This is a genomic window from Citrobacter sp. Cpo103, from assembly GCF_030332605.1.
Taxonomy (GTDB): Bacteria; Pseudomonadota; Gammaproteobacteria; order Enterobacterales; family Enterobacteriaceae; genus Citrobacter; species Citrobacter portucalensis.
Window position 1 is genome coordinate 173,014 of the sequence record NZ_JAOWHO010000020.1, and the last position, 57,671, is coordinate 230,684.

Genomic DNA, 57,671 nt, shown 5'->3' on the forward strand with positions numbered 1-57,671 from the left:
GTGGTGGCAAAAAACAGCGCCTGGCGTTCACGTTGGTTGGCAAACCACGCCATTTTGCGCATGCGGGCTTTGTCGAACATGTGGCCAACTAACAGCCCCAGAACCACACCCCAGAAGCCGCCGCCCATCATTAAGGCCACGGCTACACCAATTATCTTTCCCCAATACTGCATAGACTCCCCAAATCTTTCCGCTCTCAGCCAGGCTATGTCCCACAATATAAGGTGCTTTTACCGATTTACGGCTGCGGTCAATTGTGGGACATCGCCTATAATTTGCATTATCATACCTGTCATTCAATGCCGTGCCTAACACCACAAACGCTATACCCGTTGGATTTCGAGTTGCAGCAAGGCGGCAACGTAGTGAGTCCCCTGGAGCTTACCCATGTAAGTGACTGGGGTGAACGAGGAAGACAACGAAGATGCAGCTTGAAAGGTGGCAGGTATAAAATGGGCAGGATTAATACTAGCGAAGTGAAGATGAGATAAGTTAGGCTGTGACCGTTTGTCACGCGCGACGCTACTGATGATGGAACAATAAATACAACGTATGAAAAAACGTATTCCCACTCTTCTGGCCACCATGATTGCCAGCGCCCTCTATAGCCATCAGGGCCTGGCAGCCGATCTCGCCTCACAGTGTATGCTGGGCGTGCCGAGCTATGACCGTCCTCTGGTACAGGGCGAGACTAATGAGTTACCCGTCACCATCAATGCCGACAACGCAAAAGGGAATTATCCCGATGACGCGGTGTTTACCGGCAACGTGGATATCGCACAGGGTAACAGCCGCCTGCAGGCCGACGAAGTGCAGCTTCATCAGAAGCAGGCTGAAGGCCAGCCGGAGCCAATTCGTACCGTCGATGCGCTGGGCAATGTCCATTATGACGACAATCAGGTTATTCTGAAGGGACCGAAGGGCTGGTCTAATCTGAATACCAAAGATACCAACATCTGGGAAGGTGATTACCAGATGGTCGGCCGTCAGGGGCGCGGGAAAGCTGACCTGATGAAACAGCGTGGGGAAAACCGTTATACCATTCTGGAAAACGGTAGCTTTACCTCCTGTCTGCCGGGTTCCGATACCTGGAGCGTCGTCGGTAGTGAAGTTATCCACGACCGTGAAGAACAGGTCGCAGAGATCTGGAACGCCCGTTTTAAACTGGGTCCGGTTCCGGTCTTTTATAGCCCTTATTTACAGTTACCCGTCGGCGATAAGCGCCGTTCCGGTTTCCTGATCCCGAACGCAAAATATTCCACCAATAACTATTTTGAGTTCTACCTCCCGTATTACTGGAACATTGCGCCCAATATGGACGCCACCATCACGCCGCACTATATGCACCGTCGCGGCGGGATCATGTGGGAGAACGAATTCCGCTACCTCACCCAGGCGGGTGCGGGCTTGATGGAGTTCGACTATCTGAATTCCGATAAAGTGTACGAGGACGAACATCCGAATGATGACAATTCACGTCGCTGGCTGTTCTACTGGCAGCACTCTGGGGTGATGGACCAGGTGTGGCGTTTCAACGTCGACTACACCAAGGTCAGCGACTCCAGCTACTTTAACGACTTTGACAACAAGTACGGTTCCAGTACCGATGGCTACGCCACGCAAAAATTCAGCGTCGGATACGCGGTGCAGAACTTTGACGCCACGGTATCGACCAAGCAGTTCCAGGTCTTTGCTGATCAGAACAACAGTAGCTACTCCGCTCAGCCACAGCTAGACGTTAATTTCTATCAGAATGACGTCGGTCCGTTCGATACCCGGATTTATGGGCAAGCGGTGCATTTCGTTAATACCAAGGATTACATGCCGGAAGCCACGCGTGTTCACCTTGAACCGACGATCAATCTGCCGTTGTCGAATAACTGGGGCAGTATCAATACCGAAGCGAAGCTGCTGGCAACGCACTACCAGCAGACCAACCTGGATTGGTATAACACCAATAATGCCACTAAGCTTGATGATTCCGCCAACCGCGTCATGCCGCAGTTTAAAGTCGACGGCAAGATGGTATTCGAGCGTGACATGCAAATGCTGGCGCCGGGTTATACCCAGACGCTGGAGCCGCGCGCGCAGTACCTGTACGTCCCGTATCGCAACCAAAGTCATATCAATAACTATGACTCCTCACTGCTGCAATCTGACTACAGCGGCCTGTTCCGTGACCGCACCTATAGTGGTCTGGACCGTATCGCTTCTGCCAACCAGGTAACGACCGGGGTCACATCTCGCGTTTATGATGACGCGGCCGTTGAACGTTTTAATATTTCTGTGGGTCAAATCTACTATTTCACCGAGTCACGCACTGGCGATGACCATACAGAATGGGAGAATGACGACAAAACAGGTTCACTGGTATGGGCGGGCGATACCTACTGGCGCATCTCCGATCGTTGGGGTTTACGCAGTGGGATCCAGTACGACACGCGTCTGGATAGCATCGCAACCAGCAATAGCAGTATCGAATACCGACGCGACGAAAACCGTATGCTGCAGTTGAACTACCGTTATGCCAGCCCAGAGTATATTAAGGCCGCTGTACCTTCACGTGATGTAACTAACGCCCAGTATGAAAACGGGATTTCGCAGGTGGGCGCAGTGGCAAGCTTCCCGATCGCCGATCGTTGGTCGATTGTTGGTGCTTACTACTTCGATACCAACGTGAACAAAGAAGCAGATTCAATGTTGGGCTTACAGTACAACTCCTGCTGTTACGCCATTCGCTTTGGCTACGAGCGTAAGCTGAACGGTTGGGATGACAAAATGCAGCACGCGATTTATGACAACACGATCGGCTTTAATATCGAACTCCGCGGCCTGAGCTCAAACTACGGTCTCGGCACGACTCAAATGTTACGTTCGAACATTTTGCCGTATCAAAGCGCTTTATGATCTGATTGATTTACAACGTAATCCGCATTGCGGTTAATTGAAATGGAAAAAGTATGAAGAACTGGAAAACGCTGCTTCTCGGTATCGCCATGATCGCGAATACCAGTTTCGCTGCCCCACAGGTAGTCGATAAAGTCGCAGCCGTCGTCAATAACGGCGTCGTTCTGGAAAGCGACGTCGATGGCTTAATGCAGTCAGTAAAACTGAATGCAGGTCAGGCAGGTCAGCAATTACCGGATGACGCCACGCTGCGTCATCAGATCCTGGAACGTTTGATCATGGATCAAATCCTCCTGCAAATGGGTCAGAAGATGGGGGTGAAAATCTCTGACGAGCAGTTGGATCAGGCTATTGCCAACATCGCCAAGCAGAACAACATGACGCTGGATCAGATGCGCAGCCGTCTGGCACAGGATGGCTTAAGCTATTCAACCTATCGTAGCCAGATCCGCAAAGAGATGACCATCTCTGAAGTGCGTAACAACGAAGTTCGCCGTCGCGTCACTATCCTGCCTCAGGAAGTGGATGCCCTGGCGCAGCAGGTAGGCAACCAAAACGATGCCAGCACCGAGCTGAACCTGAGCCACATTCTGATCCCATTACCAGAAAACCCAACGTCCGACCAGGTTAACGCAGCTGAAAGCCAGGCGCGCTCTGTTGTTGATGAAGCGCGTAACGGTAGTGATTTCGGAAAACTGGCTATTACTTATTCCGCTGACCAGCAGGCGCTGAAAGGCGGTCAGATGGGTTGGGGACGTATTCAGGAGCTGCCGGGTATCTTTGCCCAGGCGTTAAGCACTGCGAAAAAAGGCGATATCATTGGCCCAATTCGTTCCGGTGTCGGCTTCCACATCCTGAAAGTCAACGATATGCGTGGCCAAAGCCAGAGCATCTCCGTGACTGAAGTTCATGCTCGCCACATTCTGCTTAAGCCGTCGCCGATCATGACCGATCAGCAGGCGCGTCTGAAGCTGGAACAAATCGCGGCAGATATTAAGAGCGGTAAAACTACCTTCGCGGCAGCCGCTAAAGAGTTTTCTCAGGATCCAGGCTCTGCCAACCAGGGCGGCGATCTGGGCTGGGCTGCAGCGGATATTTTCGACCCTGCTTTCCGCGATGCGCTGACCAAACTTAACAAAGGCCAGATGAGCGCCCCGGTGCACTCCTCTTTCGGTTGGCATCTGATCGAACTGCTGGATACGCGTAACGTTGATAAAACTGACGCAGCGCAGAAAGACAGAGCTTACCGTATGCTGATGAACCGTAAATTCTCGGAAGAAGCAGCAACCTGGATGCAGGAACAGCGCGCCAGCGCTTACGTTAAAGTTCTGAGCAACTAATGACTCGTGCTCAACGCGTTGTTATCACTCCCGGCGAACCCGCCGGGATTGGCCCGGACCTGGTGGTTCAACTCGCCCAGCGCGAGTGGCCTGTAGAACTTGTTGTCTGTGCGGATGCAGCACTCCTCAATGACCGGGCAGCGATGCTCGGTTTACCGCTTTCACTCCTCCCATACTCTCCAGATACCCCAGCCAAACCGCAATCAGCAGGCACATTGACGCTGTTACCGATTGCGCTGCGGGCACCTGTTGTCGCGGGTCAGTTGGCGGTAGAAAACGGGCAATATGTGGTGGATACGCTGGCTCGCGCCTGCGATGGTTGTCTGCAAGGTGAGTTTGCGGCGCTGATCACCGGCCCGGTTCACAAGGGCGTTATCAATGACGCTGGCGTCCCGTTTACCGGACATACCGAGTTTTTTGAAGAGCGCTCACAGGCAAAGAAAGTTGTTATGATGCTGGCGACCGAAGAGCTGCGCGTTGCCCTGGCAACCACGCATTTGCCGCTCAGAGCCGTTGCCGACGCCATTACGCCCGCCCTGCTTCAGGAAGTGATCGGCATTTTGCATCATGATTTACGCACCAAGTTCGGCATTGCCGATCCGCATATTCTGGTGTGTGGTCTTAACCCGCATGCTGGTGAAGGCGGTCATATGGGAACGGAAGAGATAGATACCATCATTCCGGTACTCGATGAACTGCGTGCGCAGGGAATGAAATTAAACGGTCCGCTGCCCGCAGATACGCTGTTTCAGCCCAAATATCTCGACCACGCGGATGCCGTGCTGGCAATGTACCACGATCAGGGTCTCCCCGTGCTAAAATACCAGGGATTTGGTCGCGGTGTGAATATCACGCTGGGCCTGCCCTTTATTCGCACATCCGTCGATCACGGCACCGCACTTGAACTCGCGGGCCGTGGACAAGCAGATGTCGGCAGTTTTATTACGGCGCTTAATCTCGCCATCAAAATGATTGTTAATACCAATGAATAATCGAGTCCATCAGGGCCATTTAGCCCGTAAACGTTTCGGGCAGAACTTCCTCAACGATCAGTTTGTGATCGAAAGTATTGTCTCTGCTATCAACCCGCAGAAAGGTCAGGCTATGGTCGAAATCGGCCCGGGCCTGGCGGCATTGACCGAACCAGTAGGCGAACGTCTGGACAAGCTCACGGTCATTGAACTCGACCGCGATCTGGCAGCACGCCTACAGACACACCCGTTTTTAGGGCCTAAGCTGACGATTTATCAGCAAGATGCCATGACCATGAACTTCGGCGAACTGGCACAAACGATGGGACAGCCGCTGCGCGTATTCGGCAACCTGCCGTACAACATCTCCACGCCGCTCATGTTCCATCTTTTTTCCTATACTGATGCCATTGCCGACATGCATTTCATGTTGCAAAAAGAGGTGGTGAATCGTCTGGTTGCAGGGCCAAACAGTAAAGCGTATGGTCGATTAAGCGTCATGGCGCAGTATTACTGCAATGTGATCCCGGTACTTGAAGTACCGCCTTCCGCATTTACGCCAGCGCCTAAAGTTGATTCAGCCGTTGTGCGTCTGGTCCCTCATACGACGATGCCGTACCCGGTTAAAGATGTTCGTGTGCTGAGCCGTATTACCACCGAAGCGTTTAATCAGCGCCGTAAAACGGTACGTAACAGTCTCGGCAACCTATTTAGCGTTGAAGTACTGACAGAGCTGGGCATTGATCCGGCGATGCGAGCGGAAAATATCTCTGTCGCGCAATACTGCCGGATGGCTAACTATCTGTCAGAAAACGCGCCATCGAAGGAGAGTTAAACATGATCAATTCGCCCCGAGTGTGCATTCAGGTACAAAGCGTCTACATTGAGGCGCAATCCTCACCTGATGATGAACGTTACGTTTTTGCTTACACCGTAACTATCCGCAATTTGGGGCGAGCGCCTGTGCAGCTGTTGGGGCGTTATTGGTTGATCACTAATGGTCATGGCCGCGAAACCGAAGTTCAGGGTGAAGGCGTGGTTGGCGTCCAGCCCCACATCGAACCCGGCGAAGAGTACCAGTACACCAGCGGTGCGGTGATTGAAACACCGCTGGGCACCATGCAGGGTCATTACGAAATGATCGATGAACAAGGCATCGCCTTTACCATCGATATTCCCGTATTCCGACTCGCCGTTCCAACACTCATTCATTAAAACAATAACTATGGCGACATACCTTATTGGCGACGTTCACGGTTGTTACGATGAACTGGTAGCCTTGCTGCATCAGGTAGACTTTAATTCCGAAAAAGACACCCTATGGCTCACCGGCGATCTGGTCGCTCGTGGACCGGGCTCGCTGGACGTTTTGCGCTACGTGAAATCACTGGGCGACAGCGTGCGGTTAGTATTGGGTAATCACGATTTACACCTGCTGGCCGTATTCGCCGGTATCAGTCGTAATAAACCTAAAGACAGGGTCACATCGCTGCTCGAAGCACCGGATGCCGACGAATTACTTAACTGGCTCCGCCGTCAACCGCTGTTGCAGGTAGACGAAGAGAAGAAGCTGGTAATGGCGCATGCCGGTATCACCCCACAGTGGGACCTGCAGACGGCAAAAGACTGTGCTCGCGATGTTGAAGCCGTGCTGTCGAGCGATTCGTATCCCTTCTTCCTTGATGCGATGTACGGCGACATGCCCAATAACTGGACCCCGGAACTGACCGGGCTGGCGCGCCTGCGTTTTATTACCAACGCCTTTACCCGCATGCGTTACTGCTTCCCTAACGGTCAGTTGGATATGTACAGCAAAGAGTCACCAGAAGACGCACCTGCCCCGCTGAAGCCGTGGTTTGCCATTCCTGGACCTGTCAGTGAAGCGTACAGCATTGCATTCGGGCACTGGGCATCGCTGGAGGGTAAAGGCACGCCAGAAGGCATTTACGCGCTGGATACGGGGTGTTGCTGGGGAGGCGATCTCACCTGTCTGCGCTGGGAAGACAAACAGTACTTCGTGCAGCCGTCAAATCGCCATCTGAATCTGGATCCTGGCGAAGCGGTCAACGCCTGATAGGTTTATGCCTGATGGCGCTACGCTTATCAGGCCTACATCTGGCACAAAAGTAGGCCGGATAAGGCGTTTCGCCGCCATCCGGCACTTACAGTATTAACGACGTTCCAGAATCTCGAAGCAGTAGCTGTGAGAGTTTTGCGCGTCGGCATCGTGGAATTCACTGAACACCGACTCCCAGTCATCCGGTTCGTAGTCCGGGAAATGCGTATCCCCTTCCACTTCCGCATCAATGTGCGTCAGATACAGTTTCTGCGCTTTTGGCAGGAACTGCTCATACACACGCCCACCGCCAATTACCATAATTTCAGGTTCATCGCCGCAGGCCGCAATTGCTTCATCCACAGACTTCACCCACTGCACGCGATCGTCGGTGCCTGGCTTACTGCTGATGACGATATTTTTACGCCCAGGTAACGGTCGCCCGATGGATTCCCAGGTGTGGCGTCCCATGACAACCGGCTTGTTTAAGGTATTACGTTTAAACCAGGCGAGATCGGCAGGGAGGTTCCACGGCATGGCGTTCTCCATACCGATGACGCGATCTACCGCTAACGCCGCAATCAGACTGATCATTGAATATTTCCCGGATACAAAAAAATTGTCGCCACTATACGGAAAGCGCAATCTTTCGTCGACTGGCGGAAAGAGGATGAACAGGAAAATTTTCCGTTCTGCTGGCGAACCGACCTATTTAAGGTGGTACGCCAGCATTACAGTAGTTCAAAAACAGTCAATTAGCAGTAAAGTTTGCAGAACATCACATTTTTTACCCTATGCTGACGGTTTCACTTCCGGCTCATCGGCGACGTCGCCCGTATGCTTACCTTCATCCGTGCCTTGCCAGCCATGGCGTTGAATTAACGATAAGTGCTGACGATCTTCCGCAATAATTTCACTCAGCATTGCGCTGGTGCGTTTATAAACGGCCGCGCGGGAAGTCGCGTCATTTTCCCCTTTCACCATCTCCTCTACCATCATGGTATTGAATCGGCGGAATACGTCAGCCCGCTCACGTGCCTCATAGCGCCCAAGCCCGAGACCTTCCAGCGCCAGACGTCCGGTCTTCAATGCACCTTCAAAGGTTTCACGTTCCGGCATATCCACGCCCGCCTGGCGCAGGCGGATGTAATGATCCACGTCGCGCGCACGAGCAATAATTTGCAGATGCGGGAAATGCTCTTTAACCATTTCGGTTAATTGCAGACTGGTTTGCGGATCGTCAATGGCATTAATAATGACTTCAGCTTTCGCCGCCCCGGCAGACTCCAGCAGATCCATCCGGGTCGCGTCGCCATAGAAAACCTTCATCCCGAATTTACGCAGCGTTTCGATATGGTCCGGGTCATGATCAAGAACCACCATTTTGACCCCGCTCGACAACAGCAAACGACCGGTTATCTGGCCAAATCGCCCAAACCCGGCGATGATCACCCTAGGTTGTTCCTCATCGATTTCATCGGCTTCCCGCTCTTCCTCAGTCGCCGATTTTTCCAGACGCGTCAAAATCACCAGCAAAATCGGCGTAGCCGCCATCGACAACGCCACCGCCAGCGTCAGCGATTTCGCCCAGTCAGGATCGAGCACATTTGCCATTTGCGCCGCGCCAAACACCACAAAGGCAAACTCACTGCCCTGCCCTAATAATACGGCAAACCAGCGACGCTGCTTGTTCGGCACCTGCAACGGTTTCGCTATCAACCACAGCATGACGGTTTTGATAACCAGGAAACCGACCAGTAGAATGATAATGCGCAAGGGATTATCAATCAGCGTACCAAAGTCGATAGACATCCCTACACCAATGAAAAACAGCCCCAGCAGCAGTCCTTTAAATGGTTCAATGTCGCTTTCCAACGCGTGGCGATACTCAGAGCTTGCCAGCAGCACCCCAGCCAGGAATGCCCCCATCGCCATCGACAATCCAACCTCTTCCAACAGCAGACCGAAGCCAAACACGAGGAACAGCGCAACGGCACTGAACACTTCCCGCAGGCCCGAACGGGCGACAAAACGCAAGGCAGGACGTGTGACATAACGACCTAACAGCACCACCAGCACCAGTGCGCCCGCTACCTTAAGGGCAGACAATGCAAACGCCCCAAGCGTTGTTGATGCGCCACTCGCTGCCAGTAATGGGATCATCGCCACCAGTGGAATAGCAGCGATATCCTGGAACAGCAGCACGGCAAAGGCGCTGCGACCCATTTGCGAAACCATCAGGTTGCGTTCATTCATTGCCTGCATAGCGATAGCCGTAGAGGAAAGCGCCAGTGTCATGCCGATCAGCTCCGCTACCTGCCAGCGCAGACCGAGGAACATACAGAACACACCAATCAGGCCTCCGCAAACCACCATTTGCAATGCGCCGCCGCCGAACACCGAGGCTCGCAGTTTCCACAAACGTTGCGGATCCAGTTCAAGGCCGATAACAAACAGCATCAGCACCACACCGATCTCCGCAAAATGCAGGATGGATTCGGCGTCCGTTACCAGCCTCAGGCCCCATGGGCCGATAATGCACCCGGCGATAAGATACCCCAGTACAGACCCGAGTCCCAGCCGTACGGCGATGGGGACAATTAGTGCCGCCGATCCGAGATAAATCAGCGCCTGTATCAGCGTATGGCTATCCATGGTGTGCCTCCTGCCATTCCATCAGACGCTGTTTGTAGTGACGCGCCTGCGCTTGCAGGGTTTCATCATCACAGATAAACGTACAGTGCATCGCAAACGGCGGTAGCCATTTGAGGCCACAATAAAGTGCCGTCGCCTGTAAGGGTTGAGAAAGCACATCAAATCCGGGATGGGAGCCAATATCGAAGTGGTTTTCACCGCCGCCGGTCGTCACCGCCCACAGCAGATGTTTACCGTGCAGCGCAGTACCGCCATGGCCATACGCCCAGCCGTGCGAAAGGACTTTATCCATCCACAGCTTGAGTAATGGAGGTGTGCTGTACCACTGCATCGGATGCTGCCAGATGATCAAATCAGCGCGTGCCAGCGCATCCTGTTCAGCGGCAATATCGATATTGAAGTCGGGGTAGAGCTGGTAGAGCGAGCGGATCTCCACGCCCTCCAGCGTCCTTGCCTGTTCAAGCATCCGCTTATTCGCATGCGAGTGCTGCGGATAGGGATGCGCATAAATGATGAGGATCATGATTAGCCTGTTTCACTGCATTATTGTAATAACAGTGAGTTTAGTCAGTTAATCCACAGGCTAACAGCCAATATTATTGAGGCCTATACACAAAATCATTCATGTTGCATCAAGGCGGCAAGGGAATGAATCCCCAGAAGCTTACTAAAGTAAGTGACTGGGGTGAATGAGCGCAGCCAACACTGAGGCAACTTGAAGGATGAAGTGTATATTAGTTGTCCAGCTCACTCATATCCTTAACCTGATCGCGGTTAATCTGTTCCGTCTTACCCGTTTGCGCATTTTTATACGACACCAGGCCAGTATCATCATCGACTTGCGGTTTGCCGTCAGTGACGATTGTTTTGCCATCGGTGGTTTTAACCGCCTGGTTTGAGGAACAACCGGCTACGGTAAATAGTGCTGCTGCGGTAAAAATTGAGGTGATCAGGATATGTTTTTGCATGGTGTTCTCCCTGCTTTTCAGTTGTTTTCAGTGATATACCCAGTTAACTGTAGGCTAACTGACTGAGTTGCAGGGAAAATACAGAACACTCCTAATAACTCGCCCTGGTCACGGGCTTACTGCGAATCGTCATTTGACTGGTTTGCGCCAGCGTCAGACCTCGCGTTTCCGGGGCGAAAGCGATGGACACCAGCAGGCCAATCAGCGAAATTCCTGCGCCCATCAGCATGACATTGCTGATCCCGTATTTGGTAATGAACACCGGCAGCGCCCAGGTTGAAACAATGGTGCCAATGCGGCTTAAGGACATAATCACCCCGACGGCAGATGCGCGAATGTCGGTAGGGAACAGTTCATTTGGGTACAGCCACTGAAGATTTCCCGGTCCCCCCGAGAAAAAGGCGTACACGGCAAACGCCAGCACCACCAGCCACGCTCCCATATCAGGAATTAACCCCAGCACGGCTAGCGCCAACGTCATCATAATAAAGCTGCCAATTAACAATGGCCGACGGCCCGCGCTATTGAGCCAGAACATGGGTGGAATGCACCCCAGCATAAAGCACAGGCTTATCACCACATTGCCCAACGCCGCGCTTTTCCCGGCACCAAGCCCCAACAGTCCAACAATCTGCGGACCAAAGGTATAAATGGCGAACATCGGGATCACCTGACAGGTCCAGATAGCGGCAACAAACAGGACAAACGGGAAATGACGGCGGTTAAACAGCTGCAGGAAGCGCGTCTCCTGCGGCGCATCTTCGTCGAACACCACCGGTTCGCCGAACAGTTTGATCATCATCGCTTCACACTCTTTCACCCGACCTTTACGCAGCAGCCAGCGCGGCGATTCAGGAAGATCAAAGCGCCCAATCAGGATCAAAATACAGGGGATCACCGCGCTGCCCAGCATCCAGCGCCATCCGCCCTCAACATCATACAGCCAGTAACCGACCAGATCGGCACAGGTGGCGCCGACATACCACATCGCGGCGATAAAACCGATGGAGAAAGCGCGCTGGCGGGTATTGGAGAACTCGGTAATCATCGATGTAGCAATTGGATAATCGGCACCAATCACAATGCCGATCAGCACACGCATCACCAACAGTTCAACGGGTGAGGAAACAAACATGGTTGCCGCCGATATCACGCCAATGGCGATAATATCGATGATGAACATTTTTCGCCGCCCGACCTTATCGGAAATGTAGCCAAACAGCGACGTCCCCACAAACAGACCGGCGAGCGTGCCGGCCCCCAGCAGACCAATCCACTGTGCGTCCAGTTTCAACGCTGGCGTGAGCTGTTCCAGCGCCACGCCAATCATCACCAGCACATAACCATCCAGAAATGGCCCACCGCTTCCCCACAGCATTATCCGGCGGTGAATAGAGGTAAATTTGATGTCATCAAAGTTCCTGGGCTGCTGCATAGCGACTTCCTGTTTCAACACGGGCAAAGCGTCATCTGTAGGCCGGATAAGGCGTTTACGCCGCCATCCGGCATTGGCGCCACATGATTGCCGGATGGCGACGCTACCGCGTCTTATCCGACCTACGGGTGCACAACCTCATACTTATTAGCCGTAGCGAAACTCCACGCCAAATGTCCCGCGCGGGTATTCCCACTTTTCGAGCGCTGTATCAAGTCCGAGAATGCGGCACGTTCCGCACTCCAGGCATCCGGCGTAATCAAAACGGACGCTGCCGTCGTCCTGTTTTTTATACAGTCCGGCTGGACAAGCCTTAATCAGTACTTCCAGCGCCTGTTTATCAGGATCGGTTTTGAGAATGATGTGCGGGCTGTCTTCATCCACATTGAACTTATTGACGCCCAGTTTGACGTCCACATTGACGGGAGATGTCATAATACGGTCACTCCTTTCAGGCCATCTTTCATCAGGTTGATGAAGCCCACTTTCTTCGCATGACGCAGGATTTTTTTGCGCATTGGCACCGGAGCGGAACCATCCACGGTGAACAGGTCGCGCGCGATACCGACCGCCATTTCGGGATAGGCGGTAAACATGCGTGGGTTATCAAGGAAAGCAGGAAGCTTCTGATACATGCGCATATCGCGCATTGGACCATCATCGAGATGCTGACGGTATTCGCCCAGCGACTGCTTGCTGAAGTCGTCGCGCTTCATCGCGGAAAGCACCGTTTTCGCCGCCGCTTCGCCTGCGGATATGGCGAGATCCATACCGCGGATAGTAAAGCCGAGGTTCATACACATTCCGGCAGCATCACCGGCAATCAGTACTCCGTCACCCACCAGTTCAGGCTGCATATTCATACCGGCCTCCGGTACGACGTGCGCGGCATATTCCACCAGCTTGCCACCGGCGATAAGTGGGGCAACCGCTGGATGCTGTTTGAAATCTTCCAGCATTTGCGGGACCGATTTTTTAGCATCTTTCAGATGATGAAGCCCGCAGACCAGCCCCAGAGAAAGGGTCGTTTCATTCGTATAGAGGAAGCCCCCGCCCATCAGACCATCGGTCGGTGAACCGGCAAACAGGCAGGCTGCGCCTTCGTTCCCCTGTAACTGGAAACGATCTTCAATTACCGATTTCGGCAATTCGATCAGCTCTTTTACGCCAACGGCAACATGTGATGCCTCAACGCGCCTGGCCATGCCCAGTTTTTCTGCCAACAAAGAATTCACCCCGTCAGCGAGGATCACCACTTTGGCTTCCAGAATATCGCCGTCGGCTTCCACGCCCACGACTTTGCCTTCTCGCTGCACAACGTTATCCACGCGAATACCGGTGATAAGCTGGGCTCCCGCCTCCTCGGCCTGCTCCATCAGCCAGGCGTCAAATTTGCTGCGTAAGACGGAATAAGAAACCTGCGACGATGCGGCCTCTTCACCATTGCAATAGTCGATGGTCATCGCCCCTTTGTCGGTCATAAAGGCGAGTTTTTCGTGGGTGATTATGCGTTCAATGGGGGCCTGCTCAGCAAAACCGGGAATGATGCGCTCCAGGCTATGCGCATACATGCGCCCACCGGTGACATTCTTCGCGCCAGCAGAATTGCCGCGCTCGATGACCAGCACCTGTGCACCTTCCCGAGCCAGCACCAGCGCCGCAACCGAACCGGCCAGACCTGCACCCACGATGATGGCATCAAAGATATCTTCGGACATACGTACTCCTGTCAGTGGCAGGATACTTTCGCACCCTGCCCGATTGGTTTAACGCGCCAGAGCCGCCGTCAGCGCAGGCAGGATCTTCAGCGCATCGCCAACGATGCCAAAATCTGCGTACTGGAAGATCGGCGCATTTTTATCTTTGTTGATGGCGAAAATCGTCTGCGCGCCGTTGGCGCCGACCATATGTTGGATCTGTCCGGAGATCCCCACGGCCAGGTACAGTTCTGGTTTGAGCATCAGGTTGGAAATGCCGACGTAGCGTTCGTGCTCCATCCACTTCTCGTTTTCCGCCACTGGACGGGAACAGGCCAGCTCAGCGCCAATCGCCTGGCACAGCGCTTCGGCCAGCGAGATATTTTCTTTGCTACCGATACCGCGCCCCACGCTGACCACCAGACGGGCTTTGTCGAGATCAACGCTATTGCTCTGACGCGCCTGAGTGGCCGTACGGGTCACGGCGATAGCCGGAGTCTGCCACTGGACGGTGTGCACCTCGCAGCTGCGAGCGGTATCCGGTTGCTGCGCGTCAAACGTTCCACTGCTGAGTGTGATCACAGCAAACGGTGAAGCGATTGTTTCTGCTCCCATCGCCAGGCCGCCGTAGACCATATGTTTGACCGCCGCTTTTCCGTCCTGTACTTCGACTGCGCTGGCGTCGTTTGAAACCGCAGCCGACAAGCGAAAGCCCAGCTTTGCCGCTAACAGCTTGCCCCGACGCGTATTCGGCAGCAGCACCGCGCCGCCCTCGCTGTGCTGACGAATGGTTTCGGCCATCGCATCGGCGTAGTCTTCAACCATACGGTCTTCTGGTTTGCCGCTGAGCAGCCAGACATGATCCGCCCCTAAATGGCATGCCGCCGCGCTGTCCTCATCACTGAGCACAAACGTGTTAACGTTTTCACCTAAAGCCTGCGCACCATTCATCAGTTCCGGCAGACGAGAAGGGGTATCGCTGAATACCCAGACACTGGAAAATTTGTTCATAACATCCCCTGATAATTAAATGATTTTGCGAAGATTCTCGACAAACGCAGCAATCTGTTCTTCACCGTCACCTTCAATCACAACGCGCTGACGCTCGCGCTGCTTCGGTGCGGCAACCTGTTGTTCGGAATACGCTTGCGCGCCGTTCATCCCAATGTCCGCAGACGACCAGACCTGAACCGGTTTTTTCGCCGCGCCAAGAATGGCTTTCATGGAAGGGATTTGAGGGGTGTTGATGTCGGTAGAGACCGCGATCACCGCAGGAAGCGGGATACTCAGGGTTTCAACTTCATCTTCCAGTTCACGCTCTACCGTCAGCGTGCTGTCGGTAAGAGAGAGGATTTTACTCACGCCGTTAATCGCCGGCACGTTCAGCATTTCGCCCACCAGCAGACCAACCTGCTGAGCATAAAGATCGGAAGAACCGTCGCCGCAAATAAGCAGATCAAAACCTGATTTTTGTGCGGCGGCAGCCAGCGCAGTGGCGGTTTGTTGCGGCAGCGCCTGTTCAAATTGATCGTCAATGACAACAATCAGTTCATCAGGGCCACGGGAGAGCACATCTTTGCGCCCTTTTGCATTGGCCAGCGCTTTGCCGCCGACGCTCATGGCCACAACCTGAGCCTCTCCCACCTGCTGTTTTAACTGGCAAGCCGCTTCGATCGCATTCAGATCATATTGGCTGATTTTGCCATCTGCTTTGCTGAAATCGAGTGTTCCATCAGCATTATTAATCGCAATATCCTGCTCATCAGGTACGCATTTGTAGCAAGTAATTATCTTCATTGCATCTCCAGAAATCATGAAGGAAACGTATTTATATCGGCGGTGTTAAATACAGATATCACGCTCTTTAATTCGGAAATAAAACATTAATCACCAATATTGAAAATGTCACACATTGATATTCGTAACTTTCAATAGTGTTATGCACCTCACCAATATTGAAAGAAACATGTCAATTACGAAAATTTTCAATATTGTTTGCTGGTTCAACAATATTGAACGCCAGTCACTTAAAAAAGTTAAAAAATCAACATTAACATTATGATTAATAAAAGAATTATTTGGATTTTCAGACAAAATAACCAGCATAAAAAAGTGTGACACAGATAACAGAATAGCCGGAAGTGAATACCCATTATGAGTTACTCACTGAGGCGCCCCAGAGGTTAAAAAGTTATCAACAAATCATTAATAACAAATAAACAAACAATCACATACGGGCACGCTAAATAAATTTCGTTTTCACACTGGAATTCACTTATGAAAAATGAAAAGAGAAAGTCGGGAATTGAACCGAAGGTTTTTTTTCCGCCATTAATAATTGTTGGGATACTTTGTTGGCTAACAGTAAGAGATCTTGATGCCGCTAACGTCGTTATTAATGCGGTATTCAGTTATGTCACCAACGTCTGGGGTTGGGCATTCGAATGGTATATGGTCGTCATGCTCTTCGGTTGGTTCTGGTTGGTCTTTGGCCCATATTCGAAAAAGAAATTAGGCGACGAAAAACCCGAGTTTAGTACCGCCAGCTGGATTTTTATGATGTTCGCTTCCTGTACATCCGCCGCGGTGCTGTTCTGGGGTTCCATCGAGATCTACTATTATATCTCTACCCCGCCTTTTGCTCTCGCCCCCAACTCCGTTGGCGCAAAAGAGATAGCTCTGGCGTACAGCTTGTTCCACTGGGGACCGCTGCCGTGGGCAACCTACAGCTTCCTTTCAGTCGCGTTCGCCTACTTCTTCTTTGTACGCAAAATGGACGTTATCCGCCCCAGTTCCACACTGGTGCCGTTAGTTGGCGAGAAGCATGCTAAGGGCTTGTTCGGCACCATCGTCGATAACTTCTATCTGGTGGCGCTGATCTTCGCGATGGGCACCAGCCTCGGTCTCGCTACCCCGCTGGTAACCGAGTGTATGCAATGGCTGTTCGGTATTCCGCATACGCTGCAACTCGACGCCATCATCATTACCTGCTGGATCATATTGAATGCCATTTGCGTGGCCTGCGGCCTGCAAAAAGGGGTCAAGATCGCCAGCGACGTACGTAGTTATCTAAGCTTCCTGATGCTCGGCTGGGTGTTTATCGTCAGTGGCGCCAGCTTCATCATGAACTACTTCACCGACTCGGTCGGCATGCTGCTGATGCATCTGCCGCGCATGCTGTTCTATACCGATGCCATCGGCAAAGGCGGCTTCCCGCAGGGCTGGACTGTTTTCTACTGGGCGTGGTGGGTTATTTACGCTATCCAGATGAGTATCTTCCTGGCACGTATTTCTCGCGGTCGTACCGTACGTGAACTGTGTTTCGGGATGGTACTGGGCCTGACCGCTTCCACCTGGATCCTGTGGACCGTCCTTGGCAGCAACACGCTGCTGCTGATGGATAAAAACATTCTCAACATCCCGCAGCTAATTGAACAACACGGCGTGGCGCGCGCCATTATCGAAACCTGGGCTGCTTTACCGCTCAGCACCGCCACCATGTGGGGATTCTTTATCCTCTGCTTTATTGCCACCGTCACGCTGATTAACGCCTGCTCCTACACCCTGGCGATGTCCACCTGTCGCGAAGTTCGTGATGGTGAAGAACCGCCGCTGTTGGTGCGTATCGGTTGGTCCGTTCTGGTCGGCGTCATCGGCATCGTTCTGCTGGCGCTGGGTGGGCTGAAGCCCATTCAGACCGCAATTATCGCCGGGGGATGTCCGCTGTTCTTCGTCAACATCATGGTGACGCTGTCCTTTATTAAAGACGCCAAAGTGCACTGGAAAGACAAGTAATTCTTATTAACCCAATTGATCAAGAGGCTGAAAGATGGATTTCAACTTAAATGACGAGCAGGAACTGTTTGTCGCCGGTATTCGTGAACTGATGGCCAGTGAGAACTGGGAAGCTTATTTTGCCGAGTGCGATCGCGACAGCGTCTACCCTGAGCGTTTTGTAAAAGCGCTGGCGGATATGGGCATCGATAGCCTGTTGATCCCGGAAGAACATGGCGGACTTGAAGCCGGTTTTGTCACCGTTGCCGCTGTTTGGATGGAACTCGGACGTCTTGGTGCACCGACTTACGTGTTGTACCAATTACCAGGCGGTTTTAACACTTTTCTGCGTGAAGGTACCCAAGAGCAAATTGATAAAATCATGGCGTTCCAGGGGACCGGTAAGCAGATGTGGAACTCTGCTATCACCGAACCGGGAGCGGGATCGGATGTTGGCAGTCTGAAAACCACTTATACACGCAAAGATGGTAAGGTTTATCTTAATGGCAGTAAGTGCTTTATCACCAGTAGCGCCTATACCCCGTACATCGTGGTGATGGCGAGAGATGGTGCATCGCCGGATAAACCTGTTTATACCGAGTGGTTTGTTGACATGAGCAAGGCGGGTATCAAGGTCAACAAACTGGAGAAACTCGGTCTGCGCATGGATAGCTGCTGTGAAATCACCTTTGACGACGTTGAACTGGACGAGAAAGACATGTTCGGTCGGGAAGGGAATGGTTTCAACCGTGTGAAAGAAGAGTTTGACCATGAACGCTTCCTCGTCGCGCTGACCAACTACGGTACGGCAATGTGCGCTTTTGAAGACGCCGCGCGTTACGCCAACCAACGCGTACAGTTTGGCGAAACGATCGGCCGTTTCCAGCTGATCCAGGAGAAGTTCGCGCTCATGGCGATCAAACTGAATTCCATGAAAAACATGCTGCTGGAAGCCGCATGGAAAGCGGATAACGGCACCATTACTTCGGGTGACGCGGCAATGTGTAAATACTTCTGCGCCAACGCCGCGTTCGAGGTGGTAGACACCGCCATGCAGGTATTGGGAGGTGTTGGTATCGCGGGCAACCACCGCATCACGCGTTTCTGGCGTGACCTGCGCGTTGACCGTGTTTCTGGTGGTTCTGACGAAATGCAGATCCTGACGTTGGGTCGTGCGGTACTCAAGCAATACCGATAGAACGACGCAACCTGTAGGCCTGATAAGACGCCTTAGCGTCGCCATCAGGCACTCAATGCCGGATGGCGGCGCGAGCGCCTTATCCGGCCTACATGGACACCCATAAATGCCAGGAGAAAAATGATGAATCATTTACCAATGCCAGCCTTCGGCCCGCTTTCCGGGGTACGCGTTGTCTTTTCAGGGATCGAAATTGCCGGTCCTTTCGCCGGACAGATGTTCGCCGAATGGGGCGCCGAGGTTATCTGGATTGAAAACGTCGCATGGGCCGATACCATCCGCGTGCAGCCTAACTACCCGCAGCTCTCACGCCGTAACCTGCACGCCCTGTCGCTGAATATTTTCAAAGATGAAGGCCGGGAAGCGTTTCTGAAGCTGATGGAAACCACCGATATTTTCATTGAAGCCAGTAAAGGCCCAGCCTTTGCCCGCCGCGGTATTACCGATGAAGTGCTGTGGGAACATAACCCGAAACTGGTTATCGCCCACCTTTCCGGCTTCGGCCAGTTTGGAACCGAGGAGTACACCAATCTTCCGGCGTATAACACCATCGCACAGGCGTTCAGCGGCTATCTGATCCAAAACGGCGACGTGGATCAGCCAATGCCCGCCTTCCCGTACACCGCCGATTACTTCTCCGGGATGACCGCAACGACAGCAGCGCTGGCAGCCCTGCACAAAGTGCGCGAAACGGGTAAAGGTGAAAGCATCGATATCGCTATGTACGAAGTGATGCTGCGCATGGGTCAGTATTTCATGATGGATTACTTCAACGGCGGCGAAATTTGCCCACGCATGTCCAAAGGCAAAGACCCATATTACGCTGGCTGCGGCCTGTATAAATGCGCCGATGGCTATATCGTCATGGAGCTGGTCGGCATCACGCAAATCAACGAATGCTTCAAGGATATTGGCCTCGCCCACATTCTTGGCACACCGGAAGTACCGGAGGGCACCCAGCTTATTCATCGTGTGGAATGCCCTTACGGCCCGCTCGTGGAAGAGAAACTGGACGCCTGGCTGGCAACGCACACCATCGCCGAAGTCCAGGCGCGCTTTGCTGAGCTGAACATCGCCTGCGCGAAGGTGCTGACTATTCCTGAACTGGAAAGCAACCCGCAGTACGTTGCCCGTGAATCTATTACTCAGTGGCAAACAATGGATGGCCGCACCTGCAAAGGGCCAAACATCATGCCGAAATTTAAAAACAACCCGGGGAAAATCTGGCGCGGCATGCCGTCACATGGCATGGATACTGCCGCCATTCTGAAAAATATTGGTTATAGCGAAGCAGACATAAATGAGCTGGTCGGCAAAGGCCTGGCCAGAGTTGAGGAATAAACGCGACGCGCTGACCCCTCGATGGTTAGCGCTCACGCCTGATTTCAGTGGATAAAGCAATATGGATATCGTTGGCGGACAAAACTTACGTCAGATGTGGGACGACCTGGCCGGGGTGTACGGAGATAAAACGGCGTTAATTTTCGAATCCTGCGAAGGAGTCGTTCGGCAGTTTAGCTATGCCTCGCTCAATGAAGAGATTAACCGCACCGCAAACCTGTTCCATTCCTTAGGGATCCGCAAGAGCGATAAGGTCGCATTGCATCTGGATAACTGTCCGGAATTCATTTTTTGCTGGTTTGGGCTGGCAAAAATTGGCGCCATCATGGTACCGATTAATGCCCGCTTGCTGGGTGAAGAAAGTGCCTGGATCCTGCAAAACAGCCAGGTAAGTCTGCTGGTCACCAGCGCCCAGTTTTATCCTATGTACCGCCAGATACGGCTGGAAAATAGCACCCCGCTTAATCATATCTGTCTGATTGGCGAACAGCTTCCGGCTGACGACGGCGTGAGTCACTTTACCCAACTGCAATCCCGCCAGTCCGCCACGCTGTGCTATACACCTGCGTTATCCACTGACGATACGGCGGAAATTCTGTTTACCTCAGGCACCACCTCTCGACCTAAAGGGGTGGTAATTACCCACTACAACCTGCGTTTTGCGGGCTATTACTCTGCCTGGCAAATTGCTCTGCGTAATGATGACGTCTACATGACGGTGATGCCCGCTTTTCATATCGACTGTCAGTGTACCGCCGCAATGCCCGCATTCTCCGCAGGCAGCACCTTTGTGCTGCTAGAGAAGTACAGTGCCAGGGCGTTCTGGAATCAGGTGCATAGATATAAGGCGACAGTTACCGAATGCATTCCGATGATGATCAGAACGCTAATGGTGCAGCCCGCTGCACCAACCGACAAACAGCATCACCTGCGCGAAGTGATGTTCTATCTCAATTTATCCGAGCAGGAAAAAGACGATTTTACCGAACGCTTTGGCGTCAGGCTGCTGACCTCCTACGGTATGACTGAAACCATCGTCGGTATTATCGGCGACCGTCCCGGAGACAAACGACGCTGGCCCTCCATTGGCCGCGTGGGATTTAGCTATGAAGCCGAAATCCGTGACGATCACAACCGTCCCCTGCCCGCCGGAGAAATTGGCGAAATCTGTATTAAAGGCGTGCCGGGCAAAACCATCTTCAAAGAGTACTACGCGCAGCCGGAGGCTACCGCCAAAGCGCTGGAGCCCGGGGGCTGGTTACATACCGGTGATTCGGGCTATCAGGATGAGGATGGCTATTTTTATTTCGTCGACAGACGCTGCAACATGATTAAACGCGGCGGGGAAAATGTCTCCTGCGTCGAGTTGGAAAATATTATTTCTGCGCATCCGAAAATTCAGGACATTGTGGTTGTCGGTATTAAAGATTCAATCCGTGATGAAGCCATTAAAGCGTTTATCGTCCTTAATGAAGGTGAAACATTAAGCGAAGCCGAGTTCTTCAGCTTCTGCGAAAACAATATGGCGAAATTCAAGGTTCCCTCTTTTATGGAGATAAGAGCCGACCTGCCGCGCAATTGTTCAGGAAAAATAATCAAAAAAAATCTGAAATAACCCTTCCGACAGGAACTCCTCCTGCCGGGAAATCTATTTATCTGGAGATGAACTATGAGTGAATCATTACATCTGACCCGTAACGGCCCGATCCTGGAAATTACCCTCGACCGACCTAAAGCCAATGCCATTGACGCCAAAACCAGCTTTGCCATGGGTGAAGCGTTTCTTAATTTTCGTGACGACCCGGAATTACGCGTAGCGATTATCACCGGCGGCGGTGAGAAATTCTTTTCTGCGGGCTGGGACTTAAAAGCGGCGGCTGAAGGTGAAGCGCCGGATGCCGATTTTGGCCCAGGTGGCTTTGCCGGTTTAACCGAAATTTTCGACCTCGATAAACCGGTCATCGCTGCGGTAAACGGCTATGCGTTTGGCGGTGGTTTTGAATTGGCGCTGGCAGCGGATTTTATCGTCTGCGCGGATAACGCCAGCTTCGCACTACCGGAAGCCAAGCTCGGGATCGTGCCAGACAGCGGTGGCGTACTGCGTCTGCCTAAGCTGCTGCCACCGGCAATCGTCAACGAAATGGTGATGACCGGCAGACGAATGAGCGCCGAAGAAGCGCTGCGCTGGGGCATCGTCAACCGCGTTGTCAGCCAGAGCGAACTGATGGATAGCGCGCGTGAACTGGCGCAGCAGTTGGTGAATAGCGCCCCGCTCGCGATCGCCGCACTGAAAGAGATTTACCGCACCACCAGCGAAATGCCGGTGGAAGAAGGCTACCGCTACATCCGCAGCGGCGTGCTGAAGCACTATCCATCTGTACTGCATTCGGAAGATGCGCTTGAAGGTCCGCAGGCGTTTGCCGAAAAACGCGACCCGGTGTGGAAAGGTCGTTAATGAGCCGATGCCGGATAGCGATTCGCTGATCCGGCAATAAAACCGAGATAAAACGATGAGCTACTACGCCTTTGAGGGCCTGATTCCGGTGGTACATCCGGATGCCTTTGTCCATCCCAGCGCCGTGCTGATTGGCGATGTCATAGTGAGTGCCGGAGTTTATATTGGCCCCCACGCGTCATTGCGCGGTGACTATGGTCGCTTGATCCTGGAGGCTGGTTCTAATTTGCAGGATGGCTGCATCATGCACGGCTACTGTGACACCGATACCATTGTGCATGAGAACGGACACATCGGCCATGGCGCAATCCTGCACGGTTGCGTGGTGGGCAGAGATGCGCTGATCGGCATGAACAGCGTCATTATGGACGGCGCAGTGATTGGCGAAGAGAGCATTGTCGCCGCCATGAGCTTTGTCAAAGCCGGATTTCAGGGAGAGGCAAGGCAGATGCTGGTTGGCTCACCCGCTCGCGTATTGCGTGAAGTCACGGACCAGGAACTGCACTGGAAACGGCTAAACACCAAAGAGTATCAGGATCTTGCAATCCGCTGCCACACAGGTCTACACGAAACACTGCCCTTAACGCGGGTCGAAGAAAACCGGCCACGCCTGAAAGGCACAACGGACGTAAAACCCAAATCAGCACAGTAATTGATGCCGGATGCGCTCACGCTTATCCGGCCTACGCGTCAATCACCGTTTATGCCGCCATCAGGCAAACTGATTATTAGCGACGCATACTCTTGGAGAGCATCATCTGCCATTTCTGCTCACGGTTGAGCTCTGTTGGAGGAACGGCAGACAGGCGTGGCGTTTTCGCCATGCTCACCTTTTTCTCCTGCAAATTGTGATTCAGTCGGCTGTAGAGATGAGAGTCAATACTCACGACTTTCACCAGACGCTGGCACTGACAACCCCGACCGGCAATCTGATTAGGGATCATCTTAACTTCACAAACAATTTCTCCCACTTCCGACAGAATATAAGAGAGCGTATTAATTGCTTTGCAGTGCTCGATATCAAAATGGCGGGAAATTTCCTTTGCGGTGATCCAACGATCCTCGGCCATCATCCAGTCAGCAATTAACAAATAAAGCGGTCTTTCAACATATTTTTCACACATAAGCACACCATTTTCACAAATTAAAAATCTGGCTACGGCCTGTCCAAATTAATAAAAACTAAGCCATATTAAAATTGTGGATATAAAGGATAGTATGCGACTTGAATGTTGATTAGTGTGAGCAATATCGTGCTTATTACATTGAAAATGTGGTTACGGAAACGGACTTGTCCAGGAATGACCTTACGCAAGACAAAAAAAGGGTTTCTTTACAGAAACCCTTTCAAAATTATATTACAGGTCTGGTTAGAGCAATATTCACCGGACCTTTTGTTTATTACTTTTTGATCTGCGCGTGCATTTCCTGCACCGATGTTACCTTCTCGGTGGCATCGGCATTCAACGCCATCGCTGTGGCGAAACCGCCGTTCAGCGTAGTGTCATAATGCACTTTGTACTGCAGCGCGCTGCGGCGAATCAGCTTGGAGTCTTCAATCGCCTGACGACCTTCGGTGGTGTTGATGATATAGGTGTACTCGCCATTCTTGATACGGTCCTGAATGTGCGGACGACCTTCATGCACCTTGTTCACCAGACGTGGATTGATACCCGCTTCACCCAGCACAATCGCGGTCCCGTGCGTCGCATCCAGCTCGAAGCCAAACTTCAGCAGTTTCGCTGCCAGGTCCACCACGCGCTCTTTATCACCTTCGCGAACGGAGAGCAGCGCACGACCCTGTTTTTTCATGGTGGAGCTGCTGCCCAACTGTGCCTTGGCGAACGCTTCCGCGAAGGTACGGCCCACGCCCATCACTTCCCCGGTAGAGCGCATTTCTGGCCCTAACAGCGGGTCAACGCCCGGGAATTTGTTGAACGGCAGCACCACTTCTTTTACCGAGTAGTACGGAGGGATTACTTCTTTGGTTACGCCCTGCTGTGCCAGCGTTTTCCCGGCCATCACGCGCGCCGCGACTTTCGCCAGCGGTACACCAGTTGCCTTGGAGACGAACGGAACGGTACGTGCCGCACGCGGGTTCACTTCAATCAGGTAAACTTCGTTATTCTTCACCGCAAACTGGACGTTCATCAGACCGCGAACCTGCAGTTCGAAGGCCAGTTTCTGCACCTGTTGGCGCATCACATCCTGAATTTCCTGGCTCAGGGTGTAAGCAGGCAGAGAACATGCGGAGTCACCGGAGTGTACGCCCGCCTGTTCGATATGCTCCATGATGCCGCCAATCAGCACCATTTCACCGTCGCAGATAGCGTCCACGTCCACTTCAACCGCGTCATCAAGGAAACGGTCCAGCAGTACCGGCGCATCGTTAGAAACGCTGACTGCGGTCTGGAAGTAGCGACGCAGGTCGGCTTCGTCGTAGACGATTTCCATCGCGCGACCACCGAGAACATACGACGGACGCACTACCAGCGGGTAGCCAATCTCTTTCGCCTTCTCAACAGCCTGTTCGATAGCCGTTACGGTAGCGTTCGCCGGTTGTTTCAGCTTCAGACGGTCAACCGCCTGCTGGAAACGCTCGCGGTCTTCCGCGCGGTCGATGGCATCCGGGCTGGTACCGATAACCGGTACACCTGCCGCTTCCAGCGCACGCGCCAGCTTCAGCGGGGTCTGTCCGCCGTACTGTACGATGACGCCTTTCGGCTTCTCGATACGCACGATTTCCAGTACGTCTTCCAGCGTGACCGGTTCGAAGTACAGGCGGTCAGAGGTGTCGTAATCAGTTGAAACGGTTTCCGGGTTACAGTTGACCATGATGGTCTCGTAACCGTCTTCGCGCAGCGCCAGCGAGGCGTGTACGCAGCAGTAGTCAAACTCAATACCCTGACCGATACGGTTTGGACCACCGCCCAGCACCATGATTTTATCGCGGTCAACGGACGGGTTCGCTTCGCACTCATCTTCATATGTGGAGTACATGTAAGCGGTGTCGGTGGCAAATTCTGCCGCACAGGTATCCACGCGTTTGTAGACCGGGTGCAGATTGTACTGGTCGCGCAGTTTGCGGATTTCCGCTTCGCGAACGCCGGCCAGTTTCGCCAGACGCGCATCGGCGAAGCCTTTACGCTTCAGTACGCGCAGGAAGTCAGCGTCGAGGCCGTTGATGCCAAGGTCGGTGACTTTTTCTTCCAGACGTACCAGCTCTTCAATCTGCACCAGGAACCAGCGGTCGATGTTGGTCAGGTTGAACACGCCATCGACGGACAGGCCAGCACGGAAGGCATCGGCGATGTACCAGATACGCTCAGCGCCAGCGTCTTTCAGCTCACGACGGATTTTAGTCAGTGCTTCCGGGTCGTCCAGGCTTACTTTCGGGTCGAAGCCGGTCGCGCCCACTTCCAGACCGCGCAGCGCTTTCTGCAGCGATTCCTGCTGGGTACGGCCAATCGCCATCACTTCACCGACAGATTTCATCTGCGTGGTCAGGCGGTCGTTAGCACCAACGAATTTCTCGAAGTTGAAGCGTGGTATTTTCGTCACAACGTAGTCGATGGACGGTTCAAACGAGGCCGGAGTACGGCCACCGGTGATGTCGTTCATCAGTTCGTCGAGGGTGTAACCTACGGCCAGCTTGGCGGCAACTTTCGCAATCGGGAAGCCGGTAGCTTTGGACGCCAGCGCCGAGGAGCGGGATACGCGCGGGTTCATCTCGATGACAATCAGGCGACCGTTTTTCGGGTTTACCGCAAACTGGACGTTAGAGCCGCCGGTTTCTACGCCGATTTCACGCAGTACCGCCATCGAGGCGTTACGCATGATTTGATATTCTTTGTCGGTCAGCGTCTGGGCAGGTGCTACGGTGATGGAGTCACCGGTATGGATGCCCATCGCATCGAAGTTTTCGATGGAGCAGACGATGATGCAGTTGTCGTTTTTATCACGCACCACTTCCATCTCGTACTCTTTCCAGCCAATCAGTGATTCATCAATCAGCAGCTCGTTGGTTGGGGAAAGATCCAGACCGCGTTCGCAGATTTCTTCGAACTCTTCGCGGTTGTAGGCGATACCGCCACCGGTGCCGCCCATGGTGAAGCTAGGGCGGATAATGCACGGGAAGCCAACGTCAGCGGCAACCGCCAGCGCTTCTTCCATGGTGTGAGCGATGCCTGAACGTGCGGTGTCGAGACCAATCTTCTTCATCGCGATATCGAAGCGACGACGGTCTTCCGCTTTATCAATGGCATCCGCCGTTGCGCCAATCATGGTCACGCCGAACTCAGCCAGTACGCCCTGGCGTTCCAGTTCCAGCGCACAGTTCAGCGCTGTCTGACCGCCCATGGTTGGCAGCACCGCATCCGGGCGTTCTTTCTCAATAATTTTGCGTACCACTTCCCAGTGAATCGGCTCGATGTAAGTGGCATCGGCCATTTCCGGGTCGGTCATGATGGTTGCCGGGTTGGAGTTCACCAGAATAACGCGGTAACCCTCTTCACGCAGGGCTTTACACGCCTGCGCGCCGGAATAGTCAAACTCACACGCCTGACCGATAACAATCGGACCCGCGCCCAGAATCAGGATACTTTTTATGTCTGTACGTTTTGGCATGGCTCTTTTACTCCTGATTATTTCGCGGACTGACGGTATTGCTCAATTAACTCGATAAAGTGGTCGAACAACGGTGCAGCGTCGTGCGGACCCGGACTCGCTTCAGGGTGCCCCTGGAAGCTAAACGCCGGTTTATCGGTACGATGAATCCCCTGCAAGGTGCCGTCGAACAGTGACTTGTGGGTCACGCGCAGGTTGGCAGGCATGGAGGCTTCATCTACAGCAAAACCGTGGTTCTGTGCGGTGATCATCACGGTATTGTTATCAATATCTTTTACCGGATGGTTGCCGCCGTGGTGGCCAAACTTCATCTTAATGGTCTTCGCGCCGCTCGCCAGCGCCAGCAGCTGATGGCCGAGGCAGATGCCAAATACCGGAATATCGGTTTCGAGGAATTTCTGAATCGCGGTAATCGCGTAGTCGCACGGCGCCGGGTCGCCAGGGCCGTTGGACAGGAAAATACCGTCCGGATTCATCTTCAGAACGTCTTCTGCTGAGGTTTTCGCCGGTACAACCGTCAGGCGGCAGCCGCGGTCCGCTAACATACGCAGAATGTTACGTTTGGCGCCGAAATCGTAAGCCACAACGTGGAACGGCATTTCATCGGCAGATTTCGCTTCCGGCAGGTCACCGGCCAGCGTCCAGCTCCCCTGCGTCCAACTATAAGGCTCCGCGGTGGTTACCTCTTTCGCCAGATCCATACCGTTCAGGCCTGGGAAAGCTTTTGCTTTTTCCAGTGCCAGCGCCGCATCCGGGTTATCGCCCGCGATGATGCAGCCGTTCTGTGCACCCTTTTCACGCAGCAAACGCGTCAGCTTACGGGTATCGATATCAGCAATCGCCACAATGTTATGGCGCTTGAGGTAAGAAGAGAGGTCTTCAGTATCGCGGAAGTTGCTGGCAATCAGCGGCAGGTCGCGGATGACCAGGCCTTGCGCATGTACCTGAGAAGATTCTGCATCGGCTTCATTGGTGCCGACATTACCGATATGAGGATAAGTAAGAGTGACGATTTGGCGGGAATAGGAAGGATCAGTGAGGATTTCTTGATAACCGGTCATTGAAGTATTGAAAACGACTTCCCCAACCGCCGAACCTGTTGCCCCTATGGCCCGACCGTGAAACTGGGTTCCGTCTTCCAGAACCAATAGCGCTGACTTAATCAAAACACCCTCCAGAGAATATTCACTCACTTTATTTGCATATTAATTCATTAACACCTCATGAATCAATGCAAATTTGCTTACCTATGGATTTCTGGCAAACGGCGGCATTCTAGAGATAGCCCACGTAAAAGTCTACCCAAAAGGGCAATTTTTATTATTATTTTGCGCCACTGGGATAAATCACACGATTTAACAGGCAAAAAGATCAGCTAACTCGGGGTGGAAAACGCTTGCGGCAGGCAAAGAGTGTAAAAACAGAATGCGGGAGAGAAAAAAGTGGACCATTTGGTCAAAATTTACATTGAGATAACAGAATCACCCAACAAAATACGGAAAAATAACCAATAAAAAGAAAAAACACATTAAGAAGATAAAAATAAAAGGGCAATAAAATATTGCCCTATGTAATCAAATAATTATGATTACAATAACCACATCACGAAGGGTAATTAAAGCTATAAACTGCGTAAATCAAGCACATCTTTCATATCAAAAAGACCATTTGACTTTGATTTTAGCCAAATTGCCGAACGCACTGCGCCATTGGCAAAAGTCATGCGGCTGGACGCTTTATGCGTGATCTCAATACGCTCGCCAATATCAGCAAACATCGCGGTGTGCTCACCGACGATATCCCCCGCCCGCACCGTGGCAAAACCGATCGTGCCCGGTACGCGCTCGCCGGTGTAACCCTCACGCGAATAGACGGCACACTCTTTTAAATCTTTATCCAGCGCCCCGGCAATCGCCTCGCCCATCGCCAGCGCAGTGCCTGACGGCGCATCAACTTTATGGCGGTGGTGAGCTTCAATAATCTCAATATCGGTGTAATCGCCCATCACTTTCGCCGCCTTCTCCAGCAGCTTAAGCATAACGTTCACGCCGACGCTAAAGTTCGCGGCGAAAACGATCGCAATCTCCTGCGCGGCATCACGAATAGCCTGTTTACCGGCATCGTCAAAGCCGGTGGTGCCAATCACCATCCCTTTACCGTGCTGACGACAAAACGCCAGATGCGCCAGCGTGCCTTCCGGACGGGTAAAATCGATGAAAACATCGAAATCATCTTTCACCGCGTCAAGGCTGCTTTGCACGGTAACGCCCGTTTTTCCGGCCCCCGCTAATTCTCCGGCATCACTTCCCAGTAAGGACGAGCCTTCGCGCTCTAACGCGGCACCCAATTGAACACCTTCCATCGCCATGGCGGCCTGGATTAACTGCCGTCCCATGCGGCCACCGGCGCCGGCAATTGCGACACGGATTTGTGCTTCATGCATAGCTATTCTCTTTTATAAAAATTGCGTAAACTGTTTTCAGAGTAACCAGCGCGCCCGGAGGCCGCTAGCTGAAAACACCCATAATTAGAATTTAATGATAAACAGAGGGGAATATCAGTAAAAGACATGATTCATCCCGCAGGATGAATCATTGCTGGAGCACAGGAAAGAAGTCAAACTTACTCAGTATGGCGCAAAATGATGGGAAAACGACGGAAATACGAGCACAAACCAGCCAGTCTGCGTAGATATTTTCGCGAGTGTGGTTTTATGGCACGAGCGTGTAGTTGACGATCATTTGCCCTTTTTTCATCTTCACCTGAGTAATCGTCACCGGCCCAATCTCAGAGAGATGCGCAACATGCGTCCCTCCGCAGGGATAAGCAAGGAGATGACCAAATCCAACCTGCCGCAACCCATCGGTGAATGTCACTTGTCTGGAGAGATTGTCTGCCTGCCAGGCGTTGATTTTCTCCTGCAGCGATAGCGTATCCGGTAACGTGCCGTTTTCACCGGCGGCGAAAGTAATGCGCCCCTCATTGGGCCAATGGTGTGCTTTCACCGGGAGCCAGCCGAACGCTGTACCCGCCAGGCCGATAAGATGTCCTGCCGAGTGCAGGCGGGCGTGCAGTTGACGCAGCGCGGCATCCACACGCAGGTTCACGATGCCGGGGAGGAGCGGTTTTGCCACGATGTGCACCACATCGTCACCGCGCGCGAGGACTGTTTCAACCCGCTCATCATCAATCCAGCCCGCATCCGCAGGCTGCCCGCCTCCCTGCGGGTGAAAAAGGGTTCTATCCAGTACCACCGCGTACCGTCCATCCGGCTCAGCCGAGCAACTCAGTAAGTTAGCCTGGCCTTCAGTGTTATCGCTGGTGTAATAAAGACGTTCAGTCATGATTGCTCTCCTTTTGATGGGAAGAGTATATTCACTTTACTGACGGCGATAATCCTGCGCTGGTTCAATGCATCTTTGCCTGGTACGCACAAATGAATCCTAACCTTCTTCCCGACCTTGCCACCTTTGTGTTGATTATCGAGCAAGGGAGCTTCTCCGCCGCCGCCAAAGCCTCGGGTGCTACGCCTTCCGCTATTAGCCGCAGCGCTTCACGTCTCGAGAAGGCGTTGGGCAGTAAGCTGCTGCACCGTACGACGCGCAAGTTGGCGCTCAGCGAAACGGGCAAAATTGTGTATGCACACGCGCAGGAAATGCTGCATGCGGCACAAATGGCTGTCGACTCAGGCAGCAGTCGACAAACCATCGCGCAAGGGCAACTGACCCTCAGCGTGCCGAAAGCGGTGGGGCGATTTGTCATTCATCCACTGATGGCCGAATTCTTTACGCGCTACCCGCAAGTGGACGTCTGCCTTCGGCTGGAAGACCGGTATATGGATTTAATCGACGACGGCGTCGACCTTGCACTGCGCATCAGTCAGTCGCCCTCCCCGGGCCTGTACGGGAAACCGCTGATGCCGGTCAGCCATGTGATATGCGCAACCCCCGAATACTTACGCAAGCACGGTACGCCCGAGCACCCGCAGGCACTGCGCGAGCATAGCTGTATCAGTCTTGGCGAGACACCTGCGGATTCACGTTGGAAGTTTCGACGCGGTGAGCGCATGGAGACCATTCAGACTTATGGCCGTTACGCCGCCAACCACACCGGTGTGCGTCTGGACGCGGTAAAAAAGGATCTGGGAATCGGCAGCCTGCCACTGTTCACCGCCAGCGAGGCACTCGCCAATGGCGAGATTGTCCAGGTACTGCCAGAATGGGAATTTATCAGCGACTACAGCGGGGAACTGTGGCTGCTATGGACGCGCAATCAACATATGCCCGCCAGAATGCGGGCGATGATTGATTATCTCAGTGAGAAGGTGCCGTTGCACAACACCTGATTACAGCGCGCGGGCAAATACCTCTGCCACCCACTGCTGGAAACCTTCAACGTTCAGGCCCAGCGCAACCTGCGCATTTGCCGGATGCCCCAGGCGCCCTTCGATATCCACCACCGTCGTACCCGAGGTATATTCGCCCTGGGTTTCAACCGCCACGAAACACGACTGCAGGGTAAACAGTTCCGGGCGCACCAGCCAGGCAATAGCGCACAGATCGTGCATTCGCAGCCCCGTATTCATACTGCCGCTACGGTAATGGCTAAACAGCGCATGCAGCATTTTCCCCGTCTGGTTAAGCTGGGGGAGCGTCGCCAGATAGTCCGGGGCGAGCATAGCCTGATTAGTGACATCCAGCCCACACATCACAATCTCCAGCCCACTCTGGAAGACTTTCGCTGCGGCCTCGGGATCGATAGCAATATTAAACTCGGCGTTGGGTGTGAAGTTCCCGCGCCCGGCAGAGCCGCCCATAATCACCAGACGCTGAATGTTGAATACGCATTCAGGATAATGAGTCAGCAGCAGCGCAATGTTGGTCAGCGGGCCAATCGCTACAAGCGTCACGGGCTGCGGGGCATGCATCAACGCATCGCGAATCGCCTGGAAAGCGGGTTTTGCCATCGCCTGGCGGTCGTGTTCGACAAATTCATACCCTTCCATACCGGACTCGCCGTGCACGGAAGCGGCATCACGCAGCGGCCGCACCAGCGGCATTGATGCCCCCTGCGCCAGCGGAACATCCGCATTCCAGAAGTGCAGCAGTTGCAACGCATTACGGGTGGTTTTTTCCACCGACACATTGCCTGCTACCGTGGTCATCAGTTGCAGATCCAGCTCAGGGGCAAACAGCGCAGCAGCAATGGCGGCGGCATCATCAATGCCGGGATCGGTATCAAGAATGATCGGTAAGCGCATGGTTTCTCCATAAAAAAATGCCAGACGTTAAGTCTGGCATCTTCTCATAATCGTAACCGAAAAGACTTACTCTACTTCACGAACATCCACACGCAGCTCTTTCGGCACTTCGAAAACGATGTTCTCTTCGCGGCCTTCCAGTGGGATCGCTTCCCCACCACCAAGCTCTTGCAGGCGAGCAATCACGTTTTGCACCAGGATATCCGGCGCCGAGGCTCCGGCCGTCACGCCCACACACTTCGCTTCTTTCACCCACGCTTCCTGAATGTCGGTCGCATCGTCAATCAAATACGCCGCTTTCCCCATTCGCTGGGCCAGTTCAGCCAGACGGTTGGAGTTAGAGGAGTTCTTAGAGCCGACCACCAGCACAACATCAGCCTGTTCCGCCAGCGCGCGAACCGCTTCCTGACGGTTGGTGGTGGCATAACAGATATCGTCTTTGCGCGGCCCGACAATTTTCGGGAAGCGTTGGCGCAGCGCATCAATAACGTCAGAAGTGTCGTCAACGGAAAGCGTTGTCTGCGTCATGAAGGATAATTTGCCTTCATTTTTCACATTCAGTTTCAGCACATCATCCGGTGATTCAACCAGATACATTCCCCCTTGCGGGTTGCTGTACTGGCCCATTGTGCCTTCGACTTCCGGGTGCCCGGCGTGACCAATCAGAATGGATTCTTCGCCACGACGACTGGCGCGGGCAACTTCCATATGCACTTTCGTTACCAGCGGGCAGGTCGCATCAAAAACCGTGAGGTCACGGCCTTTGGCTTCGTTACGCACCGCCTGAGATACGCCATGAGCGGAGAAAATCAGGATCGCGCCATCCGGCACTTCGCTGATTTGCTCGATAAAAATAGCGCCGCGCTCGCGCAGGCTATCCACCACATAGCGGTTATGCACCACCTCGTGACGGACATAAATCGGTGCGCCATAAATAGCCAGCGCGTTTTCCACAATGCTGATAGCGCGGTCTACGCCAGCGCAAAAACCGCGCGGGTTGGCCAACAGGATCTGCATTTTACGCCTCCAGTGCCGGTTCGACTTCCAGCACTTCAATATCAAAATGAACGGTATGCCCGGCCAGCGGATGGTTGAAATCAACCGTGATCGAATCACCGTTGATTTCGCGGATCACGCCAGGCATCTCACTGCCGTCCATTGCGGTAAAGAGCATGATAGCGCCAATTTCTGGCTCGCCCGCGTCCATAAATTCCCGACGCGAGAAATACTGAATTAAGTCCGGACTTGACACGCCAAAGGCGGCATCCGGTTCCAGAGCAAAAGTGGTTTTATCACCTTCTTTTAGCCCCAGCAGGTGTTGTTCCAGTCCTTCAGACAGAGAACCGTCACCCAGGCGAAACAGCGCAGGCTTGCCGTTATTGCGGGTTGACTCTGCGGTTGAGCCATCGTCGAGCTTAAGGGTGAAGTGCACCAGCACCGCACTGTTACTCTGTACTGATTTAGACATGCAGGTTGCTCTTTAAAATTGCTGCCGCCTGTTTGCCCGGTGGCGCTACGCTTACCGGGCAAACAAGCATCGCAGTAAATTGTAGGCCGGATTAGCATAGCGCCATCCGGCATTTTTTTATGCGGCTTTTTTCTCTTTCGACGGCAGGAAGCCTTCGAGCACAATCAATGCCGCGCCGATACAGATAGCAGTATCGGCCAGATTGAAGGTCGCGAAATGCCAGTCGCCGACGTAAAAGTCAATCATATCAACCACGAAGCCGTGCCACAGGCGGTCGAACAAGTTGCCCAGCGCACCGCCAATGATTAACGCATACGCGATGTTGTTCAGCTTCTGCGTCGCCTTCGAGCGATACATCATCACCATCAGGATGACGCAAATACCGATGGCGATGCCGGCAAAGAACCAACGTTGCCAGCCGCCGCTGTCAGCTAAGAAGCTAAACGCCGCACCGTAGTTACGCGCGTAGTGCAGATTAAGCGACGGAAACAGCGACACCGTATCCCCCAGAGCAAAGTTCTGGAGGATCAGGTATTTGCTGCCTAAATCGATAATCAGCACGACTACCACCAGCCACAGCCAGCGTAGTCCTGTTGAACAAAGAGGCTTACTCATCAGGCAAACTTACGTTGTTCGCCATCACCGGCGATGTTGCTGACACAGCGTCCGCAGATATCTGCATGTTCCGCCACCTGGCCGACGTCGGTAGTGTAATGCCAGCAGCGCGGGCATTTCTCACCTTCGGCTTTGCTCAGTACGATTTTCAGACCTTTGAGCAGTTCGCTCTGCTGAGCATCAGCAGGAGCCGCTGCATAATCCGCAACCGTCGCACCAGAGGTCAGCAGTACAAAACGCAACTCTTCGCCCAGCGCGGTCAGTTTCGCCGCCAGCTCAGGTTCAGCGTACAGGGTCACTGCCGCTTCCAGAGAACCACCGACTTTCTTATCCGCACGTGCCTGTTCGATGACTTTGTTCACTTCGCCACGCACTTTCAGCAGCTCGTCCCAGAAGGCATCGTTCATCGCCTCGGTTTCACCTAAGCCAAACAGACCTTCGTACCATTCACCGGTAAAGACATACTTCTCACGATCGCCCGGCAGGTAGCCCCAGATTTCATCGGCGGTGAAGGACATGATCGGCGCCATCCAACGAACCAGCGCTTCAGCGATATGGAACAGCGCAGTCTGGCAGCTACGACGCGCCACGCTGTCCGCTTTCGCGGTGTACTGACGGTCTTTGATGATGTCGAGGTAGAACGAACCCATTTCGACGGAGCAGAAGCGCATCAGGCGCTGTACCACCTCGTGGAAGTCATAGGCTTCATAGGCTTTCAGGATTTCGTCCTGCGCCGCTTGCGCACAACCTACCGCCCACCTGTCCAGAACCACCATCTCTTCCGGTTTCACCATGTCTTTAACCGGATCAAACCCATTCAGGTTCGCCAGCAGGAAGCGCGCGGTGTTACGGATACGACGATAGCTGTCGGCAGCACGTTTCAGAATTTCGTCAGAAACGGCCATTTCACCGGTATAGTCGGTTGAAGCCACCCACAGACGCAGAATATCCGCGCCCAGTTTGTTCATCACATCCTGCGGAGAAACGGTGTTACCGATAGACTTGGACATCTTACGGCCCTGACCATCAACGGTGAAACCGTGGGTCAGTACCTGGCGATAAGGTGCTTTGCCTTTCATGGCGGTGGAGATCATCAGAGATGACATGAACCAGCCACGGTGCTGGTCAGAGCCTTCCAGATACATATCTGCCGCATGGCCCGCAAACTCAGGACGCACGTCCACGACGGAGGAGTGGGTTGAACCAGAGTCGAACCACACGTCCAGCGTATCCGGGACTTTGACATACTGGTCAGCTTCGTCGCCGAGGATATCTTTCGGATCGAGATCCCACCACGCCTGGATGCCGTCAACTTCAACGCGTTTAGCCACTTCTTCCATCAGTTCGATAGCGCGCGGATGCAGCTCTTCGGTGTCTTTGTGAACAAACAGAGACATCGGCACACCCCACGTACGCTGACGGGAGATACACCAGTCAGGACGGTTAGCAACCATCGATTCAATACGCGCCTGGCCCCAGTCCGGGATCCACTGCACGCCTTTGATCTCTTTCAGCGACTGTGCGCGCAGGCCTTGTTGATCCATGCTGACGAACCACTGTGGGGTCGCGCGGAAGATGATCGGTGACTTGTGACGCCAGCAGCATGGGTAGCTGTGCTGCATCTTCTCAACGTGCAGCAGCGCACCTTTTTCGCTCAGCAGCGCAACGATTTTGTCGTTGGCTTTAAAGACGTTCACGCCGTCCAGATCCGGATAGGTACCCGCCAGGTATGCGCCGTCCGGGCCAACCGGGTTAGCGATTTCCAGACCGTATTTCTGGCTGATGACGTAGTCATCCGGACCGTGACCGCCAGCGGTATGAACCGCACCGGTACCCGCATCCAGCGTAACGTGATCGCCAAGTATAGCCGGTACATCGAAGCCCATAAACGGATGGGTAAAGCGCAGCAGTTCCAGCTCAGCGCCTTTAACGGTGCCGAGAATGGTGTATTCAGCCGCGCCAATACGCTGCATAACGCTTTCAACCAGATCTTTCGCCAGAATCACAGCCTGGCCGTCAATCTGCACCAGCGCATAGTCAAAATCAGGTGCCAGAGAGATTGCGCGGTTCGCCGGTAACGTCCACGGGGTAGTGGTCCAGATAACCAGAGAGATCGGGCCGTTGACGTCAGAAACGCCAAATTTCGCTTTCACCGCATCCTGATCGGCAGCGTGGAACGCTACGTCGATGGACGGGGAGGTTTTGTCATAATACTCAACTTCCGCTTCCGCCAGCGCGGAACGGCAGTCAACGCACCAGTGCACCGGCTTCGCACCTTTGTGCAGGTGACCGTTACCGATGATTTTACCCAGCGCACGAATGATGTTGGCTTCGGTTTTGAAGTCCATGGTCAGGTACGGATGCGACCAGTCGCCCAGTACGCCAAGACGGATAAAGTCTTTACGCTGACCGTCAACCTGGGTCGCTGCGTATTCGCGGCACTTGGCACGGAACTCAGCGGCGGTAAACTTCTCGCCCGGTTTGCCGTATTCCTGCTCTACTTTCAGCTCGATCGGCAGACCGTGGCAGTCCCAGCCCGGAACGTAAGGCGAGTCATAACCCGTGAGTCCTTTGGACTTCACGATAATGTCTTTCAGAATCTTGTTAACCGAGTGACCAATATGAATGCTGCCATTCGCATAAGGAGGGCCATCATGCAGAATGAAGGTTTTTTTGCCTTTTTTGGCCGCACGAATGATGCCGTACAGGTCATCATCAGTCCAACGCGCCAGCATTCCCGGTTCGCGCTTGGCGAGATCGCCGCGCATCGGGAACCCTGTTTCCGGCAAATTCAGGGTTGATTTATAGTCACTCATCAGATTCTCGGTTCCGTATTTAAAACTCGTATAGGCATTAAGCCGGTTTTGTTAGCCCAAAAAATTCACGGGCAGTCAACTCATCACGCGCAATCTGCGCTTTTAGCTCATCCAGCGAGGCAAATCGCTGTTCGCTGCGTATTTTTTTACGCAGTACTACATCTATATGGCGACCATACAGGTCCATTACAACGTCCAATAGATGCACTTCCAACTGTTGGCGTACGCCTGCTACCGTCGGGCGGGTGCCGATGTTGGCGACGCCGGGTAAAGGTTTGTCACCCAGTCCCATCACTTCAACTGCATAAACCCCTTTCACCGGAGAAACCTGGCGACGCAGCGGTAAGTTTGCCGTCGGAAAACCGATGGTGCGCCCTAATTCATCACCATGAACGACACGTCCTGAGATAGTAAAAGGATGCCCAAGCAGGCTTTCGGCCAGTTGCAGGTTATCTTCTGCCAGCGCCTGACGTACCGCGGTGCTGCTAATACGCACACCGCCTTCGCAGAAGGTTTGGGTGCTGGTGATATCAAAACCATACTCAGCGCCCGCTTCCTGTAATAACAAGAAATCGCCCGCACGGCTAGCGCCAAAGCGGAAATCATCACCAACGGCAAGAAATTGTACACCAAGGCGCTTAACCAGCAGATCGCTGATGAAGGTCTGCGCCGTTAATGCCGCAAAGCGCCTGTCAAAACGCACGCACAGCACGTAGTCCACGCCGCATTCCGCCAGATAACGCAGTTTTTCGCGCAGGCGAGTGAGGCGCGCAGGTGACTTGTCGGTCGCAAACAGCTCTAGCGGCTGCGGCTCGAAAATCATCACCATCACCGGTAAATTGCGTTTGCGCCCTTCTTCCCGTAAACCCTGCAGCAACGCACGGTGACCACGGTGCACGCCGTCGAAATTACCAATAGTCAGCACACACCCATGCGGGGCCTGACTGAGATTATGTATGCCTCGTATCAGCTTCATGTCTGGCTCAAAACAGTGAAAATCGTGAAAGTATACCCTGTACCGCGGTCAACGTTAACCGGCGATTGTTTCTACGAAACAGAAAGAGGATTGTTTTCATTGTTATGAAACAAATTGCAGACCTTCACGGGCACGCCAATGCAATTTTTCTCGTGGAAAAGCTGTATTCACGCCACGCAAGCTGGTAGAATCCTGCGCCATCACTACGCAACGAGTGCTGCAATTTAAACGGCGCTTATTTGCACAAATCCATTGACAAAAGAAGGCTAAAAGGGCATATTCCTCGGCCTTTGAATTGTCCATATAGAACACATTTGGGAGTTGGACCTTGGCTAATATCAAATCAGCTAAGAAGCGCGCCGTTCAGTCTGAAAAGGCCCGCAAGCACAACGCTAGCCGTCGCTCTATGATGCGTACTTTCATCAAGAAAGTATACGCAGCTATCGAAGCTGGCGACAAAGCTACTGCACTGAAAGCATTTAACGAAATGCAACCAATCGTGGACCGTCAGGCTGCTAAAGGTCTGATCCACAAAAACAAAGCTGCACGTCATAAAGCAAACCTGACTGCACAGATCAACAAACTGGCTTAATCGCCTGCTTGTTGTCGCTTTGTAAAAAAACCCGCGCAAGCGGGTTTTTTTATGTCTGTCATTTGTTCGTTGGCGTAAAAAGCGCCGAGTAGTCCGCATTGCAGATACGCTGCACCGCCGGATGCTGGATCATCCTTTCCGCAAATATGGCGTGATACTCTTCCATCACATTTTCTACGCGGCCAATTTCAACAATAGAATCATCGGCATAGAAATTGTGCGAATACAGCGTAGGTGCAACAAAAATAGCATTATGCGTTGCCCCAAACGCTTTCATCAGCGCAGCGTCATCAAACTCACCGAGGATTTCGACATTCAATCCTTGTGAGTTGATCCAGTTCAGCAGCTTACGTCCGAGCATCGAACGGCGCCCTGGGATCAGCAACCGACGCTCCTCAAGGCAGGCCGGGAATGGTTTTTCAGGCAGCGGTTTGGTGCACCAAAAACTCACGCTGCACTCGCCTATCCGCACTGAGAACAACCCTTCCTGCTGCGTAGAATCGATCGGGCAGTCGGAGATGATCATATCCAGCTTATGTTGGCTGAGTTGATCCAACAGCATCTCATGCGTTGATTCAAAACAACGCAGATGGATTTGTTCATCTTCAACCACAGCGGCATCCAGTACGCTACTGACCAACTGCTTCGATAGCGCATCCGCCACGCCGACATCGAACAGCAAATTAGACTCTTTGCGGTAGTTCACGATATCCAGCATTTCCTGGCTTAAGGTGAACATCTTATCCGCGTAACGAAAAACCAATTCGCCTAACTCACTGGGCTCCAGCCCACGCCCCTTCCGCTTAAACAATTTTCCCTGTAAGCGTTCCTCAAGCGCTTTAATCTGCCCGGTAATGGTCTGCGGTGTCAGATAAAGCGCTTCTGCTGCACCAACCACTGACCCTTCTTTATAGACATGCCAAAAGTAGTACAGATGGTTGTAATTTATATGAGACATACTCTCTCCCTGAAAATTGTCACGAAAGGGTTATCCCGTCAGGCTGATGCGTTCAACCGGGCACGTAACCAGCAGTAACCTATCACTGCCGACAACAAGGAGCCGATCAGGATCCCCAGTTTTGCCCAGTTAATCAGCTCAGGATCGACGTTGCCAAACGCCAGGCTGGCAATAAAAATCGACATCGTAAAGCCAATGCCGCAAAGAATACCGACCGCCATAATCTGCTGGAAATTCGTTCCTTCCGGCAATTGCGCCACCTTGAGGCGTAACGCCAGCCAGCAAAACAGACTGATACCCAACGGTTTGCCGATCAACAGGCCGGCAATGATCCCCAGCGGTAATATCGAGGTCAGTCCATCAATAGTGACGCCCTGCAGTGAAACGCCTGCGTTAGCGAAGGCAAACAGTGGCAGGATCAGGTATGCCACCCATGGATGCAGAACATGCTCCAGTCGCTTCGCCGGTGAACGTCCGTGTTTTTCCTTCAATGGAATGAAGAAGCCCACGATCACGCCCGCCAGTGTTGCATGCACGCCAGACTTCAGTACGGCAGTCCACAGCACTACGCCGACCAGAATATAAATACCGGTGCGTCTCACTCCGCACAGATTCAATGCCGCCAGAACGAGGATCGCGCACGCGGCAACGCCCAGCGACAGCAGCGAGAGATCGCTGGTATAGAACAGTGCGATGATGACGATAGCGCCGAGGTCATCAATAATCGCCAGCGCCATCAGGAAGATTTTCAACGCCAGTGGTACACGACTGCCCAACAACGCCAGCACACCTAACGCAAAAGCGATATCCGTTGCCGCCGGGATCGCCCACCCTTCACGGGTGATGGGATCGGCATAGTTGAATGCCAGGTACAGCAGCGCCGGGACAATCATGCCCCCGATAGCAGCAATGATCGGGAACGCCGCCTGACGCAGACTGGCCAGCGAACCTTGCATTAACTCGCGCTTTACTTCCAGACCAATCAACAGGAAGAACACCGCCATCAACGCGTCGTTGATCCACAGCAGCATATTTTTGTTGATCTCAAGCGCGCCAACCCGCAGTTGAACGGGCGTTTCCAAAAAGGCGTGGTACCATCCGCTGGTAACCCCGATATTTGCCATCAGCATAGCGACCACGGCTGCGATGATCAGAATGATGCCCCCCGAGGCGTCACTACTAAAAAAACGATGCAGATGTTTCACTTTTATTCTCTCTATTGGGTGAATACTTCGTAAATACTATCTTACACCCTCAAAAAGCTCGTTAAAATTAGATTATTCATTATGGATAGATCGGATTTTACGAAGCATAAATCCAGGTGGGAACGGCTGAAAATCAGCACTGAAGCCTAGTCGTCATGTCGTTCGATGTGACGGGCATTGAATGCATAGCGGAGATAATCCAGCGTTGAGACGACATTACCGGGTGACATATGGTTAAGTTGTGTCAGAAACGGATGACTATTGATGTACGTAATAAATTCCGTTGCTCCGGCAAGCGTAGCATGACGCAGCATGCCCGTTTTTTTATTACTCGTTAGGCTACATGCCGCTATCGCATAATCTTGGGTAGAATAGGTCCGCCAGACATTATTACGAATCCCCCCACTTTGAAACATGCGGTACGGAATATCACGTTGCGCAGGCCTGTCCCCTCTTTCCTTCACAAACGAGATATGGCAGCGTCCTTGCTGGACGTGCTGTAAATTAGCCATCATACAACCACCTAATATGAAGCACTCATGGTCAATGTAATGCTGAACATTGAGGGAGCGTTCATCAGTAAGTGTTTTGACTAACTCAAAATGCCGATAAGCCGGCAGGACAGGTTTTACCAGCATCCCAGAATCGTTTCTGTACAACGTTGCGGGACCATAATCTACATCAAACAAGATATTTCGTCGCATTGTCATCAGTTCCTTGCGCTGGACAAGATGCGCTAACGTTCCGGGGGGTAAACGTTCTTCGTAGTAGGAAACATACTGGTATTCATCCTCAACAGGCTGGGTTGAATAATTAGTCGAAACAGCTATAACCCGACCACTATTCTCCTCAACGGTGACCAGAACATACAGACTGTTGTCACTACCGTTAAATTTTATCCGGAAAGCACGCGTACTCATCACCAGATCGAATTTCGGAATAACAAACTCACGTTCAGCCTGATTTACCTTACGGGATAATTTTTGTAGTACACGGTTCAGGCCCGTGCTATCGACAGACAGCGCCGTACGAATATCAACAAGTGAAGCGCCCTCCAGGATAAGTCTGGCAAGATCTTCCAGACGAGGATCGTCTTTATGCCTGACAGGAGAAATAAACGTTTTATGACATTGCAGGCAATAAACTCGCGGTTCCCCCTGAGCGGAAAAACCATACTTTTTTAATGAGGAACTACCGCAGGTTGGGCAAACCTTAACCAACCCCTTCCATGACAGGTTTACCGACTGACGAAAAAGGTTAAGAGAGCGTTCAGAAATGATAGGGAAAAAAAAGCCACATTCGCGGCACAGGATATTTTTCCCCTCTGCCAAGTAATCGGGGCTATTAAAGACCCCAAGGTTTTTACAATCGGGTGTTTTACACACATCTACATTGATTCGAGAAAACATATTCACTCCCTGCGAATATTGCTATCACACAAATATTGATTTTATCTCTGCGGGTGAAATTCCATTTTCATAGAGCGTTTTCATCGCATTCATCGTTGGGCTGGTATGGGCAAAAAAAGCCTGGTAACCCGCGCACAGGTAGTTTTGATTCGAAGAACCAGAAACCGAAGGTAAAAAACGATGTTTAGGGCAACCACCATAACAGGCAAACTGCCACTGACAGGCATGACATTCCTGCGCCATTGTTCGGCGCTTATCGTCGCCAAACTGTCGATTCTGTTGGCTGTTGTTCATTGCGCGCAACGTCATATCCTGGATGTTTCCCAGTTTGTACTGTGGGTAAACAAAATGATCGCAATTATAGACATCGCCATTCATTTCCAGCGCAAACGAACTACCGCAGGTTGGCGCAAATACACATACCTGTGGCGGTAATCCGCACCAGGCCGCTAAAGTTTGCTCAAAAATCTGTACACCTACATCACCAATGTCGTTACGGATCCAGACATCAAAAATTGTATTAAGAAAATGGCCAAACTCGATAGGATCGACAGACCAGGACATCATTACAGTTTGTTTATCAACAGGATGTGCCAATCCTGTGTCACCACCTCTCTCAAGCAGCGGAATAAACTGCATATAACGGCTGCCAATGCTTTTCAGATATTCATAGACCTGCAGCGGATAACGCATATTTGTACGGTTAACGACCGTCAGCGTATTAAATTCGACACCGTGATGTACCAGACATTTAATGGCTTGCTCAACCTTTTCGTGTGTCGGCTTTCCTGAACGCGTAACGCGCCATTCATCATGCATAGCTGCATCACCGTCAATGGAAACCCCAACCAGGACGTTATGCTGCTTAAAAAACATCGCCCATTCGTTATCAATCAAAATACCGTTGGTCTGGAACGTATTGATTATTGTCTTTTCACCCGCATATATCTGCTGAAGTTCGACCGCCCGTCGAAAAAATGGCAGCCCCATCAAAGTTGGCTCCCCTCCTTGCCAGGCAAAAATCACCTCATCCACATCCTGCGCGGCGATATGCTGTTTGATAAACAATTCAAGCGTATCTTCAGACATTCTGTAATTGGCTTTTCTCTGCGGATAGAGCTTCTCTTTCTCCAGGTAAAAACAGTATTTACAATCCAGATTGCATACCGAACCCGTCGGTTTAATCATGACCTGACAACTTTTCCTGCTCATCATCATTCAAGCCTATAAATAAAAGAACCTGGCTCAGAGCTAAAACGCTGGGCCAGGCGGGCAGAGCCCGAAGTGGCATACATGGTATTTCTTATAGTTATTCGATTAGCCCCAGGTGACCGGCGTAGGCTTGTCACCGCGTGCTTTCATTAACGAGTCGTTATCAATATCCTGTTTATATTTCAGGAACTTACCGTAGAGTTGTTTTTCAATATCAGGCTGTTTGCCAATCTGGTTCAGTGTCTCAAAACGATCTTTTTTCAGGTTATAGAGGTACTTGGGTTTATTCTCACGATCGATGATCATTTTCCAGTCGCCATCACGAATAGCCCATTCATCAGTAGGGTCATCCTGGAATGGCATATCGATACCGAAAATCAGAGGTTTTTCACGTTTTAAGGTTTTCTGTTCCAGTAATGGAATCAAAGACTGCCCATCATAGGTGCGATCGGTAGGGAGCTTGAAGTTCATCATGTTTGCCAGGGTCGGCAACCAGTCGAGGCCATAGACAGGCGTATCTGTCACCATTCCCTGCGGAATATGCTTACCATATTTGATAATTGCCGGAACGCGGATCCCGCCCTCCCACAGATTATCTTTACGACCGCGAAGACCATCCGTTTCACCCGCAAGGTTTAACTCATACACTTTACGCGCTTCACGAGTGACAGGTCCGTTATCACTAGTAAAGATAACAATGGTGTTATCTTCTTCACCCATTGCCTTTATCTTATCCATTACTTTACCAACCTGAGCATCCATATAACTGATGTTGGCGTAATACTCACCTGTGCCACGCCAAGGTTTATCAGCCCAATCACCGTAGAACAGATCCGGATGCTGTTTCTGGTAGGCACTCATGTATTGCGAATACATATCGAGGTATTTTTTCGGTGAGGCCAGCGGACTATGGACCTCAGTAAATGCAACGTATAAGAAGAACGGTTTATCGTCTTTCTTGTTATCCAGCCAGTTAACAACTTCTGAACTAACCAGTTCACCGCTAAATGTTTCCGCTCTGCCAATCGGTTTGCCATTACGCACGAATCCGGTCGGATGCACGGTGCCATAGCGTGGGCGCTCTTTCGCGTTATCTAAAGTGGAATCGGTCACAAACCCGGCTGCATTCACCAGACCATAGTCAAACCCCATATCCTTAGCTTGCGGTTGGTCTGTTCGATCACCACCGGCATTGAGGTGTAATTTACCCATCATCGCCGTGTCATAGCCTTGCGCTTTCAGCAGATTAGCAATCGTCAGCTCATTACGGCCCAGTGCCACATCTTTCCCTTCCGGGATCCAGGAACGGATCCCCGTGCGGAACGGCATACGTCCAGTCAATAACCCAGCACGAGAAGGGGAGCACAGCGGAGCTGGCGCATAGTAATCCGTAAATCTCACACCATCCTGAGCCAATTTATCGATATTCGGTGTTTTAACGATTTGATGACCATAAGCCGCCAGATCGCCATAACCCAAATCATCCGCAAGAATGATGACTAAATTAGGACGCTTATCCGCAGCAGCCTGCGCGGTTTGTAATGTGCTCCCGGCACACAGTGCCAACCCAATCATGCTGGCAACGACTGTTCTTTTCATTTCAGTTCCTTTAATTTTAATTAAAATGAATATCCGACCATATAAATCATCTGATCCCCGTAACCGTCATAACCCAATTTGTTTTCAAAATAACGATACGTCACCGTAGCTTTCCATCGTGGATAAAACTTCCATGCCAGCGTTAATCCACCATTTAAACCATTCCGACCAAATTGCTGTTCCGCATAAGCATCATTTCTATCAAGCTCAATTTCATTCCAGTCAGATAAAACAAACTTCTCACCAAATAAGGTAAAATTGTAAGCCGCAGTCCAGCCAATAACGTAGCCATTCCAGCCGCTGGTTTGTCCGTATCGTTGTGATACATAGTCACCTGATTGATTATGCAAGCCGACATAAGGTTTAAAGAAACCCCAATCTCCACTCCACCCCAGATAACCGAGTCCATAAAACATATCCAGATCGTCACCCCAAGAGTTGTCCCATTGACCGTATATCTTGCCAAAGAAGGTATAGTCAGAATCAAAAAGACGCACATGGGTCATAGCAGAAACAGTATGGTTACGGCCCGCCACTGCATGGTTTAATACGTTGCTTTCAATAAAAGAATAGAATTCAGCCTCTCTGAAATTGACGCCAAAATCAGCCGTTGCTTTCCAAACTTCACCGCGGTGCACATTCACGAAACCGCTATTCCAGTCTGCATAACCAGCGTTAATTGACCCAAAAGAGTTTTTATATTCCAGAGCCTGTACATTTTGGCTAAAAAAGGCTGGAGTGGCTAATACAAGACTAGCCAATATTATTTTCTTTATCCGAGGCATTGAATTTATTCCCCATAATTATAATTTATTCATCAATGAATGAAGGTTCGCTGCGGTGATAAATATTAAACAAATGTAATTACAAGATAGTGATGTAAATCTCACATCAGAATAGATAAAGGCTGCTTAAAATAATGTGTCGAATAATGTTGCTGTAGATACGATAAGTTCATATTTATTAATAAACACATCAATACATTCTTACTAAACCACCTCTGATATATTTACCTGACATGTTAGAAAACTCACATTAAAGACCATCCAACTCACTTTTATCCTTGACAATAAAAAACCGGTATTCCCTTAAAGGGGAATACCGGTTTTTTCAAACGAGAAAGCTTTTCTGCTTTGTCGTTAGCGCGTCAGATCGTCAAAGAACTTCTTCACACCGTCGAAGAAGCTTTTGGAGCGCGGACTGTTTTGTTCGCCGGTCGGGCCGCCAAAGCTGTCCTGCAGATCTTTGAGCAGTTGCTTCTGCTTGTCGTTCAGGCCCACAGGGGTTTCAACCACCACGCGGCACAGCAGGTCGCCCTGAGCGCCACCGCGTACAGACTTGACGCCCTTTCCACGCATGCGGAAAAGTTTGCCAGTTTGCGTTTCGCCCGGAATTTTTAACTTCACGCGACCGTCCAGCGTTGGGACTTCAATCTCGCCGCCCAGCGCTGCCATCGCAAAGTTAATCGGTACTTCGCAGTACAGGTTATTGCCTTCACGTTCGAAAATTGGGTGCTGTTTTACCTGCACCTGAACGTACAAATCACCTGCTGGTGCACCATGTTCACCGGCTTCACCTTCGCCCGCTAAACGAATACGGTCGCCGGTATCAACCCCTGCCGGGATCTTAACGGACAGCGTTTTGCTTTTCTCAACACGACCATGACCGTGGCATTTGTTGCACGGATCTTTGATCAGCGTACCGCGACCCTGGCAGTGTGGACAGGTCTGCTGTACGGCAAAAAAGCCCTGACGCATCTGTACCTGACCAGAACCATGACAGGTTGGACAGGTCTGCGGCTGAGTACCTGCCTTCGCACCGCTACCGTGGCAGACGTCACACTCTTCCAGAGTCGGAATACGGATCTCTTTGGTGACGCCACGCACGGCTTCTTCCAGAGTGAGATCCATGTTGTAACGTAAATCAGCACCACGTGAGGCGCGCTGACGACCACGACCGCCGCCAAAAATATCGCCAAACACGTCACCAAAGATATCGCTGAAGTCAGCCCCGCCGCCAAAACCGCCGCCACCGCCCATGCCGCCTTGCTCAAACGCAGCATGACCGTACTGATCGTAAGCCGCACGTTTTTGCGCATCGGTCAGGATTTCGTACGCTTCTTTGATCTCTTTAAACTTGGCTTCGGCCTCTTTATCACCCTGGTTGCGGTCCGGGTGAAATTTCATGGCCAGGCGCTTGTAGGCCTTTTTGATTTCACGCTCTTCCGCTGATTTGGAAACGCCTAAAATCTCGTAATAGTCTTGCTTAGCCATCTCTTTTTATCTGCCCCTAACATGCGTGCACGGGCGGAGAGGAAACCTCTTCGCCCGTGCCAGTAATTACCCGTTCAAAGGGCGATTATTTTTTGTCTTTCACTTCTTCAAACTCGGCGTCGACAACGTCGTCATCTTTCGCGTTGTTTGCAGAAGCATCAGCGCCTGCTGCGCCAGCCTGCTGCTGTGCGTGCTGCTGCTGAGCGATTTCCATCAGTTTCTGGGAAACCTGTGCCAGCGCCTGCATTTTCGCTTCGATATCCGCTTTGTCTTCGCCTTTCAGAGAAGTTTCCAGCGCGGTCAGTGCAGACTCGATGGCAGTTTTGTCATCAGCTGGCAGTTTGTCGCCTGCTTCTTCAACCTGCTTACGAGTGCTGTGCAGCAGATGGTCACCCTGGTTACGAGTCTGAACCAGCTCTTCAAACTTACGGTCAGATTCTGCGTTCGCTTCTGCTTCGCGAACCATTTTCTGAATTTCTTCTTCGTTCAGACCAGAAGAAGCCTTGATGGTGATCTTCTGCTCTTTACCGCTGTTTTTGTCTTTCGCGGAAACGTGCAGGATACCGTCGGCATCGATGTCAAAAGTAACTTCGATCTGCGGCATACCGCGCGGAGCCGGGCTGATACCATCCAGGTTAAACTGACCCAGATCTTTGTTATCAGCGGCGCGTTTACGTTCACCCTGCAGCACGTGGATGGTTACCGCAGACTGGTTGTCTTCAGCGGTAGAGAACACCTGGCTGTGCTTGGTCGGGATAGTGGTGTTTTTCGCGATCAGTGGAGTCATCACGCCACCCATGGTTTCGATACCCAGAGACAGCGGGGTAACGTCCAGCAGCAGCACGTCTTTCACATCACCGGTCAATACACCACCCTGAACGGCAGCACCGATTGCCACTGCTTCGTCCGGGTTAACGTCTTTACGCGGCTCTTTACCGAAGAACTCAGCAACTTTCTTCTGTACCATCGGCATACGAGTCTGACCACCGACCAGGATAACGTCCTGAACGTCGGAAACAGACAGACCAGCATCCTGCAGAGCAACTTTCAGCGGCTCGATAGAACGGTTAACCAGGTCTTCAACCAGGCTTTCCAGTTTCGCACGGGTCACTTTGATGTTCATGTGTTTCGGACCAGTCGCGTCTGCAGTAATGTACGGCAGGTTCACGTCGGTCTGCTGAGCGGAAGACAGTTCGATCTTCGCTTTCTCAGCGGCTTCTTTCAGACGCTGCATCGCCAGCGGGTCATTACGCAGATCGATACCCTGATCTTTCTTAAATTCGTCAACCAGGTAGTTGATCATACGGCTGTCGAAGTCTTCACCACCCAGGTGGGTATCACCGTTGGTTGCCAGAACTTCGAAGGTTTTTTCGCCGTCAACTTCGTCGATTTCGATAATAGAGATATCGAAAGTACCACCACCGAGGTCATAAACCGCGATAGTACGGTTGCCAACTTCTTTATCCAGACCGTAAGCCAGTGCCGCTGCGGTCGGTTCGTTGATGATACGTTTTACTTCCAGACCTGCGATACGGCCAGCATCTTTGGTTGCCTGACGCTGAGCATCGTTGAAGTATGCAGGTACGGTGATAACCGCTTCAGTTACCGGTTCGCCCAGGTAATCTTCAGCCGTTTTCTTCATTTTTTTCAGCACTTCAGCAGAAATCTGCGGCGGTGCCATTTTCTGACCTTTTACATCAATCCATGCATCACCGTTGTCAGCACCGATGATTTTGTACGGCATGATGGCTTCATCACGCTGTACTTCTTCGTCCTGGAAGCGGCGGCCAATCAGGCGTTTAATCGCAAACAGGGTGTTTTGCGGGTTTGTCACTGCCTGACGTTTAGCCGGCTGACCAACCAGAGTTTCACCATCCTGGGTATAAGCAATGATAGAAGGCGTGGTGCGATCGCCCTCGGCGTTCTCCAGCACACGTGCAGTAGTGCCATCCATAATCGCTACACAAGAGTTGGTAGTACCCAGGTCGATACCAATAATTTTACCCATCTAAACGTCTCCACTAAAAATTCGGTCATCATGTGGTTGTGAATCTGTAATAAGGGCGAAACGTGCGGTTTCAACTACCCTGAATCGTTTTTTTTCAGACTCACCACTGCGGTTGTCTACAAGATGGGGTCGTAACCCACGTCATCAAGGGGGGCATGAAAATTTTTTTTAGCACAGTGGCGATAAAATTAAGGTAAAAAGGCAGAAAGGCAAAAAAACGAATAGTTTCCAATCAAAATCAATTCACAAAACAAATCAACACCAGCACGGTTATTCATGTGAAAATTGTAATAAAAAGAAAAGATTACGACCATGAAACGGTTTCCCGTCGGCGGTAAGATGGTCTGATGTCACACACTTTTACAGCCGTCAAAGAGAAATTCCATGAAATCCGTGTTAACCCTTTCCACCAGCCTGCTTATGGGCCTGCTGCTGAGCAGCGCCGCGCACGCTAACGATCATAAAGTTCTGGGTATGGTTGCGATGCCCCGCAACGCAACCAACGACCTCACGCTGAGAATTCCCGTTTGCCGGGTTGTGAAGCGCATTCAGCTCACCGCCGATCGCGGCGATATTAAACTTAACGGCGCATCCGTCTACTTCAAAGCAGTACGCACTTCCAGCCAAAGCCTGAACGTCCCGTCATCCATTAAAGAGGGACAAACGACCAACTGGATCACTATTAATAGCGACAACGACAATAAACGTTGCGTGTCTAAAATCACCTTCTCAGGCCAGTCAGTAAACTCCTCTGACATGGCAACGCTGAAAGTTATTGGCGACGACTAATTCCGCACATTTTGATTCAGAAGCCATAGAAAACATGCGGGGCAGATACGCGGTTGATGCGAAAGCCTTTGAACTGGAATAACCACTGCCGCGCCCATGAAGCAGCGCCATCTGGCTATGGGTATTTCTCACCAGATCGTCCACCAAATTCCTCAGTTCCCGGTGGTACTTCAAATCGTCTGTCTTAGCAAAATGATCAACCATGCGTAAGCGTGATGCCCATCACAGGGAAAATAATTCATTTTCCCTTCGTTAGATCATAGACAGTGCCCTCTCCCCTGATTATCATGCCGCGCCCCGAAGACAGTGATCGTTATTTGGGGAAACTATTTCACCATTCAATCAATGATGATTTTGAGGAATTATGGGCAACACTAAGTTGGCTAATCCGGCACCGCTGGGCCTGATGGGCTTTGGCATGACCACCATTCTGCTTAACCTGCACAACGCGGGTTTCTTCGCCTTTGACGTTATTATTCTGGCGATGGGCATTTTCTACGGCGGTATCGCGCAAATATTTGCCGGTCTGCTGGAATATAAAAAAGGCAACACCTTCGGTTTAACCGCCTTTACCTCCTACGGTTCGTTCTGGCTGACGCTGGTTGCAATCCTGATCATGCCGAAAATGGGCCTGGCGGATGCAACCAATGGTCAGTTCCTGGGCGTGTACCTGGGTCTGTGGGGCGTGTTCACACTGTTCATGTTCTTCGGCACGCTGAAAGCTAACCGCGCGTTGCAGTTTGTCTTCCTGAGCCTGACAGTGCTGTTCGCACTGCTGGCGGTTGGCAACATTGCAGGTAACGAAGCGATCATTCACGTTGCTGGCTGGATTGGCTTAGTGTGTGGCGCAAGCGCCATTTACCTGGCGATGGGTGAAGTGCTGAACGAACAGTTTGGCCGTACCATCCTGCCGATCGGTGAAGCGCACTAAACTGACGCTATCCCCCCGAACGGGGGGATATTCCTTACAAGCGCTGTAACTCTCCCTGTACGCTCGTATCGCGATGATAAATATCCTGTCGCAGCCAAATCCCCAGGCCTAACCCCACCAGCGATAACGCCAGCACATACCAGGCCGGAGCCATTGGCGACACGCTCATTAACATCGTCACGGCGATTGGTGTCAGACCACCAAAAATGGCGTACGACACGTTGTAAGAAAAGGAAATTCCGGTAAAGCGGACCTCCGCCGGAAACGCCCGCACCATCACATAAGGCACAGCCCCCACCACACCAACGCACAACCCTACCAGCCCGTATAACAAGAACAAGTGCTGAGGATGGCTGCCGGTCAGATGATAGAAAAACCAGCTTGAACAGGCCAGCAACAGGCTGCCGACAATAAAGGTTTTGCTGGCGCCGACCCGGTCGACAATAAACCCGGCCAGCAGACACCCGACGCACAGCATAATGGTGGCGACACTGTTGGCCTGTAACGTTAGCGCGGGTGCAAAACCATACTGCTTCTGCAACCAGACTGGCGACATCAGGATCACCACCACTATCCCGGCCGATAACAGCCAGGTCAGCAGCATGGAAATGACCACCGCTTTTTTATGTTTGCTCACCACCGACTTCACCGGTAGCTCTTGCGCCAGCGCTTTACGCTGCTGCATTTCGAGGAAGATGGGCGTTTCCTGCAACCAACGACGCAGGTACATCGCCACCAGCCCAAACACGCCCCCCAGCAGGAACGGGATACGCCAGCCGTAGTCATGCACCGCCTGCTGCGTCAGGCTGGTATTCACCAGAGTTGCGACCACCGATCCCAGCAGAATCCCCACCGTCAGCCCGGCGGTCAGCGTGCCACAGGCAATGCCGATGCGGCGCTCCGGTACGTGTTCCGCCACGAACACCCACGCGCCCGGCACTTCTCCGCCGATGGCTGCGCCTTGCAAAATGCGCATCAGCAGTAACAGCAGCGGCGCGAGGATCCCCATTGAGGCGTAGGTAGGCAAAAGACCAATCGCCAGCGTCGGTATCGCCATCAGCAAAATGCTCAGGGTGAACATTTTCTTACGCCCGACCAGATCGCCAAAGTGCGCCATGATGATGCCACCCAGCGGACGCGCCAGATATCCGGCGGCAAAAATGCCGAAGATTTGCACCTGACGTAGCCATTCAGGAATGTCTGCCGGGAAGAAGAGTTCGCCAACAACAGCGGCAAAGAAGACGAAGATAATGAAATCATAAAACTCAAGCGCACCGCCGAGGGCAGCAAGCGTAAGAGTTTTATAATCCTGGCGATTCAGCGGTCGAGTGTGTTGTGACATAGCAAACCATGAGTCAGTGGAGTTATTGAATCTGTCAGCCGATATATGTAAAGCAAAAATTACTATATCGTAAACAATTCAATACTCCACTGTCATTGGCACTTATGTCACGATCGGGCTACTTTCAGGCGTTTATATCGCGAATTGCGCTTTTAGGACGAAAAGATGCTACAACAGCCGGTGCGGTTTCCACATACGGCCCATCCAGCAACTGTATACAATACGGTACACTTGCAAATATACCCGGCACGATAACCTTACCGTCGGCATCTTTCACGCCTTCCAGCGTTTCTTTGATCGATTTCGGCTGCCCTGGCAGATTCAGGATCAACGCCTGTTTGCGAATCACACCAACCTGGCGGGAGAGAATAGCCGTTGGCACAAAGTGCAGGCTTATCTGGCGCATCTGCTCGCCAAAGCCCGGCATCTGGCGGTCGGCTACGGCCAGCGTGGCATCAGGCGTTACATCGCGGCGGGCCGGACCCGTTCCGCCGGTAGTCAGCACCAGATGACAGCTCATTTCATCCACCAGCTCACATAAAGTCTGTTCGATGATCGCCTGTTCATCCGGGATCAGTCGCGTTTGCAGCTCAAAAGGGGTGGTAAGGGCAGATGCCAGCCACTCTTCAAGGGCCGGGATGCCTTTATCCTGGTAAACGCCGCTGGAAGCACGGTCAGAAATGGAAACCAGGCCAATGCGTAAAGTATTCATGATTATTCCGTTTAAACAGTCTCGTTAAACAGAATGATACACTGCGAAGGGAAGGACAGACAGGTTTCAGAAGAGGTAGCGTGACCCCTGTCAGGGCCACGCGTTAATGATTACAGCAGATCGCCGATCATTTTTTCCAGTTTACCCTGGTCTACAGCAAACTTACGGATACCGTCCGCCAGTTTGTCTACAGCCATCGGATCCTGGTTGTGCTGCCACAGGAACTCAGCTTCAGTGATACGTGCAGGGCGCGCTTTCACTTCGCCGGAGAAGGACAGTTTACGTTCGATAGTGCCTTCGCTTTCCGCCAGCTCTTTCAGCAGTGCCGGAGCAATCGTCAGACGATCGCAGCCTGCCAGCTCAATGATTTCGCCGACGTTACGGAAGCTCGCACCCATCACCACGGTTTCGTAACCGTGCTGTTTGTAGTACTCGTAGATTTCCGTTACGGAAACCACACCCGGATCTTCTGCCGGTGCATACTCTTTCTTGTCAGTGTTGGCTTTGTACCAGTCCAGAATACGACCAACAAACGGAGAAATCAGGTATACGCCAGCTTCTGCACATGCGCGCGCCTGCGCGAAGGAGAACAGCAGAGTCAGGTTACAGTTGATACCTTCTTTTTCCAGCTGCTCAGCGGCACGGATGCCCTGCCAGGTTGAAGCCAGTTTGATCAGAATGCGATCGTTGCTGATGCCAGCATCGTTGTACATTTTGATCAGACGTTTTGCTTTCGCGATGGACGCGTCGGTGTCGTAGGACAGACGAGCGTCAACTTCAGTAGAAATACGACCCGGGACCAGTTTCAGGATCTCCAGACCGATATTTACTGCCAGTTTGTCGGTCGCGTCGACGATCTGCTGTGCGCGATCGTTGCTCTGCTGCTTAGCCCAGGCTACAGCATCATCAATCAGCTTGCGGTATTCTGGGATCTGCGCTGCGTTAAGAATGAGAGAAGGGTTAGTTGTGGCATCCTGAGGCTGATACAGCTTCATTGCCGCGATGTCTCCGGTGTCGGCCACTACTGTGGTGAACTGACGAAGGGAGGTCAATTTGTCCGTCATGATAGCGATTCTCTTTAAACAGCTTGTTAGGGGGATGTAACCGATCTTCCCTGATGATAGCACGACGCACTCTCAGCGCAACCGCCTGGATTGTCCGACCCGCTGCTCAGCCCTGATTACGCATCTCACAGCCCGTGATGCGCAATTAAAGATATACCCATTGTTATGGTAAACTCCCGCAATCAATCACCTTATAAGGTATATACTGGTCGATAATTGGTAGCGCTTACACGGGATTATTCGCGCTTACCGGCATCAACAAGAGGGATGTTAATGCCTGATTTTTTCTCATTTATTAATGAAATACTCTGGGGATCGGTGATGGTCTACCTCCTGCTTGGCGCAGGATGTTGGTTCACCTGGCGTACAGGGTTCGTGCAGTTCCGCTATATTCGCCAGTTTGGCAAAAGTCTTAAAAACAGCATCAGCCCGCAGCCGGGCGGTTTAACTTCCTTTCAGGCATTGTGCACCAGTCTTGCCGCGCGCGTCGGTAGCGGAAATCTGGCGGGTGTGGCGTTGGCGATCGCCGCCGGCGGCGCGGGAGCCATTTTCTGGATGTGGGTCTCGGCGGTCATTGGTATGGCAACCTCATTCGCTGAGTGCTCACTTGCCCAACTGTATAAAGAGCGCGACAGCAAGGGACAGTTTCGCGGCGGTCCTGCATGGTATATGGCCCGTGGGCTGGGCATGCGCTGGATGGGCGTGCTGTTTGCCATCTTTTTACTCATTGCCTATGGCCTGATTTTTAACAGCGTTCAGGCGAACTCAGTCTCTCGTGCGCTGGATTTTGCTTTTGATATCCCTCCCCTCTTCTCCGGTATCGCACTGGCAATCGCGTCATTAGTGGTCATCGTCGGCGGCATTAAAGGCGTCGCACGCCTGATGCAATGGTTTGTTCCGATGATGGCGCTGCTGTGGATCGGTTGTAGCCTCGTCATCTGCCTTTGGCATTTCGGACAGCTCCCCGGCATTATCATGACCATCATAAAAAGCGCCTTTGGCTGGCAGGAGGCCGCGGCCGGTGCCGCCGGGTATACGCTGAGCCAGGCTATTGCCAGCGGCTTTCAACGCGGTATGTTCTCTAATGAAGCCGGAATGGGCTCAACCCCGAACGCAGCTGCCTCGGCAGCATCCTGGCCGCCACACCCTGCAGCACAAGGCATTGTGCAAATGATTGGTGTATTGGGCGATACGGTAATTCTTTGTACGGCCAGCGCAATGATCATTTTACTGGCGGGTAATGGCACCACTTATGTGCCAATGGAAGGCATCCAGTTGCTGCAAAGAGCCATGGTCTCGCTGACGGGTGAATGGGGAGCCGGATTCGTGGCTTTTATTGTGATTCTGTTTGCCTTTAGCTCTATCGTCGCCAACTACATTTATGCGGAAAACAACCTCGTTTTCCTGAAGCTGGACAACATCCGCGTCATCTGGCTATTACGTATCGCTACCGTGAGTACCGTTGTTGGGGGAACGTTAGTCAGCTTCCCACTCGTCTGGCAGTTGGCCGACATCATTATGGCTTGTATGGCCATCACTAACCTGACGGCGATTCTGCTGCTTTCTCCGGTTGTCCATACCATCGCCAGCGACTATCTGCGCCAGCGTAAACTCGGGGTGCGCCCAGAATTCGATCCGCGCCGTTATCCTGATATCAGACAACAGCTTGCGCCCGATAGCTGGGATGAAACGCCGCGCGAATAGCGCGGCAATCGCAACCATCGATCAATTCAGTCGTTTTTTTTGCTAAAGTCGCAGTAAATTTCCTGCAAGGACTGGATATGCTGATTCTGATTTCACCTGCAAAAACGCTCGACTACCAAAGCCCGCTGGCAACGACACGTCATACGCTGCCCGAGTTGCTGGATCACTCTCAGCAGCTTATTCACGTAGCACGCCAGCTCTCTGCACCTCAGATTGGCAAGCTGATGGGGATTAGCGACAAGCTGGCGGATCTGAACGCCACCCGTTTCCATGACTGGCAGCCTGACTTCACGCCGGACAATGCACGTCAGGCCATCCTGGCGTTTAAAGGCGACGTCTATACAGGGTTGCAGGCTGAAACCTTCAGCGAGGCGGATTTCGACTTCGCTCAACAGCATTTACGGATGCTGTCCGGGCTATACGGCGTTTTACGTCCGTTGGATTTGATGCAGCCTTACCGTCTGGAGATGGGCATTCGTCTGGCCAATGCGAAGGGTAAAGATCTCTACCAGTTCTGGGGAGATACCATCACCGATAAACTTAACGAAGCGCTGGAAGCGCAAGGCGACAGCGTGGTGATCAACCTCGCCTCGGATGAGTATTTTAAATCCGTGAAGCCGAAAAAACTCAACGCTGAGCTTATCAAACCAGTCTTCCTCGACGAGAAAAACGGCAAGTTCAAAGTCATCAGTTTCTATGCCAAAAAAGCGCGCGGCCTGATGAGTCGCTACATTATTGAGAACCGCTTAACACAGCCGGAACAGCTGACCGCATTTAACAGTGAAGGTTATTTCTTTGATGAAGAAGCATCAGGAAACAGCGAACTGGTATTTAAACGCCACGAGCAATAGTAAAAAGGCCGGATGACGGCTAACGCCTTATCCGGCCTACAGGTTTTGTTGGCCCGCTAAGCAAAATGCCAGCGGGCACAACCGTTATCCGCGGGTCATCATCAGCTTACGCAGCGCAGCAAAATCAGCAGGCAGGTGATGAGAAAGCAGCGGCAGATCCGCGCGTTCCGCCAGTTCTTTTGGCAACGCCAGCGTCAGGTCAAGAATCTCTTCAACGCTTTCTTTAAACTTCGCCGGATGCGCAGTACCGAGGAACAGGCCATACTCGCCAGGGTTTAGCTGGTCACGCAGCGCGCGGTAAGCCACCGCCGCATGCGGTTCTGAGGTGTAGCCCATCTCATGTAACTCACGCATCGTGTCCTGAGTCGTGGCATCGTCAACGGCGGCATAACCCAACTCATTCAGACGCCAGATTTTACGGCGGAACAGTTCTTCCACGCGCGGCCAGTTGTTCGGCTGGCTGA

General features: G+C 52.2%; 51 protein-coding genes and 1 pseudogene (2 of these 52 only partly in view). 18 read left to right on the forward strand and 34 right to left on the reverse strand.

What is annotated here, in order from left to right; translation table 11 throughout:
- Positions 1-173: the 5' end (the start) of a co-chaperone DjlA gene (gene djlA / locus OGX89_RS03410; protein ID WP_008786173.1), read on the reverse strand. 643 nt of this gene lie to the left of the window's left edge; only the first 173 of its 816 coding nucleotides appear in the window; the start codon lies at positions 171-173; its stop codon lies beyond the left edge, outside the window.
- Between the two features lie 379 nt (positions 174-552).
- On the opposite strand from djlA, the gene lptD reads away from it, so the two are divergent.
- From lptD to apaH, 6 genes are read left to right on the forward strand one after another with little or no spacing between them, the layout of a single operon-like run.
- Positions 553-2,907 (forward strand): LPS assembly protein LptD, encoded by a 2,355-nt coding sequence (gene lptD / locus OGX89_RS03415; RefSeq protein ID WP_126956908.1) that lies wholly within the window; start codon positions 553-555, stop codon positions 2,905-2,907.
- Positions 2,908-2,960: 53 nt separating this feature from the next.
- On the forward strand, positions 2,961-4,247 hold the full coding sequence (gene surA, locus OGX89_RS03420; protein WP_003829603.1) for a peptidylprolyl isomerase SurA: 1,287 nt from the start codon (positions 2,961-2,963) through the stop codon (positions 4,245-4,247).
- The gene (gene pdxA, locus OGX89_RS03425; RefSeq protein ID WP_126319277.1) at positions 4,247-5,239 is read left to right on the forward strand and encodes a 4-hydroxythreonine-4-phosphate dehydrogenase PdxA; all 993 of its coding nucleotides are present in this window, start codon (positions 4,247-4,249) and stop codon (positions 5,237-5,239) included. Before surA ends, pdxA begins: the two co-directional genes overlap by 1 nt.
- Positions 5,232-6,053 carry a 16S rRNA (adenine(1518)-N(6)/adenine(1519)-N(6))-dimethyltransferase RsmA gene (gene rsmA / locus OGX89_RS03430; protein ID WP_003829609.1) on the forward strand — a complete coding sequence of 274 codons (822 nt, stop codon included), beginning with the start codon at positions 5,232-5,234 and terminating at the stop codon, positions 6,051-6,053. Before pdxA ends, rsmA begins: the two co-directional genes overlap by 8 nt.
- 2 nt (positions 6,054-6,055) lie before the next feature.
- Positions 6,056-6,433, forward strand: coding sequence for a Co2+/Mg2+ efflux facilitator ApaG/CorD (gene apaG, locus OGX89_RS03435; RefSeq protein ID WP_003018867.1), 378 nt, complete (start codon positions 6,056-6,058; stop codon positions 6,431-6,433).
- A gap of 10 nt (positions 6,434-6,443) precedes the next feature.
- A complete protein-coding gene (gene apaH, locus OGX89_RS03440; protein ID WP_003829612.1) occupies positions 6,444-7,292 on the forward strand; it encodes a bis(5'-nucleosyl)-tetraphosphatase (symmetrical) ApaH in 849 nt (282 codons plus the stop codon).
- A 96-nt stretch (positions 7,293-7,388) separates the two neighbouring features.
- Here the strand turns inward: apaH and folA are convergent, their stop codons facing one another.
- The 9 genes from folA to OGX89_RS03485 form a co-directional block, all read right to left on the reverse strand.
- Positions 7,389-7,868, reverse strand: a complete 480-nt coding sequence (gene folA / locus OGX89_RS03445; protein ID WP_003018873.1) for a type 3 dihydrofolate reductase — start codon at positions 7,866-7,868, stop codon at positions 7,389-7,391.
- Between the two features lie 198 nt (positions 7,869-8,066).
- Entirely contained in the window at positions 8,067-9,929 is a 1,863-nt protein-coding gene (gene kefC, locus OGX89_RS03450) for a glutathione-regulated potassium-efflux system protein KefC (RefSeq protein WP_003829616.1), read from the reverse strand.
- Positions 9,922-10,452, reverse strand: a complete 531-nt coding sequence (gene kefF, locus OGX89_RS03455) for a glutathione-regulated potassium-efflux system oxidoreductase KefF (RefSeq protein WP_003829618.1) — start codon at positions 10,450-10,452, stop codon at positions 9,922-9,924. Before kefF ends, kefC begins: the two co-directional genes overlap by 8 nt.
- Before the next feature lie 211 nt (positions 10,453-10,663).
- Positions 10,664-10,897 carry a YgdI/YgdR family lipoprotein gene (locus OGX89_RS03460; protein WP_003018880.1) on the reverse strand — a complete coding sequence of 78 codons (234 nt, stop codon included), beginning with the start codon at positions 10,895-10,897 and terminating at the stop codon, positions 10,664-10,666.
- Between the two features lie 91 nt (positions 10,898-10,988).
- The gene (locus OGX89_RS03465) at positions 10,989-12,332 is read right to left on the reverse strand and encodes an MFS transporter (RefSeq protein WP_126956910.1); all 1,344 of its coding nucleotides are present in this window, start codon (positions 12,330-12,332) and stop codon (positions 10,989-10,991) included.
- Between the two features lie 147 nt (positions 12,333-12,479).
- Positions 12,480-12,767 (reverse strand): ferredoxin-like protein FixX, encoded by a 288-nt coding sequence (fixX, locus tag OGX89_RS03470; protein WP_000203736.1) that lies wholly within the window; start codon positions 12,765-12,767, stop codon positions 12,480-12,482.
- Complete coding sequence (locus OGX89_RS03475) at positions 12,764-14,050, reverse strand: FAD-dependent oxidoreductase (protein ID WP_126956912.1); 1,287 nt, start codon at positions 14,048-14,050, stop codon at positions 12,764-12,766. The genes fixX and OGX89_RS03475 overlap by 4 nt, the downstream gene beginning before the upstream one ends.
- Before the next feature lie 48 nt (positions 14,051-14,098).
- The gene (locus tag OGX89_RS03480) at positions 14,099-15,040 is read right to left on the reverse strand and encodes an electron transfer flavoprotein subunit alpha/FixB family protein (RefSeq protein WP_126956913.1); all 942 of its coding nucleotides are present in this window, start codon (positions 15,038-15,040) and stop codon (positions 14,099-14,101) included.
- A 15-nt stretch (positions 15,041-15,055) separates the two neighbouring features.
- Positions 15,056-15,826 carry an electron transfer flavoprotein FixA gene (locus OGX89_RS03485; protein ID WP_126956914.1) on the reverse strand — a complete coding sequence of 257 codons (771 nt, stop codon included), beginning with the start codon at positions 15,824-15,826 and terminating at the stop codon, positions 15,056-15,058.
- A 480-nt stretch (positions 15,827-16,306) separates the two neighbouring features.
- On the opposite strand from OGX89_RS03485, the gene caiT reads away from it, so the two are divergent.
- From caiT to caiE, 6 genes are all read left to right on the forward strand, one after another.
- Positions 16,307-17,824 (forward strand): L-carnitine/gamma-butyrobetaine antiporter, encoded by a 1,518-nt coding sequence (caiT, locus tag OGX89_RS03490; RefSeq protein WP_003829695.1) that lies wholly within the window; start codon positions 16,307-16,309, stop codon positions 17,822-17,824.
- Between the two features lie 34 nt (positions 17,825-17,858).
- Positions 17,859-19,001, forward strand: coding sequence for a crotonobetainyl-CoA dehydrogenase (caiA, locus tag OGX89_RS03495; RefSeq protein WP_003829698.1), 1,143 nt, complete (start codon positions 17,859-17,861; stop codon positions 18,999-19,001).
- 123 nt (positions 19,002-19,124) lie between these two features.
- On the forward strand, positions 19,125-20,342 hold the full coding sequence (gene caiB / locus OGX89_RS03500) for an L-carnitine CoA-transferase (RefSeq protein ID WP_126956952.1): 1,218 nt from the start codon (positions 19,125-19,127) through the stop codon (positions 20,340-20,342).
- A 61-nt stretch (positions 20,343-20,403) separates the two neighbouring features.
- Complete coding sequence (gene caiC, locus OGX89_RS03505; protein WP_063941088.1) at positions 20,404-21,957, forward strand: crotonobetaine/carnitine-CoA ligase; 1,554 nt, start codon at positions 20,404-20,406, stop codon at positions 21,955-21,957.
- Between the two features lie 54 nt (positions 21,958-22,011).
- Positions 22,012-22,797 carry a crotonobetainyl-CoA hydratase gene (gene caiD, locus OGX89_RS03510; protein ID WP_063941087.1) on the forward strand — a complete coding sequence of 262 codons (786 nt, stop codon included), beginning with the start codon at positions 22,012-22,014 and terminating at the stop codon, positions 22,795-22,797.
- A gap of 55 nt (positions 22,798-22,852) precedes the next feature.
- A complete protein-coding gene (gene caiE / locus OGX89_RS03515; protein ID WP_126956916.1) occupies positions 22,853-23,449 on the forward strand; it encodes a carnitine operon protein CaiE in 597 nt (198 codons plus the stop codon).
- Between the two features lie 76 nt (positions 23,450-23,525).
- Here caiE and caiF read toward each other — a convergent pair whose 3' ends face one another.
- The 5 genes from caiF to OGX89_RS03540 form a co-directional block, all read right to left on the reverse strand.
- A complete protein-coding gene (caiF, locus tag OGX89_RS03520; RefSeq protein ID WP_003829705.1) occupies positions 23,526-23,921 on the reverse strand; it encodes a carnitine metabolism transcriptional regulator CaiF in 396 nt (131 codons plus the stop codon).
- A 277-nt stretch (positions 23,922-24,198) separates the two neighbouring features.
- A complete protein-coding gene (gene carB, locus OGX89_RS03525; protein WP_003829707.1) occupies positions 24,199-27,423 on the reverse strand; it encodes a carbamoyl-phosphate synthase large subunit in 3,225 nt (1,074 codons plus the stop codon).
- A gap of 17 nt (positions 27,424-27,440) precedes the next feature.
- Positions 27,441-28,589 (reverse strand): glutamine-hydrolyzing carbamoyl-phosphate synthase small subunit, encoded by a 1,149-nt coding sequence (gene carA, locus OGX89_RS03530; protein ID WP_003829709.1) that lies wholly within the window; start codon positions 28,587-28,589, stop codon positions 27,441-27,443.
- Between the two features lie 455 nt (positions 28,590-29,044).
- Complete coding sequence (gene dapB / locus OGX89_RS03535) at positions 29,045-29,866, reverse strand: 4-hydroxy-tetrahydrodipicolinate reductase (RefSeq protein ID WP_008786159.1); 822 nt, start codon at positions 29,864-29,866, stop codon at positions 29,045-29,047.
- Between the two features lie 268 nt (positions 29,867-30,134).
- Positions 30,135-30,767: an alanyl-tRNA editing protein gene (locus OGX89_RS03540; RefSeq protein WP_003829712.1), complete on the reverse strand. Its 633-nt coding sequence runs from the start codon at positions 30,765-30,767 to the stop codon at positions 30,135-30,137.
- A 92-nt stretch (positions 30,768-30,859) separates the two neighbouring features.
- Here OGX89_RS03540 and OGX89_RS03545 point away from each other — a divergent pair, with 92 nt between their 5' ends.
- Complete coding sequence (locus tag OGX89_RS03545) at positions 30,860-31,768, forward strand: LysR family transcriptional regulator (protein WP_126956918.1); 909 nt, start codon at positions 30,860-30,862, stop codon at positions 31,766-31,768.
- Here the strand turns inward: OGX89_RS03545 and rihC are convergent, their stop codons facing one another.
- The 7 genes and pseudogenes from rihC to OGX89_RS03580 all read right to left on the reverse strand — a co-directional run bounded on the left by rihC (position 31,769) and on the right by OGX89_RS03580 (position 38,781).
- Positions 31,769-32,683 (reverse strand): ribonucleoside hydrolase RihC, encoded by a 915-nt coding sequence (gene rihC / locus OGX89_RS03550; protein ID WP_126319298.1) that lies wholly within the window; start codon positions 32,681-32,683, stop codon positions 31,769-31,771.
- A gap of 66 nt (positions 32,684-32,749) precedes the next feature.
- Positions 32,750-33,700, reverse strand: a complete 951-nt coding sequence (gene ispH, locus OGX89_RS03555) for a 4-hydroxy-3-methylbut-2-enyl diphosphate reductase (RefSeq protein ID WP_003018925.1) — start codon at positions 33,698-33,700, stop codon at positions 32,750-32,752.
- Between the two features lies 1 nt (position 33,701).
- The gene (gene fkpB / locus OGX89_RS03560; RefSeq protein WP_003018929.1) at positions 33,702-34,151 is read right to left on the reverse strand and encodes an FKBP-type peptidyl-prolyl cis-trans isomerase; all 450 of its coding nucleotides are present in this window, start codon (positions 34,149-34,151) and stop codon (positions 33,702-33,704) included.
- Between the two features lie 117 nt (positions 34,152-34,268).
- A complete protein-coding gene (gene lspA / locus OGX89_RS03565; protein ID WP_003018932.1) occupies positions 34,269-34,766 on the reverse strand; it encodes a signal peptidase II in 498 nt (165 codons plus the stop codon).
- On the reverse strand, positions 34,766-37,582 hold the full coding sequence (ileS, locus tag OGX89_RS03570; RefSeq protein ID WP_126956920.1) for an isoleucine--tRNA ligase: 2,817 nt from the start codon (positions 37,580-37,582) through the stop codon (positions 34,766-34,768). The genes lspA and ileS overlap by 1 nt, the downstream gene beginning before the upstream one ends.
- A 37-nt stretch (positions 37,583-37,619) precedes the next feature.
- Complete coding sequence (ribF, locus tag OGX89_RS03575; RefSeq protein WP_003829725.1) at positions 37,620-38,558, reverse strand: bifunctional riboflavin kinase/FAD synthetase; 939 nt, start codon at positions 38,556-38,558, stop codon at positions 37,620-37,622.
- 7 nt (positions 38,559-38,565) lie between these two features.
- Positions 38,566-38,781: pseudogene (locus OGX89_RS03580) on the reverse strand (DUF2575 domain-containing protein).
- 105 nt (positions 38,782-38,886) lie between these two features.
- Here OGX89_RS03580 and rpsT point away from each other — a divergent pair.
- Complete coding sequence (gene rpsT, locus OGX89_RS03585) at positions 38,887-39,150, forward strand: 30S ribosomal protein S20 (RefSeq protein WP_003018940.1); 264 nt, start codon at positions 38,887-38,889, stop codon at positions 39,148-39,150.
- Between the two features lie 58 nt (positions 39,151-39,208).
- On the opposite strand, the gene nhaR is transcribed toward rpsT, so the two are convergent.
- The 8 genes from nhaR to dnaK form a co-directional block, all read right to left on the reverse strand.
- Positions 39,209-40,108 carry a transcriptional activator NhaR gene (nhaR, locus tag OGX89_RS03590; RefSeq protein ID WP_003829732.1) on the reverse strand — a complete coding sequence of 300 codons (900 nt, stop codon included), beginning with the start codon at positions 40,106-40,108 and terminating at the stop codon, positions 39,209-39,211.
- A gap of 38 nt (positions 40,109-40,146) precedes the next feature.
- Positions 40,147-41,313, reverse strand: a complete 1,167-nt coding sequence (gene nhaA, locus OGX89_RS03595) for a Na+/H+ antiporter NhaA (RefSeq protein WP_003829733.1) — start codon at positions 41,311-41,313, stop codon at positions 40,147-40,149.
- Between the two features lie 146 nt (positions 41,314-41,459).
- A complete protein-coding gene (locus OGX89_RS03600; protein ID WP_126956922.1) occupies positions 41,460-42,722 on the reverse strand; it encodes an IS1/IS1595 family N-terminal zinc-binding domain-containing protein in 1,263 nt (420 codons plus the stop codon).
- 24 nt (positions 42,723-42,746) lie between these two features.
- On the reverse strand, positions 42,747-43,937 hold the full coding sequence (locus tag OGX89_RS03605) for an anaerobic sulfatase maturase (protein WP_126956924.1): 1,191 nt from the start codon (positions 43,935-43,937) through the stop codon (positions 42,747-42,749).
- 102 nt (positions 43,938-44,039) lie between these two features.
- The gene (locus OGX89_RS03610) at positions 44,040-45,533 is read right to left on the reverse strand and encodes a sulfatase family protein (RefSeq protein WP_126956926.1); all 1,494 of its coding nucleotides are present in this window, start codon (positions 45,531-45,533) and stop codon (positions 44,040-44,042) included.
- A 20-nt stretch (positions 45,534-45,553) separates the two neighbouring features.
- A complete protein-coding gene (locus tag OGX89_RS03615; RefSeq protein ID WP_126319312.1) occupies positions 45,554-46,318 on the reverse strand; it encodes an outer membrane protein OmpK in 765 nt (254 codons plus the stop codon).
- A 354-nt stretch (positions 46,319-46,672) separates the two neighbouring features.
- Entirely contained in the window at positions 46,673-47,806 is a 1,134-nt protein-coding gene (dnaJ, locus tag OGX89_RS03620; RefSeq protein WP_003829737.1) for a molecular chaperone DnaJ, read from the reverse strand.
- An 85-nt stretch (positions 47,807-47,891) separates the two neighbouring features.
- The gene (gene dnaK, locus OGX89_RS03625) at positions 47,892-49,814 is read right to left on the reverse strand and encodes a molecular chaperone DnaK (RefSeq protein WP_003829739.1); all 1,923 of its coding nucleotides are present in this window, start codon (positions 49,812-49,814) and stop codon (positions 47,892-47,894) included.
- Between the two features lie 384 nt (positions 49,815-50,198).
- Here dnaK and OGX89_RS03630 point away from each other — a divergent pair, with 384 nt between their 5' ends.
- The gene (locus tag OGX89_RS03630) at positions 50,199-50,603 is read left to right on the forward strand and encodes a DUF2541 family protein (RefSeq protein ID WP_003829741.1); all 405 of its coding nucleotides are present in this window, start codon (positions 50,199-50,201) and stop codon (positions 50,601-50,603) included.
- A 364-nt stretch (positions 50,604-50,967) separates the two neighbouring features.
- Positions 50,968-51,534, forward strand: a complete 567-nt coding sequence (gene satP / locus OGX89_RS03635; protein ID WP_003829744.1) for an acetate uptake transporter — start codon at positions 50,968-50,970, stop codon at positions 51,532-51,534.
- A 34-nt stretch (positions 51,535-51,568) separates the two neighbouring features.
- Here satP and OGX89_RS03640 read toward each other — a convergent pair whose 3' ends face one another.
- The 3 genes from OGX89_RS03640 to tal all read right to left on the reverse strand — a co-directional run bounded on the left by OGX89_RS03640 (position 51,569) and on the right by tal (position 54,652).
- Positions 51,569-52,876 (reverse strand): MFS transporter, encoded by a 1,308-nt coding sequence (locus tag OGX89_RS03640; RefSeq protein WP_126956928.1) that lies wholly within the window; start codon positions 52,874-52,876, stop codon positions 51,569-51,571.
- Positions 52,877-53,000: 124 nt separating this feature from the next.
- Complete coding sequence (mog, locus tag OGX89_RS03645) at positions 53,001-53,588, reverse strand: molybdopterin adenylyltransferase (protein ID WP_003829749.1); 588 nt, start codon at positions 53,586-53,588, stop codon at positions 53,001-53,003.
- Between the two features lie 110 nt (positions 53,589-53,698).
- Positions 53,699-54,652, reverse strand: coding sequence for a transaldolase (gene tal / locus OGX89_RS03650; RefSeq protein WP_003829752.1), 954 nt, complete (start codon positions 54,650-54,652; stop codon positions 53,699-53,701).
- A gap of 273 nt (positions 54,653-54,925) precedes the next feature.
- On the opposite strand from tal, the gene OGX89_RS03655 reads away from it, so the two are divergent.
- Positions 54,926-56,356 carry an alanine/glycine:cation symporter family protein gene (locus OGX89_RS03655; RefSeq protein WP_126956930.1) on the forward strand — a complete coding sequence of 477 codons (1,431 nt, stop codon included), beginning with the start codon at positions 54,926-54,928 and terminating at the stop codon, positions 56,354-56,356.
- Between the two features lie 77 nt (positions 56,357-56,433).
- Positions 56,434-57,207, forward strand: coding sequence for a peroxide stress protein YaaA (gene yaaA, locus OGX89_RS03660; protein ID WP_003829755.1), 774 nt, complete (start codon positions 56,434-56,436; stop codon positions 57,205-57,207).
- 84 nt (positions 57,208-57,291) lie between these two features.
- Here the strand turns inward: yaaA and thrC are convergent, their stop codons facing one another.
- Positions 57,292-57,671, reverse strand: partial view of a threonine synthase gene (gene thrC / locus OGX89_RS03665; RefSeq protein WP_003829757.1) — the final stretch only. 907 nt of this gene lie beyond the right edge of the window; only the last 380 of its 1,287 coding nucleotides appear in the window; the start codon falls outside the window, past its right edge; the stop codon is at positions 57,292-57,294.

What these genes read in the sequence shown, in the direction of transcription:
- lptD (WP_126956908.1), top strand. Translation starts at nt 553, where the DNA reads ATGAAAAAACGTATTCCCACTCTTCTGGCCACCATGATTGCCAGCGCC.
- surA (WP_003829603.1), top strand. Translation starts at nt 2,961, where the DNA reads ATGAAGAACTGGAAAACGCTGCTTCTCGGTATCGCCATGATCGCGAAT.
- pdxA (WP_126319277.1), top strand. Translation starts at nt 4,247, where the DNA reads ATGACTCGTGCTCAACGCGTTGTTATCACTCCCGGCGAACCCGCCGGG.
- rsmA (WP_003829609.1), top strand. Translation starts at nt 5,232, where the DNA reads ATGAATAATCGAGTCCATCAGGGCCATTTAGCCCGTAAACGTTTCGGG.
- apaG (WP_003018867.1), top strand. Translation starts at nt 6,056, where the DNA reads ATGATCAATTCGCCCCGAGTGTGCATTCAGGTACAAAGCGTCTACATT.
- apaH (WP_003829612.1), top strand. Translation starts at nt 6,444, where the DNA reads ATGGCGACATACCTTATTGGCGACGTTCACGGTTGTTACGATGAACTG.
- folA (WP_003018873.1), bottom strand. Translation starts at nt 7,868, where the DNA reads ATGATCAGTCTGATTGCGGCGTTAGCGGTAGATCGCGTCATCGGTATG.
- kefC (WP_003829616.1), bottom strand. Translation starts at nt 9,929, where the DNA reads ATGGATAGCCATACGCTGATACAGGCGCTGATTTATCTCGGATCGGCG.
- kefF (WP_003829618.1), bottom strand. Translation starts at nt 10,452, where the DNA reads ATGATCCTCATCATTTATGCGCATCCCTATCCGCAGCACTCGCATGCG.
- OGX89_RS03460 (WP_003018880.1), bottom strand. Translation starts at nt 10,897, where the DNA reads ATGCAAAAACATATCCTGATCACCTCAATTTTTACCGCAGCAGCACTA.
- OGX89_RS03465 (WP_126956910.1), bottom strand. Translation starts at nt 12,332, where the DNA reads ATGCAGCAGCCCAGGAACTTTGATGACATCAAATTTACCTCTATTCAC.
- fixX (WP_000203736.1), bottom strand. Translation starts at nt 12,767, where the DNA reads ATGACATCTCCCGTCAATGTGGACGTCAAACTGGGCGTCAATAAGTTC.
- OGX89_RS03475 (WP_126956912.1), bottom strand. Translation starts at nt 14,050, where the DNA reads ATGTCCGAAGATATCTTTGATGCCATCATCGTGGGTGCAGGTCTGGCC.
- OGX89_RS03480 (WP_126956913.1), bottom strand. Translation starts at nt 15,040, where the DNA reads ATGAACAAATTTTCCAGTGTCTGGGTATTCAGCGATACCCCTTCTCGT.
- OGX89_RS03485 (WP_126956914.1), bottom strand. Translation starts at nt 15,826, where the DNA reads ATGAAGATAATTACTTGCTACAAATGCGTACCTGATGAGCAGGATATT.
- caiT (WP_003829695.1), top strand. Translation starts at nt 16,307, where the DNA reads ATGAAAAATGAAAAGAGAAAGTCGGGAATTGAACCGAAGGTTTTTTTT.
- caiA (WP_003829698.1), top strand. Translation starts at nt 17,859, where the DNA reads ATGGATTTCAACTTAAATGACGAGCAGGAACTGTTTGTCGCCGGTATT.
- caiB (WP_126956952.1), top strand. Translation starts at nt 19,125, where the DNA reads ATGAATCATTTACCAATGCCAGCCTTCGGCCCGCTTTCCGGGGTACGC.
- caiC (WP_063941088.1), top strand. Translation starts at nt 20,404, where the DNA reads ATGGATATCGTTGGCGGACAAAACTTACGTCAGATGTGGGACGACCTG.
- caiD (WP_063941087.1), top strand. Translation starts at nt 22,012, where the DNA reads ATGAGTGAATCATTACATCTGACCCGTAACGGCCCGATCCTGGAAATT.
- caiE (WP_126956916.1), top strand. Translation starts at nt 22,853, where the DNA reads ATGAGCTACTACGCCTTTGAGGGCCTGATTCCGGTGGTACATCCGGAT.
- caiF (WP_003829705.1), bottom strand. Translation starts at nt 23,921, where the DNA reads ATGTGTGAAAAATATGTTGAAAGACCGCTTTATTTGTTAATTGCTGAC.
- carB (WP_003829707.1), bottom strand. Translation starts at nt 27,423, where the DNA reads ATGCCAAAACGTACAGACATAAAAAGTATCCTGATTCTGGGCGCGGGT.
- dapB (WP_008786159.1), bottom strand. Translation starts at nt 29,866, where the DNA reads ATGCATGAAGCACAAATCCGTGTCGCAATTGCCGGCGCCGGTGGCCGC.
- OGX89_RS03540 (WP_003829712.1), bottom strand. Translation starts at nt 30,767, where the DNA reads ATGACTGAACGTCTTTATTACACCAGCGATAACACTGAAGGCCAGGCT.
- OGX89_RS03545 (WP_126956918.1), top strand. Translation starts at nt 30,860, where the DNA reads ATGAATCCTAACCTTCTTCCCGACCTTGCCACCTTTGTGTTGATTATC.
- rihC (WP_126319298.1), bottom strand. Translation starts at nt 32,683, where the DNA reads ATGCGCTTACCGATCATTCTTGATACCGATCCCGGCATTGATGATGCC.
- ispH (WP_003018925.1), bottom strand. Translation starts at nt 33,700, where the DNA reads ATGCAGATCCTGTTGGCCAACCCGCGCGGTTTTTGCGCTGGCGTAGAC.
- fkpB (WP_003018929.1), bottom strand. Translation starts at nt 34,151, where the DNA reads ATGTCTAAATCAGTACAGAGTAACAGTGCGGTGCTGGTGCACTTCACC.
- lspA (WP_003018932.1), bottom strand. Translation starts at nt 34,766, where the DNA reads ATGAGTAAGCCTCTTTGTTCAACAGGACTACGCTGGCTGTGGCTGGTG.
- ileS (WP_126956920.1), bottom strand. Translation starts at nt 37,582, where the DNA reads ATGAGTGACTATAAATCAACCCTGAATTTGCCGGAAACAGGGTTCCCG.
- ribF (WP_003829725.1), bottom strand. Translation starts at nt 38,558, where the DNA reads ATGAAGCTGATACGAGGCATACATAATCTCAGTCAGGCCCCGCATGGG.
- nhaR (WP_003829732.1), bottom strand. Translation starts at nt 40,108, where the DNA reads ATGTCTCATATAAATTACAACCATCTGTACTACTTTTGGCATGTCTAT.
- OGX89_RS03600 (WP_126956922.1), bottom strand. Translation starts at nt 42,722, where the DNA reads ATGTTTTCTCGAATCAATGTAGATGTGTGTAAAACACCCGATTGTAAA.
- OGX89_RS03605 (WP_126956924.1), bottom strand. Translation starts at nt 43,937, where the DNA reads ATGATGAGCAGGAAAAGTTGTCAGGTCATGATTAAACCGACGGGTTCG.
- OGX89_RS03610 (WP_126956926.1), bottom strand. Translation starts at nt 45,533, where the DNA reads ATGAAAAGAACAGTCGTTGCCAGCATGATTGGGTTGGCACTGTGTGCC.
- OGX89_RS03615 (WP_126319312.1), bottom strand. Translation starts at nt 46,318, where the DNA reads ATGCCTCGGATAAAGAAAATAATATTGGCTAGTCTTGTATTAGCCACT.
- dnaJ (WP_003829737.1), bottom strand. Translation starts at nt 47,806, where the DNA reads ATGGCTAAGCAAGACTATTACGAGATTTTAGGCGTTTCCAAATCAGCG.
- dnaK (WP_003829739.1), bottom strand. Translation starts at nt 49,814, where the DNA reads ATGGGTAAAATTATTGGTATCGACCTGGGTACTACCAACTCTTGTGTA.
- OGX89_RS03630 (WP_003829741.1), top strand. Translation starts at nt 50,199, where the DNA reads ATGAAATCCGTGTTAACCCTTTCCACCAGCCTGCTTATGGGCCTGCTG.
- satP (WP_003829744.1), top strand. Translation starts at nt 50,968, where the DNA reads ATGGGCAACACTAAGTTGGCTAATCCGGCACCGCTGGGCCTGATGGGC.
- OGX89_RS03640 (WP_126956928.1), bottom strand. Translation starts at nt 52,876, where the DNA reads ATGTCACAACACACTCGACCGCTGAATCGCCAGGATTATAAAACTCTT.
- mog (WP_003829749.1), bottom strand. Translation starts at nt 53,588, where the DNA reads ATGAATACTTTACGCATTGGCCTGGTTTCCATTTCTGACCGTGCTTCC.
- tal (WP_003829752.1), bottom strand. Translation starts at nt 54,652, where the DNA reads ATGACGGACAAATTGACCTCCCTTCGTCAGTTCACCACAGTAGTGGCC.
- OGX89_RS03655 (WP_126956930.1), top strand. Translation starts at nt 54,926, where the DNA reads ATGCCTGATTTTTTCTCATTTATTAATGAAATACTCTGGGGATCGGTG.
- yaaA (WP_003829755.1), top strand. Translation starts at nt 56,434, where the DNA reads ATGCTGATTCTGATTTCACCTGCAAAAACGCTCGACTACCAAAGCCCG.